Here is a 57671-nt window from a genome sequence, read left to right on the forward strand (position 1 = left end):
CCATTGGCGAGCGCTTCGAACTGGCCTCCGATCGCCATGTCATCATTGGAATAGTAGATCAGCCGCGGCGTCCCGATCCCTAGCATGCGTGCGGTAAGCGTCCGGCCCAAAGCAACGGAGCTCGGGGCCGCATCCTGCAGCGAGGTTTCGAAATCCAGGCCTGCCTCTTGCAGGGCGGCGCGGAAACCGTCGCGGCGGGCTGCGGCGCGGCGGTCTCGGATCAAGTCGTGCCCGATATAGCCGAAGCTTTCATAGCCTCGTCCGAGCAGATAGTACGCCATCGACTTGCCCGCCTGCACTTGCGACAGGCCCACGGCCATATCGACTGGGTTGGTGTCAATCTCCATGATTTCGACAACGGGGCAAGTTGCACGGCTGAGGAGCTTGCGGGCTTTGGGGGACGGGTCTGCCGTTGCTATGACAATGCCTGCGGGCTGCCATTCCAGAAGGCTTGCGATCAACCGTTCCTCCCGCACGGCATCGTAGTTCGATACGCCCAGGATCGGGTGATAGCCAGCGGTCTCCAACCGCTCCTCCAGCCCATGGAGCACGTCGGGAAAGACGATGTTCGACAAGGAGGGCAGGATCACTGCGATTTGGTTCGATGTCCGCCCTGCGAAGGATCCGGCTAGCCTGTTGCGGACATAGCCCGTCTTTTCAAGCGCCTCCTCTACCTTCCGTACGGTGTCCGCAGACACATTCGCTGCGCCGCGCACGACGCGGGACACGGTTATCTCGCTCACTTGAGCGAGTTTGGCCACTTCGGCCAGTCGAACTCTAGATGGGGCCATCATGTCGTCCGTTCTTTATGCGAATAGTAATTTCATGATGATAGCGCCGATCAAATGTGAAAAAAAGACCATATTATAAGGGATAGTATGTTTGACAGCGCTGTCATTACCCTGTAGAGGTGCTGCTGAGGGAGGATTGTCATGCGCATTTTGGTCACTGGAGCGGCCGGTTTTCTGGGGCGCATGCTGATTGATAGGCTTTCGGCAGCCGGGAGCATCGACCTGGAGGGGGAGCAGCATCAGATCCATGAGATCTTGGCCTGTGATGTGGCTGAGGACTCGCTGGCTATGCTGGAGGCGACCTATCCATTCGTTCGTGCGCTGTCGGGTGGCGTTGGTCATCCAGACGTGTTGTGCGCAATGGTCGCCGCGCAGCCTGATCTGATCGTGCATCTGGCCGCCGTGGTTTCAAGCGCGGCGGAAGAAGACTTCGGGCTCGGCCTGCGGGTCAATGTCGAAGAGACCGTGGCGCTCATTCAGGCGTTGGAGGCGCTGAACTCGCCGCCTGTTGTAATCTTCTCTTCGTCGGTGGCTGTCTTTTCCTGTGCGGACAATGAGGTCATTCAAGATACGACATCGCCCGCGCCGCGCAGCAGCTATGGCGCGCAAAAGATGATCGGAGAAATCCTGATCCGTGACGCGAGCCGTCGTGGGATTTTGCGGGGACGCAGCCTGCGGTTGCCCACGATTTCAGTGCGCCCTGGCAAACCGAACCGCGCGGCGTCCTCTTTTGCGAGTGGGATCATTCGGGAGCCGCTGACCGGACAGCGGGCGGTGTTGCCGGTCGGGCGCGAGGTGCGCCTGCACTTGGCCTCGCCTGACCGAGTAGTTGACCATGTGTTTCATGCCGCCACCCTGAAACAGAGCGCGCTGAAAGGCGAAACGACCATAACCCTGCCGGGCTTGTCAGTGTCCGTCGGAGAAATACTGGACGTCATGCGTGCCGAAGAGGGGGATGGAGTTGCGCAACTGGTGCGTCCCGTTCCGGACGCAGCTGTGGCGGCTATTGTGAAGAGCTGGCCCGGCGGGATCGAGACGCCCCGGGCAGAGGCTTTGGGATTTCGTAAAGACGGAGGATTTCGCGATCTGTTGGATCAATTCCGACAGACGCTTTCGATGCCGGTGTGACCGGCATACAGACCAAGGGAGGAGGACCATGAGACTCATGACATTGGCTGCTGCAACGGCCGCGATGATCGCTGGCGCAGCGCAGGCGAACCAGATCACTATCGGCCACACCGTGGCTGCCGACAGCCATTACGGTATCGGAGCACAGGCCTTTCTGAACACTCTGACCGAGGTGTCGGGGGGCGCTTGGTCCGGCACGCAAGCACCTGCCGGGCAGTTGGGAGGCGAGCGGGACATGATCGAAGGATTGCAGATCGGCTCGGTCGACATGGTGATTACGTCGACCGGCCCGCTTGGAAACTTCGTGCCCGAGGTCTTCGCACTCGATCTGCCGTTTCTGTTTCGTGACTACGACCATGCGCGCGCCGTACTAGACGGTGAGATCGGGCAAGAACTGCTGGATAGGATGCGCGATGCCGATCTGGTCGGCTTGGCATGGACTGAGAACGGCTTTCGTCACGTCACGAACTCCCAACGGCCGATCCGGACGCCAGAAGACCTGGACGGGCTGAAGCTCCGCACGATGGAAAACCGTGTGCATATGGAGGCGTTCCAGAACATGGGCGCGGCACCAACGCCGATGGCATTTCCAGAACTCTTTTCCGCTCTACAACAGGGCGTTGTGGATGGCCAAGAAAACCCAATCGTGGTCATCACAGCATCGAACTTCTGGGAAGTGCAGAACCATGTCTCAATGACCGGTCATGTCTACTCACCAGCGATCATCTTGGTGTCGCCGATCCTGTGGGACGGGTTGAGCGAAGAGGAACAAGGCTGGTTCCAAGAAGCCGCCGCGGCGTCGGTGGAGGCCACGCGTAGCGAGGTGCTGAGACTTGAAGAAGAGGGCATCGCCCTGATGGAAGAGCGGGGGATGGAAGTGATCACCGAGATTGACAGAGCGCCGTTCCAGGCGCTCGCCGAAGCGGCCTACCGCGTCTACACCGACCAGTACGGCACAGAAATGGTCGAGCGCATTCAGGCGGTTGAATGAGGTAGTCCTGCGGGCCCGATCCTGGGCCCGCAGGGTTCTCTTGGGCGGTTGCAGCCTCTGAAAGAGTGCAAAAAAATGACCCTTTTTCTCAAGTTTGAGCGCTGGAGCACGTGGTTTGCACTCACGCTGGCCATCCTCTTTCTGATTATCGCCGCGGCGCTTGCGATGTGGCAGGTGACCACTCGCTTTGTGATCGGTGTGCCCTCAACCTGGTCGGAGGTAATCACCCGGTCGGCTATGATATGGTCGGTTTTTCTGGGCGTTGCTGCCACATACCGGCACGGGTCGATGATCGCGATGGAGATCGTACAGAGGGCATTGCCCGGGCAGCTAGGGCTATGGCTCTACCTTGGGGCCAACGCGCTGTCCTTAACGTTCTTTGCAATCCTGTTCTGGCAGGGCTGGGGCATGACGGAGCGTGTCGCACGCCAGACGCTTGCCGCCCTTGAGGTGTCCATCGCTTGGGTCTACGCGGCCCTGCCGGTTGGGGCGGTGTTCGCCATCATCGCGATCCTGGGCTGTTCATTGCGCGCTTGGCTGGCGGGCTCCAGCGCGGCTGCAACAGAGCCGATCTTGGACCAAGAGGCAGAGCGATGAATGCTGCCATTGCCATTTCACTGGCAGTCTTCTTCCTGATAGGGGTTCCGATTGCGGTCGCGATTGGTCTGGCCGCCATTGTGGGCATCGAAGCACATGGAAGTTTGCCTCTGCTTCTGGTCGCTCAACGTATGTTCGCGGGCATCGACAGTTTCCCACTCATGGCGATCCCGCTGTTTATCCTTGCTGGCAACTTAATGAGCGCAGGTGGCATTTCACGCAGGCTGGTGGATCTGGCAAAGGCGTTGGTGGGCGGCATGCAGGGCGGGCTGGCCTGTTCCTGCGTGCTGACCTGCATGATGTTCGCCTCCGTTTCGGGCTCGTCAGTCGCCACGACCTTCGCTATTGGCGCGATCCTGATCCCCGCCATGGCACGGCATGGGTATCCCAAGCCGTTGGCGGCCTCCGTCCAGGCCAGCTCTGCTGAACTGGGCGTGTTGATCCCGCCATCGATCCCGCTGATCCTTTACGGCGTGTCGACCAACACCTCGATCGAGCAACTGTTCATTGCGGGCATTGGGCCGGGCCTGCTGGTGGCTGGCGCGCTGATGCTGACGGTGATCCTAATCTGCCGTGCGCGGGGCCTGGGTCTGGAGGACGGGAAAGACCGCCCCTCGCTGCGCGCCGCGACCATCGCGGCCTTGCCAGCGATGCTGGTGCCGTTTGTTATTATCGGAGGGATCTATTCCGGTGTTTTCACACCCACAGAGGCAAGCGCGGCCGCGGTGGCCGCGGCCATACTGGTCAGTCTCGTCTTCTATCGCGAATTGCCGCTGCGCGCGCTGCCAAACATCCTGAAACGGACGGTGGTGTCGTCTACGGCGATCATGCTGATCATCTCGGCCGCGGCGCTCTTTTCCTTTCTGATCACTCGGTCTGGATTGCCGAACGACATTGCGGTTTGGTTCAACGCGGTATTCGAGACCCGATTTGCCTTCCTGCTGGTCGTCAATCTGCTCCTGTTGCTTGTCGGCATGTTTATCGAAACCTCTGCCGCGATCCTTGTGCTGGCGCCGATCCTTGCGCCCATTGCCATCGCATATGGCGTAGATCCGGTGCATTTCGGGCTGATCGTGGTGGTGAACCTAGCCCTGGGGATGATCACTCCGCCACTGGGCGTGAACCTCTTCGCGGCCTGTGCGGTGGCTGGTATCCCGGTGGAGCGGATCATTCCGCAGCTCATCTGGTTTGTGCTGGTCGTCTTTGGGTGCCTGATGCTGATCACCTACGTGCCGATGATTGCACTTGGGCCGGTCGAACTACTAGTGGAGAGATAGATATGGCGGTGATTGCGGTTCTTGGTCTGGGCTCTATGGGGATGGGCATGGCGTTATCGTGTCTGCGGGCTGGCCATGAGGTGCTGGGCTTTGATCCGCGACCGGATGCGGTCAGGGCTTTGCGCGCCGCGGGTGGCGTGGCGCTGACGGTAGAAAGTGCGCCGAGGGTGGAGATCCTGGTCAGTGTGGTTCTGAACACCGCCCAGACCGAAACGGCGCTCTTTGGGTCCGAGGGATGGGCTGGTAAGTTGGCCGAGGGGGGTGTTGTGATCTCTTCTGCGACGATCCCGGCGGCGGATGCCAGGCGTTATGCGGCGACCGCAGCGGAGCTGGGTCTTTTCTATCTCGACGCGCCCATCTCGGGCGGAGCGACCAAGGCGGTTGAGGGCCGTCTATCGATCATGGCGTCGGGCGATGAGGAGGCCTTTGCCAAGGCCAGACCAGCGCTTGATGCGATGGCGGAGACGGTGCATGCGCTGGGTCCTGAGGCGGGGACAGGATCGGCGATGAAGTCGGTCAATCAGTTGCTGGCGGGCACGCATATCGCGGCAATGGCCGAGGCAATGACCTTCGGCGTCGCACAGGGCTTGAAACCAGAGGATATCCTGAGAGTCATCTTAGTCTCGGCGGGCAACAGCTGGATGTTCGAGAACCGTGCCCCGCATGTGGTGGAGGGCGATTACACGCCGCTGTCGACAGTGGCCATCTGGCCCAAGGATCTGGGCATCGTCACCGAAGCCGCAAGTGCGATGGGGCTGGACCTCCCGGTTGCGCAACGCGCGCTGGGTCAGTTCCGGGAGGCCGCAGAGGCGGGTCTCGCCCAGGAGGATGACGCAGCGATTGCCAAATTCTACGCTGAGAGGGCGGGACTGAAACTACCGGGAGAATGACGTGAAGCTGGGATGTATCGGGGACGATTTCACGGGGTCCTCGGATCTTGCTAATACGCTGATGCGGCAAGGCATGGGTAGCGCTGTTTATGTGGGCGTGCCAGATGGTCCCGCGGACGCGGAAATGGAGGCGGGGGTCGTGGCGCTCAAATCCCGGTCAATACCAGTGAAAGAGGCGGTCAGGCGATCGCTCGAGGCGCTGGATTGGCTGAAAGGGCAGGGGTGCACGCAATTTCTATTCAAGTATTGTTCCACCTTCGACAGTACGGCGGAAGGTAATATCGGCCCAGTGGCAGAGGCGCTTGCAGAGGCTTTGGACGCGCCGAGGGCGGTGTTTTGCCCGGCTTTTCCCAGCACCGGCAGAATGGTGTTTCAGGGGCATCTTTTCGTCGGGGACCGCTTGCTGTCGGAAAGTGGGATGCAGAACCATCCCCTGACACCCATGACCGACCCAGATCTACGTCGTATTCTAGCAGCGCAGAGCAAGATAGAGGTTGGCCATGTCCCGCTGGCCCGCGTCGCGGACGGGGCGGAGGCCGTCCTTGCAGCAATGGAGATGGAGCAAGCGGCGGGGCGGCGGTTTGTCGTCGCGGATGCGATTACGGACACCGATCTGATGACGCTGGGTGCCGCGCTGGCCGACGACGTGCTGATTACCGGAGGGTCGGGGATTGCCCTAGGCCTTCCTGCCAATTTCCGCGCACGCGGCGAGATTGGCGAAGCCGTCAACGCTTGGCGTGGCGAGGAGGGCAAGGCCGCGGTTCTCTCGGGCTCCTGCTCTATCGCGACACGCGCGCAGGTGGCCCGTCATAAGGCAGAACACCCAGCACGGGAGATCGCGGTAGAGGATGTACTGGACGGTCGTCTGACGCCGAACGGACTGGCAAGGTGGCTGGCCGTGCAGGAAGGTCTGCCGCTGGCCTATTCCTCTGCCGATCCGGATATTGTGCGCGGCATTCAGGAACGACACGGCACAGAGCGGGTGGCGCGCGCGCTGGAGGAGTTCTTTGCCGCTACAGCACGAGAATTGACCGCGCATGGGGTTCGGCGGCTGATCACGGCGGGGGTGAGACTTCGGGGGCGGTGGTCGAAGGGCTGGGGCTGAAGGCGTTGTCAATTGGGCCGGAGATCGCGCCCGGTGTGCCGGCCGTGCGTGCGTCGGACAATCTGGTGCTGGCACTGAAATCGGGGAATTTCGGGGGTGAGGATTTCTTTACCAAAGCTGCCACCGTGCTGGAGGGTACACCATGAGCGAGGCCAAGCTGCGCGAGGATATCTGTTTCTGGGCCAAGTCAATGTTTGACCGTGGTCTGACGGGCGGTGCGTCGGGCAACGTCTCGGTCCGGACCGAGGATGGTGGTCTGCTGGTTACGCCAACAGGGGCGAGTTTCGGACGGCTCGATCCGGCGCGTCTGTCGCGGTTCGATGCCGCAGGCCGCCATGTGGCCGGTGACAAGCCCACGAAAGAGATGCCGCTTCACACGGCGTTCTACGAGACTCGGAAAAGCGCGGGTGCCGTGGTGCATCTGCATTCCACGCATTCTACCGCCTTGTCGATGCTGCCGGATGTGGACGAAGATAACATGCTGCCTCCGCTCACCGCATATCCAATCATGCAGCTCGGCAAGGTCAAGCGCTTGCCATTCTTCCGCCCGGGCGATCCGGAAATGGGCGAAGCAGTACGAAGTCTTGCCGGCAAGCGTAGCGCTGTTGTCCTGGCTAATCACGGCCCGATCGTAGCGGGTAAAGAGCTGGAGGCAACGGTCTATGCGATTGAGGAGCTCGAGGAGGGTGCCAAGCTCGCGATGTTATTGCGACACGCAAACCCAAGAGGCATGACCGATGCACAGGTGATGGATCTGGTGCGGTATTATGGGGTGGAGTGGGGCTGATGTGGCTATCGGCTAATCTGGGGTTTCTGTTCACTGACTTGTCTTTGCCGGAGGCAATCCGCACCGCCAAGGCGCAGGGTTTCGACGCTGTGGAATGTCATTTCCCGTTTGATCAGCCTGAGGCGGAGGTGTCAGCCGCCCTGAAGGAGACAGGCCTGCCGATGCTGGGCCTGAACACTTGGCTCGGCGACCGCGCCGGCGGGGATTTCGGGCTGTGCGCCTTGCCGGACAGACGCGAGGAGGCGCGGGCTGCAATAGATCAGGCGATTGCCTATGCGCGCAAGATTGGCTGCGGGGCGGTGCATGTGATGGCCGGTCGCACGGATGGCGACGCGGAGGCGGAGGCCTGTTTTCGCGAGGCTCTGTCCTATGCCTGCGCCACCGCGCCGGATCTGACGATCCTGATCGAGCCGCTGAACTACCGTGACGTCCCGGGCTATCATCTGGTGCATATGGACCATGCGGCGCGGATCATCGACGATCTGGGGCAGGCCAATCTGAGGATCATGTATGACCTATATCACACGCAAATCATGCGGGGGGATCTGACCGGTCAGTTCACTGTGCATCGGGACCGGATCGGACATATCCAGATCGCCTCGGCCCCAGACCGGGGCGAGCCGGGGCAGGGGGAGGTTGACCTCCTCTGGCTTTGCCGCTGGCTGGAGGGCGAGGGTTGGCACAGGCCGATCGGTGCAGAATACAAACCTCGTCAAGGCGAGACTTTGGCGGGACTAGGCTGGATGACAGCCTTCAAAGACCAGTAAATGCTGCGACCTCTTTGATGCTAGGTCATGTTGACAAATGGCGGATCCAGAGGCGGATCGAAATGATATCTACGAAGCCAAGGAAGCTTTCGGCTGTCTTATCATAGCGGGTTGCCACACGCCGAGCATTCTTCAGTTTGTTGAAGCATCTCTCGACCAGGTTTCTCAGCCGGTAGAGATGCCAATCCAAACCAATGCGCCTTTTTCGGGACTTTCGCATTGGGATCACCGGTCGAATGCTTCGGTTGTGCAGTTCGGCGCGAATACGGTCGGCGTCGTAACCTTTGTCGGCTAGCAGCACGACTGGCTCTGGCAGGTTGTCGTCCATGAATCCAAGATAATCCGATGTCTGACCGGGTGTGATGTCAGTTCTCATAGGCAGCCCGGCGGCATTTACCCTGAGGTGGATCTTGGTCGTGAAGCCGCCTTTTGAGCGGCCAAAACCCTGTCGCGGAGTCCCCCTTTTGCGCCCGCTGCCTGATGATGGGCACGAACCACGGTACTGTCGACCATTTGAAGGGCATCAGGAACGATCCTGCTCTCGGTCAAGGTTTCCAAAATCTGTTCCCAGAGCCCCGCGAGGGTCCAGCGTCGGAACTGTCGGTAGACACTCGACCACTTCCCAAACTCGTCAGGCAAGTCTCGCCATGGGGCACCAGTACGTGCAATCCAGAAAACGCCATCAAGAACAAGGCGGTGGTTGATCGGTTTGCGTCCGTTTGGGGCACGGACCGCAAGGATGAACCGTTCAAAAAACGCCCACTCATCGTCCGACATTAGGTTTCTTGCCAAGCTGGCCTCCATCGCAGATACCGGCTTGAATCACGATCAGCGGGCTCTGTGAATCCCTTTTGTTAACACGACCTAGACATATACTTGTACTCTACGTCTGCTCCAGCAACATCACATTGGTTTTCGCCAACTATGTTTGTCGCGCGCACACGACGAAAAAATGACATCAGGATTCATAATGTTGTTGGGGTCCAAAGCACGTTTGATGTGTCGCAACGCATCAAGTTTTCCAGGACGCGCAAACATTTCAAGATCGCGAGCCTTTAGTCGGCCAATGCCATGCTCGGCGCTTATTGCACCTTGGCACTGTTCAGTTGCCTTGTTGATGGCTATTCGAACTGCATCGACAATGTCAGGGTTGTTTGCAACGAATTCTGTCCTGGGTATGTCCACTGGCGGTAGAACATTGTGATGGATATTGCCGTCGCCGATGTGGCCATAAGTGTTGACCCGAAGGTCCGAATGGATCTGCGCTAAGCTATCCTTAGTGGTTGCGATAAATCTGTTGACCTGACTGATTGGCACAGATGTATCACTGTTGCAAAATGCGCCTGCCAAACGGTTCGCCTCGGGTGTATGTTCGCGCAAGTTCCAGAGGTTTTGCCGCTGTGTGTCCGACTTCGCCATCACCGCGTCTGTTAGCAGATCCTCTTCAAAACAGCGTTCCAAGGTTTCTTCTAGCCGCACACCAATGCCATGAGGGCCACTTGCTTCAAGCAACAAATGCCAGTCATGCGTCTTGCCGAAAGGGGAAACAAGAGACGGGAAATGTGATCTCACAAGCTCCATGCCAAATCCGCTCATCAATTCTAGCGCGGAAATGCTTTCTCCCAGATGCATTCGAACACTCCTGAACAATTCCAGTGCTGCGGCGGGGGACTCGAGTGCACAAAAAACTGTCGTCGTTTCCGGATCCACGGGTTTTAGTATGAGGGTCGCTGCAGTAATGACCCCCAATGTACCCTCGCTGCCGATCAACAGGTGGCGAAGGTCATAACCGGTGTTATCTTTGCGAAGGGGACTGAGATCACTGTAGATTGTGCCGTCTGGCAAGACAGCCTCAACACCCAGACAAAGATCGCGGGCATTGCCGTGGCGCACGACCTGAATTCCTCCTGCGTTGGTTGCCAAGTTTCCGCCGATGCAGCAGCTACCTTTTGACGCCATACTGAGAGGAAACGTTAGATCATGTGCGGCGACGGCGGTATGGATGTTTTCCAGAATGCAGCCGGCCTCAGCCACTAAAACACTATCATCCAAATTGATGCTGCGGATTTTGTTCATGCGCTCGAGTGATAAAACAATCGCATGATCGCTGGTTGGCGAGAGCTGACCCGCAACCACGCCTGTCCCTCCGCTGAAGGGAATAATGCCTGCTTTGTTGATGTTGCAAAGTTTAACGATCTCAGCGACTTGTTCGGTCGTCTCGGGCAGTACGATAAGGCTGGCTTTGCCCTCAAACCTGCCACGCGGGTCCTCAAAATGCCGTGTTTCTTCCGTGCCCGATTTCCATCCCGTTGGACCAAGGAGGAGCTTCAAACTGCAGAGCAATTCGTCGTTAGGTCGATTGAAAGTCTCGGTCATCGTTTGTGTCCCAGTGAATGAGCTGTAGACATTCTTGAAGGGAAGACAAATTTGAGCAAATCATAGTTTTTTAGTTTTTGCTAAAGGCTGACTTTACTACCTGCGCCAATACCTTGGTGCGCGACGACAATGCGCAGCTGCGCCAGAAGTTCTTGGACAAGCCGTAATTTGGAGCAATCACTCCGCGTCAATAGACCCAAGACCCGAGAGGGGGCTGTAGGCCCAAGCGGGACTTTTCTTAAGGTCTGGAAAACCGGATCAGGCACGCAGATGTCCGGAACGACAGACACACCAAGGTTGTGCGCGACCATGCTCGCCAGATTTTCAAGAGATCCCATTTCCATCGTGTCGTTGACCTTGATCTTCCGCGCCGCAAGCCATTCTTCGGCCATCAACCCAACCGATGCCGCGCGCGTATGACGGATGTAGGGCTGGTTTGCGAAGATCCGCATCGGGTCGGTCTCCAGAACCTCCGGTGAGGTCAAAAGTACAAGCTTCTCCTCGTAGAATGGCATCCAGTTAAGGTTGTCCTGCACACGCGCTGGTTTGCTCAGAACAACGGTATCCAGGCTGCCTTGTTCGACCTGCTTCAGCAACTTTGGAGAAAGGTCCGGAATGATCCTCAGATGCAGATCAGGAAAGAGACCGATCAAACGTTTCGCTGATTTCGGAATGAGGCCTCCCATTGTTGACGGCACAGCACCAAGGACCAATTCGCCGATCATGCTCGGGTCACCAGTCAGATCGTCCAACACCGTTTCATAGGCTTTCACGACGGCCTTAGCTTTTGGCACGAAGGCTTTTCCCAACTGATTGAGACGTGGCGTACGCTCCGAGCGATCGAAAAGCTTGGCCTCAAGCGTGTCTTCCAGACGCCTCATTTGCTGCCCGACCGCCGCATCGGTTAAGCAGACGATGTCTGCAGCGCCGCGAAAGCTGCCGCTCTCAGAAATTGCGATCAGTGTTTTGAACAATGCGATGGTCAATGTATCTGTCCTTCGATCTGCCTGCAGGGCATCCAACAGATAAAGCAAAATTTTACTTAAGCGCAAAGATTTATGACTCGCGCTATCAAAACTTTAGTTAGAGGATGCTGCAGCCACTGATAGGGAGTGCCGGGTGTCAATCAGCAAGAAAATCGTAGAAGGCCTTGTGGCCAATGACGTTTCATTCGTCACAACTGTGCCGTGCAAACAGTTGGCAGGTGTGATCGATGAGGTGGAAAAGCGTGAGGATATCTTCCACATCCCTTCGAACAAAGAAGACGAAGGGATGGGGCTTTGCGCCGGAGCCTTCATGGGAGGCAAACGCCCTGCCATTATTATGCAAAACACCGCTATTGGCGTCACCATCAACACGCTGGCAACGCTGACGCAATTCTACCGGATGCCATTGCCCATGATCATCTCTTACCGGGGTGAGCTGCGTGAACCTGTGGCTTGCCAGGTCGAGATGGCCGTACACACCAAAGCACTGCTGGCCCAGTTGAACATCCCGACCTACCACTTCCACTGGCAAAGAGATGTGGAGGAATTCGACAACATCTTGAAGTATACCTTCATGTGCAACAAACCCGTGGCAATCCTGACAGATGCCAATTTCTGGGGAGGCTATGGCGACCAATGATCCGTTCTGAAATCCTGAAGGAAATCGCACCCATCCTGAATCCGCATCTGGTTGTATGCAACATCGGCCTTCCGAGTCAGGAACTGCACATGATTGATGATAACCCACGTAACTTTTATATGCTGGGGACTATGGGGCTGTCGTCTTCCATTGGATTTGGCCTGGCGTTGGCGCAGGACAAACCGGTGATTTCCATCGACGGCGACGGCTCTGTGCTGACCAACCTCGGCGCGCTGCCCACCATCGCCAATAATGCGACGGACAACTATACTTTGTTGATCATTGATAACGGATCTTATGGTTCAACCGGGGATCAGCCAACCTACGCTGGACAGAAAACGTCCCTCGCTGCGGTGGCTAAGGCTTGCGGCTGCGAAACGGTCATCGAGGTCCAGGACAAGGACCTTGGCCCGGTGCTGCAAGATGCCGTCGATAATGATCAGATGACTATCATTGTATGTAAGTGCGACAGCGGCAATATCAAGCTGCCTGTCATCACGTTGGACCCGGTGGTGATCCGTCACCGCTTCATGGAAGCGGTCTTGGCATAAAATTCGAAAGAAAAGATCGAAGCATTAGGGAGGAAAACATGCTGAGAAGATCAATCCTGACGGCCGGTGCTGCGATGGCACTTTCCATAACACTGGGTACAACTGCGCACGCCGAGCTGAATGGCCCGGTCAACTACGTCATACCGTTTGGCCCCGGAGGTGAGTCCGACATATCGGCACGGCTTCAACAGCCATTCTTCAAGAACAAGTTCGGTCAAGAAATGGTGATCAACTACCAGCCCGGCGGCGGCGGTGCTGTTGGTTGGGCGTCGCTCAACGGACTAAGCGGTGACGGCCAGACTATCATGGGCGTCAACCTGCCTCATATCGTGATCAAGCCAGCTCAGAAGGATGTGGGCTTTACGACTGACGGTTTGAACACGTTTTACATGTTCCACTTCACGCCCGACGCAATTGTTGTGCATGCAGATAGCCCATACCAAACGCTGGCTGACCTGGTAGAAGACGCCAAGGCGAACCCTGGTCAGGTAACGATGTCGGGCTCGGGCAAAGCCTCGGCAAACCATCTGGCACAGATCAAGTTCGACAAAATGACTGGTGCGTTGACCACTTACGTTCCATTCAAGGGAACCGGTGCATCAACGACTGCGCTTTTGGGCAGTCAGGTCAAAGCGCAATGGGGATACACCACCGTCGGCGCAAAACAGGGTGACGCCGTACGCATGTTGGCCGTTGCTATGGAAGAGCGTCACCCGCTGTTCCCTGATGTGCCGACGTTCAAGGAACTTGGCTATGACATGGTTGGCGGTGCTTACCGCGGGATTGCCTTGCCCAATACGGCCAGTCTAGAGACCACACAGATGTGGTCGGATATGATCGGTGAAATCAATGCCGATCCCGCGTTTCGCCAGCAAATGCTGGATGGTGGCTTTGCGCTTCTCGATGTTGACGTGAGCGGTATGGCTGATTTTATGGCCGCCCGGACCGAAGAGTACTTGAATGACGCGCGTGAAGCGGGCCTGATCGAATAAACCATTAGCGGTTAGCCCATAGAGAGACGCGCAATGGAACTTGGTCATTTTTTGTCGGCCATGACCCCGTTCAACTTTGGTCTTGCGCTGTTTGGCGTAATCGCCGGGACGATCGTTGGCTCAATCCCAGGGCTAACCGCAACCATGGCACTCGCAATTTTGGTGCCGATCACCTTCAGCATGGAGCCCGCTTCGGCGCTGATCCTTTTGGGGGCCATATATACAGGCGCTATCTATGGCGGCGCATATGCTGCGATATTGCTGAATACCCCCGGAACGCCATCTGCTATTGCGACGACATTTGATGGCTACCCGATGGCCAAGCGCGGCGACGGCGATCTGGCCGTTGCGCTCGCCTGCTTTGCTTCCGTTGTCGGGGGTATGGTCGGCGCGCTGGCGTTGTTGTTTCTTGCGCCGCCTTTGTCAAAGGTCGCTTTGGCCTTTGGCCCAATTGAATACTTCTGGCTGTCAATATTTGGCCTGTCGCTCATTGCTTCGCTGTCAGAGGGCAACCTTGCAAAAGGGTTAGCGGGCGGCGCGTTCGGTATGATTCTTTCGACCGTCGGTGTGGCCGAGATTTCAGCCGATATTCGGCTGACATTTGGCAGCCAGACGTTGATTGGCGGTTTTGGCGTGGTTGGTGCACTGATCGGCCTTTATTGCATCCCCGTTCTGATTGACCTTGTCGCGGTGCCGGACAGGCACCTAAAGGTCGAGGAAGACGTCCGTTCGGTGCGCATTGTGGAGGCGTTCAGGATCTCCATGAGGTCCAAGTTCAACCTGATCCGTTCTTCAGTGATCGGCACGCTGGTGGGCATCTTACCGGGAGCAGGCGGTTCTGTCGCAGGACTGGTTGCCTATTTGGAGGCAAAGCGCACCGCCAAGCCAAGCCAAAAGTTCGGAGAGGGCGAACCCGACGGGATAATGGCGACTGAATCCGCCAATAACGCGACAGTTGGCGGCGGTTTCATTCCGACGCTGGTACTTGGCATTCCCGGAACACCTCCGGACGCCATCGTACTAGGGGCATTGTTGATCCAGGGTGTGCGTACGGGTCCCGCAATGTTCACCCAAAGCGGGTCCATTGTCTATACGTTCATCTATGGCTTGATTGTCGCCACCATCTTGATGCTGCCTGCCGGACTTTTGATCGGACGCTATGCCTACAAAACGATCGTGACGATCCCAAAGGCCGTGCTCGTCCCAACTGTTGCGTTCATGACGATCATCGGCACCTTTGCAATTCGCAACAGCGTTTCCGACGTCGTCATTATGATTTGCCTCGGCGTTTTCGGCTGGATCGTGGGCCGATTTGGTTTCAAGGCTTCCCCGATCGTACTGGGGCTGATCCTTGGCCCAATCGCGGAACAAGGGTTTGTGCAAGGCTGGACCATTGGATCCGCGATCGACGATTTACCGGGCATGTTCTTTGGTCGTCCGATTTCTCAGGGGATTATTGCATTTACCTTGATGGCCTTGGTCTTGCCGCTGCTCCTTGCCAGCAAGAAACGCAAAGCCGCAGTGGAGACCGAAGAATGAGCACGCATGCCTCAGAATCCCAGGGCCAGATTGGATCCCTTCTAACATCTGCCTTCTTCGTCTTCGCGGGCGTCGTAACTCTTTACGACACAACTGGGTATTCCGACCGGGACAGCCAAGTGTTTCCGATAACTGTCGCCATACTCCTGATCATAACAGCTGGCGTTTCATTCATCATTCGTTTCTTGCGACCCTCAAATGAGGGAGGGTTTGGTTCTGGGGTCTGGTGGCGTCGATTCTTGCTTGTTACTGCGATGCTGCTGACCTGTTTCTTGATGCCCTACGTTGGCTTTTTGCCCGCTGGGGTGGTTGCGTTCGCAGGCGGACTGATTGCCGCCAACCATGACAATTGGAACACATCCTCTGTTTTCTTATACTGGGGCGCCGGGGCGGTAATTATGCTAGCGTTTTTTGCTATGTTTAAATACGTCCTGCTAGTTCCACTGCCATAGAGATGTCTGGGTTCGCTTCCATTTCAGCCATTGGCATTCTCGGGCTCAGGGCCTAAGTCCGAGTTGCAGGACACAACAGACGGTTGGCACATAAACCAAATCAATGAGCGTGCTTCATCGCGGACGTTCAACAGGCTTTTGTGAAGGACTACTTTGAGCAAAAATGACAGCTGGTTCGGTTTGGATGACCAAAGCGAACACATGTGACGGTACACCCTGACGCCAATCATCGAGAACCCATCGCGGCCTGTGTTCCGTCGTCTCAGTATCGCGTGCGGAATATCCCGCGCCGTGAATAAAGCTCAGCAGCTTGCAAAACGAAAGCCGCGAGCCGTGGTGCGTCGAAGTCACGACGCAGACGTTCGGCGGCCTCTTCAAGTTCGGTCAGTACGGGCGGCGCGCAGCTTGGTGCCCAGCTTGACGATGTCTGGGATGGTCACCTCATCGCCCTCACCGAGGACCTTTGATGTGGTGTTCGCCAGAGAGTTGAGACCGCATCAACGGTTGCATTTGTCTCGCCAGTGTCGGCGGCGACTGTTTTGATCAGGTCAACTTTGTTCATGATATTTTCTCTTCTCGAGTTAGGCCGGATGGGCCGGTGGGTTGGCTCGGCCAGAGGCGTCATCGGCTCAGCTTAAGCATTCGTCAGCTGTCACTGTACCCTAATTAACCAGAATCCACCCAGAAATTGTCCTGCAATATCAACGAGGCTTTGTGCCCTTAATTTTCGTACTGTACCGTTAATTGCAATACGGCACCCTTAATTACCAGACGGTCGAACTTGTGGAAAAATCTGTTCCCTCCTTGTCCTAGGCCGACGGATATCACCGTTCTACGAAGTACAGAGCGTTGAGTAACTGCCTGCAGCATAGCCTGTGGGCATATTGCAATTAAAGGTGCAAGTTGGCCCTAAAAGGTTCTGAATCCGCAGAATCTGATTAATTAGGGTACAGTGACACCAGCACCGAACGCATGAGCGATAAATTCGCTGAGATGCTCGCCCGGGAAGAGTGCAATGGCGAACCCGGTTATCTAGACGGCATGAAGCGCCTCCTTGAGCGGACACAGCCGGATTTCAGGGAATAGGACAGCGACATGGACGATTTGAAAGAACTGTTTGCCGAGAACAGGCCAACGACACTTACCTTCGATTGCTATGGAACGCTCGTCGATTGGGAGGGCGGAGCCGCCAAGGCGCTGCGACACATCTACGGTTTTGCCGACAAGCTCGTATCCGACGATCTGCTGATAGACCTGTTCCTGGAGTTCGATGCGCTTGTCATTCGCGAAGGGATTTTTCCCTACAGCATGGTGCTCCAAAATGTTGCTGATCGCATCGCTGAAAAGCTGCTTGGTAGCTCGCCCCCAGAACTCAGCGAGGCCTTTCCACAATCCCTCCCATCTTGGCCAGTGTTCGCGGAATCCAATGAGGCGCTGACGCAGCTCGCAAAGCACTTTCGCCTGGCGATTATCTCGAATGTCGATGACGATCTGATCGCCGAGACGCTGACCCAGATCAGTGCGCCTTTTGATGAGGTCATCACCTCTCAACAAACCTCAACCTACAAGCCGGACAGGCCGATTTTTGAGGCTGCCCTGCGCAAACTGGATGAAGACCCAGGCCGCATCATCCATATCGCAGAAGGTCTCGGGGAGGCTCGGCCCGCCACCGCGTTTGGCATGAAGAGTGTTTGGGTGAAACGCTCAAAGCGCTCCGATGACGGTAGCGGAGCCATCCCACATGCCACCGCGCCAAGTCTCATGGCGATTGTCGAGGCCGCACAGTCCAGCCTCGTGGCAACCCATTAAATCAAAGCAGGTAAATGATGATCGAAATTGAAAAAATCCGCTCGGAAACTCCAGGCTGCCAGCACGTGCTACACTTCAACAGCGCAGGTTCATCGTTGATGCCCGCACCGGTTTTCGATGCGTTGCAGCGCGTCCTGCGCGACGAGAACGAGGTTGGCGGCTATGAGGCGGAACGGCGCGCTCAGGATGACATTCAGGCATTCTACACCGAGTTTGCCGGGCTGCTGAACGCCGGCCCCGACGAGATCGCCTATATCGAGAACGCAACACGGGCCTGGGACATGGTTTTCTACGGGCTGAACCTGAAACCGGGCGAAAAGGTAATCACCCACGAGTCCGAATACGCATCCAATTACCTCGCCTTTCTGCAACAGTCTCGGCGTCTCGGATTCGAGATTGATCTGGTGCCGTCTGATGCCTCCGGCCAGATCGACGTGGAAGCGTTGGACGGCATGATCGGACCGCAAACGAAGCTCATCGCAATCACCCATGTCCCGACACAAGGGGGGCTGGTGAACCCCGCTGCCGAAGTCGGGAAGGTCGCAAAGACACACGGCGTTCTCTACCTGCTTGATGCTTGCCAGTCTGTTGGTCAGCTTCGAGTCGATGTCTCCGAGATCGGATGTGACATGCTTTCCGGCACGGGACGTAAGTTCCTGCGCGGCCCAAGAGGAACCGGTTTCCTCTATGTCCGAAAGGAAATTCTCGACCAGATCGACCCACCATTTGTTGATCTGCACTCTGCGACCTGGATCGAGACAAACGGATACGAGTTGGCGGACGGCGCGAGGCGTTTTCAGAACTGGGAAAGCTTCGTCGCGGGGCGCGTTGGTTTGATGGAAGCGGTGCGATATGCCCGTACCGTGGGGATGTCTCACATCGAGGACTGCGTAACCAAGCTCGCGCAGGATCTGCGCGACGAGCTATCAACGGTGAATGGCGTTTCCGTGCATGACGTGGGGCAAAAGAAATCCGGGATCGTCACATTCACCAAAGACGGTGTCGAATCCAAAGCAATTGCCGACAGCCTTCGCGATCAAGGGATCAATGTGTCCGTCGCTCCTGTCACCGGAGCCAGACTGGACTTCGAAGCCCGCAACCTTCCGGCAATGGTCCGAGCGTCCGTGCACTACTTCAACACGCACGATGAGATCGCACGGTTTGTCGATGCGGTGAAGGTGATTTGCTGAAAGCGGACGTTTACTCTTCAAGGTCAAACGGCAGCAAAGTCCGCATCTTACCAGTTCAAACAACGCGCAGTGAATGGTCACTGCATTGTGCGCTCTCCTTGTGTTCTTCATAACCTCCATCTGTGCACGTTCGGGTCAGTTGGGCCATGTTTCAGCTGCACACGCTGTCTAACATCATCGTTCGGAATTTCTGAAGGTTTTGGAGATCCGCGCGGGGCGCGCGGCTCACATTGATTTATTGACAGGGCAGGGCACACGGGCACGCCCGCTTAGCCCCGTCCAGGCATTATCATGATTGGCTGAGCAGACCGCCGGGGCGGTCTGCTGCGCTTGTTTTCCCGAGCGTCGCGGGGCCGAAAATCTCTCGTATCTGATCCGGTCCAGGGGGAAGGCGCAAAGAGAGACCCGCGCCAGGGCGCGGCTCGCAGGATCTCTTTTATGCGCCTCAAGCAGGAATCGTGAAAATCCCGGTTCCTCCCGCGCGAGCGCGGGTCCCTCCCAAATTTGCCCGATTTCAGCCTGACCCCCAGTCCTCGGCTCAGAAACGGATCTTTTCCATCGGCCCCTCTCCTTCGCCGGGAAAAACGCGAAGGGGTGCAGGTGTCGATGTCACAGCCAATGGGCCGTTTCCTTGGCCCATTGGAACAAACCGAACCGCAGGCGGATAGGTCGGGCGCACATCGGCCACCGCATCACCACGAAAGAGAAACCATGTCTGAGCTTGACCAAGAAATTGATGATTGCGGCGCATGTATCCGCTGCGGTGAAACTGTTCACGAGGTTGGAGCACCCTTTTGCGATGACTGCGATCCGGCCAAACAGTTTGATCCAAATTACGATGAACGCACGCCGGACCAGAACGTATTCATCCAGAACCCAAATGATCCCGCCTACTGGCAACAGGTTCAGCACAACGCAGCACACCGTAAGGCAATGACAGAGGTCAAGCAGGGCTTTGCAGATACCGATTGCGGTATGGTCTATGAGGCTTGGGTTGCAGACCTGATGGACATCGTTCGCAGTGCCGCCCATCACGCCGGGTTTCTAAGTGACCGCGCGCGCTACCAGTCTTTCCGCGAAGATTGCGCCGCATTCATGCAACTGCCCGAAATCGCAACCGAGGACCACAAGGCGCTGTCCCGGGCCGCCTTTGACGCCATCGATGACGCCGCGCAGGCGCTCTACGGCAATCAGGGGGTGTGAGCATGAGCGTCCCCTTTACCGTCCATTGTTCGAACTGCGGCGGGCAGAACGTCAAGCGCGATGCCCATGCAGAATGGAACCCTGAGCTTCAACTGTGGGAGCTTTCCGCCGTTTATGATGACTGGGATTGTGACGACTGCGGCCATTCGGTTTCCGTTTATGAGAAAACGGTTAGTGATCCGTCTGAACGGAGGTTCAACAACCTTGGCGACGACCAGACGCTAGACCATTTCGAGTGGTTTGAATTGGTCGCCTGCAGGCGCGATGAAAGCGACGGGGGCATTGTTCAATGCGAAGCCGGATCGGCCGAGTTCTGGGGCATTTATGGCCGATCCGACGAAGGAACCGGCGCCGCGCCGGAATATCTGGCCACGGCTATCCATGATGCGATCACGCCTTTGGAGGCGGTCAGGATTGCGCGGCAGATCGCCGTCGAAACCGGTAAGGGCTTTGTCGCGGGTGATACCGCCCTTGGGCATTTTCCAACGTGTATCGATATTGGGCTTTGGCCGGTCACCCAGTTCAACCATATTGCAGACGAATTAAAAAACGCAATCTGGGAAGATCTGGAGATTACAATTGCGCCTGAAGATCGGCACAAAGATGATGACGATACGCATCCGCTCGCCGAATTGCGCGAAGCGTTCGTGGAGTTCTCCGATTACTCGGGTAGTGATCAGCGCGACCCATATCATGCGCTTGAAACAGCGGCTAACGACGGTCGAGACCTTTTTGAAGATTTGACCAGCCCATCGCCTGCGCTTGACGCTTATAGCTCATCCTCATTTGGGGGTGGGCTTTTTCTTTTGGCCCAGCTTCGACAGGTCCGGATAGCCGACCCCACAGCGGTTGTGCAGGTCCAGACCAGATTTTTCGCGCGGGCAATCCTTGGCGATGATCTTGAGCGCATGGGGCAGGGTCGTGTTCGCGCCCACCAATTGCACAAATAGCTTTTTCGAGTACTGCCCAAATCGACCACATGTCTTGCAGTCGATCCGGACTGTATCGAACGGATAATCCCAAACCCTCACCAGCTGCCCCCCGTTGGCGATTTTTGTGCATGGTCTCAAACCCACGCTGCTGCGTTTCGTAGCACTTTACCGAAACTCTCAACCAGCGGTTTGATCGGAGCGGTGCGCTGTCCCATCTGCTTGCGACGGCTGGGGGTTATCCAGTCGGGCCGATTTCAACCTTGGGCGAAATTGGTCTGACCTTGCAGGCTGTAAGCGGAGACCGCCAATAGTCGGAGCGTCAGCCTGTGGGTAACCCCCAGCCCGGTCGCCGTGCGACCGCCTGATCCTGACCCCGAGGCTTGTTGGTCGGGTTGGGTTTTTGGTGCCGCTGCCCCACAGGGCTTCCAGCCCTGCAGGCCACCGGCCGGCGCTGCCGCGGGCGGGCCGCAAGGCGGCCCGAAATGCGCGCGCTGAGGCGTGCGGATATTGCCATATTGAACTCTAACGTGCCGGCCATGAGACGGGCGCTGTCCGGGCCACTCACAAATAGGTGTGAGCGTCCCTGCGCTAGTCCGCCGGCACCCGCGCCTGTTGTTGAAAAAGGGACGGGACCCTTTTTCCGGCGCGGAAATTGCCACCAGATCGTAACCTGGTTCAACCGGACCGCACCAGATTGTCCCGAGCCCTTGCGCGCCCTGACCAGAGCCGGATTGAGTCATCTGTATTTCGAGAGCATTCACCCCTTTGAAGACGGCAATGGTCGGTTGGGTAGGGCGCTGGCGGAAAAATCCCTGGCGCAAAATATTGGTCAGCCAAGCCTGATTGCTCTTGCTTTCACGATCGAGAGAGAGCGGGCGGCTTACTACGATCAGCTCGAGCGCCATCAAAAGACACTGGACGTCACACCATGGCTTATCTGGTTTGCCGAGACAGTCCTGACAGCGCAGCAGGTGACTCTTGAGCGGGTTCGGTTCTTCATATCCAAGACGCATTTCTATGACCGACATCGTGATCAATTTAATGCCCGACAAGGCAAAGCAATCGCACGTTTGTTCAAAGCTGGACCGGTTGGGTTCAAAGGGGGATTAAGTGCTGAGAACTATATCTCGATTACCGGAACGTCGCGCGCCACGGCGACGCGGGATCTGCAAGACCTGGTAGAGAAGGGGGCTCTGACCCGAACGGGTGAACTCCGGTACACGCGCTATTGGCTTAAGCTGAACGGGTAGGGGGCTGAAGTACGGCACGAAGGGCGGATACTGTTGAAAAACTGCGATTTTGCGCAGATTCGAGTCCAAAATTTCTCGTAGAAGCCCGGTAGGATTATTCAGCTTAGGGTTCGGCCAAAATCTGACTCTGGCCGTCAGAGGGCATCTCAACAACTGTCATCGATATTGGCTTTGGACTTTATCGACGGATCGCCGGTTCGCAGAAAACTCGAACCTCTTGCATTTTTGAGTTTTTCAACACAATGGGCGTATTTCGTTGAAAAACTCTTGGTTGATTGAGTGGTAAGTCGCTGATTCAATTCGTCCTGTAGGGAGGAATTGGCGATGATGGGACCGAGGCAGGAAGCGCAGGCGGCGTTGTTCTACGAGTTCTCGCTGGAAGATCATGTCCCGCAAGATCACCTGCTGCGCTCGATTGATCGGTTCGTCGATCTTGGCAGCATCCGGTCGCATCTGGCGGAGTTCTACAGCCATACTGGACGCCCCTCGGTTGACCCCGAGTTGCTTATCCGAATGCTACTCGTGGGCTACTGCTTCGGGATCCGGTCCGAGCGGCGGCTTTGTGAAGAGGTTCATCTGAACCTAGCCTATCGGTGGTTCTGTCGGCTCGATCTGAACGACCGTGTGCCGGATCATTCCACATTCTCGAAGAACCGGCATGGGCGGTTCCGCGAAAGCGAACTGCTGCGCTACCTGTTCGAGATGACCGTGGCACACAGCATTGAGGAAGGCCTCGTCAGCGGTCAGCGTATGGCCATCGATGCAAGCTTGATCGAAGCCGATGCCAACAAGCAGAACTCAACGCCGAAGGAAGAGTGGGACGCCTCAACCGTTGATCCGACCGACGCGCCCCGCGCCGTCCGCGAGTATCTCGACACGCTGGACGAGGCTGCGTTCGGCGCTGCCAGCGAGGTTCAGCCCAAGTTCACATCGCATTCCGATCCGGCGAGCCAATGGACCGCAGCCCGCAAAGGCCCTGCATTCTTTAGCTATTCCGACAACTACCTGATCGATACAGATCACGGAGTTATCATCGACGTCGAAGCCACCAGATCAATCCGTCAGGCTGAGGTCGGATCGACCAAGACCATGTTGAACCGAGTAAAGGAACGGTTCGATCTGCATCCGGAGAGACTAATCGCGGACACCGCCTATGGCACCGGCCCACTTCTGGGCTGGCTGGTTGATCGCAAGATTGCGCCGCATATCCCGGTGTTCGACAAGTCCGGTCGCAATGACGGCACCTGGACCCGCGCCGACTTCGAATGGGATGCTGAGAATGACCAATACATCTGTCCCGAAGGTCACGCCCTCAAGCAGTTCCGCCGCAACTACTCAGACCCCAACCGCGGTCCGACGGGCAAGGGCACCGCTCGCTATCGCGCTCTGAAAGAGGTCTGTCAGGTCTGCCCATCGAAAACCAAGTGCTGCCCCAACGCGGATGCCCGCAAGATCAGCCGCGAAGAAACAGAAGACGCCCGCCAGGTGGCTCGAGACATTGCCAAGACCCGCCAGTACGACATCTCAATGAAGCTCAGAAAGAAGGTGGAAATGCTCTTCGCCCACCTCAAACGCATTCTCGGCCTGGGTCGGCTCCGATTACGTGGCCCATGCGGCGCAAACGACGAATTCCTCCTCGCCGCCACCGCCCAGAACCTCCGCAAACTGGCCAAGATCTTTCCCGCACCGCAGCAAACACGTAAAGCCTGATCAGAAAGGCACTCGCGCTCGGTTCAGCACACCACTTTCTGCGTCCGCAACACGTTGTTTTTCCACAGAATCGGCGGAAACCGGAAGTTCGCTGCGGGTGCAACATTCTACAGCGCGAGACACCAAAGCAGTCATTTGTACGCTGGCCCAGCCGATCTTGGCGCCCGACGGGGGCGGCGCTGCCAATGGACGAAGCAGAGGCCTCAAGCGTCTCTACACTACTGGAGGGTCAAATGGCTGACGGACGGTATGGCAAGCACGCTCCGTCCAGAGTATCGTTCGTAAAGCCGAAGCCCGGCAAAAGCAAATTCAGTTGGTGGGTAAACCATGGAAGAGACAAAAAACGTTGTGACTGAATTGCTGGAAGACGGTGAAGCGACTGGCGTTGAAGCGGAATTATCGGACCCGTACCAAGAGGTAGTTCAAATTGAACGCCCTTTTGATCCTGACAAGATCAAAGTGGCAAGGGAAACCAAAACGGTATCTCTACTCTGCACAAGGATTGATCATGACGAGATTGATCTCGCACCTGAATTTCAACGCCGCGCAAGAATTTGGGACCAAGGTCGAAAAGGCCGATTGATCGAGTCGATTTTGCTACGTATCCCATTGCCGGTTTTCTACGTGGCAAGCGATCTCAGAGATGTTTGGTCTGTTGTCGACGGGTTGCAACGTATGACGACGATCCACGACTTCGTGAATGATGAGTTTCCTCTGAGAGGCTTGGAGTACCTCGTTCAGTTCGAGAAGGCAAAATTTTCAGAATTGCCGCGCAACATGCAGCGTCGAATAGAGGAAACCGAGCTTGTAATAAATGTGATCCAGCCCGGTACACCTGAGGAGGTAATGTTCAATATCTTCAGTCGGATCAACACCGGTGGCATCACCCTGAATTCACAAGAAATTAGGCATGCTCTAAATAAAGGGCCCGTGCGATCATTTCTTTTGGATTTGGTCTCTACTGAAGAGTTCAAAACCGCGACATCGGACAGTGTTAGTGATGTTAGGATGTCAGCGCGGGAGTGTGCGTTGCGGTTTTGTGCATTCTATCTTTCCGATTGGAAAGACTACAAAAATAATGACCTCGATGGTTTCCTTAACGCGGCGATGAAGCGAATAAACGAGATGTCAGAAGTTGCTCGTGATGAGCTCAGAACCGCATTCAAGAGGTCGATGAGAGCTTCTTACAAGGTGCTGGGAGATGAGGCATTTAGAAAACGTTATCGCCCCGATGCTTCTAAGAGTCCCATCAGCAAGGCCTTGTTCGAAACATGGTCTGTCGCTCTGTCCAGGCTAGAGGATGAACAAATTAGTCACTTGGCCGAGAATGGGTCCGCTATCCATCAAAAGTTCATGAGCACCCTCAAGGAAGACCGTGATTTCGAGGTCTCGATTTCCTATGCCACGGGTGTACCAGGCCGGGTTCACAAGCGTTTTTCGACTATCGAAGGGTTAGTCGACGGAGAAATAGAGAATGCATAGCGTCCCCTTGTCGGCAATTGAACTCAAGAACTTCAAGTGTTTTCGAGAGCAGCGCATCGAGTTGGGAATGCTCACAGTTCTGTCTGGCTTGAACGGCGTCGGAAAAAGCAGCGCCATACAAGCGATGCTGCTTCTAAGGCAGTCGTTTACTGTCAACCGCATCCAACGCAGGCTGCGCCTGTCTGGCGATCTCGTTGATTTAGGCACAGGCGCGGACGTTCTCTTCGACTTAGCCGATGAGGACGAACTCGCATTTGTTTTGGAGTCCGGCGGAATTCGACGATCTGAGTACGCGTTTGCCTATTCTCGTGAGGGAGACCGACTATCCTTAAAACTTGGCGATAGCCGCATGGGCCGCTCAACGAGAGAGACTTTTAAGAACGAAGAGGGGGAATGGCTCGACGTAACAAGAGAGACGTCCAGAGACCTTACCGGACCATCTTTTCGATCCTTTTTTTCGTCTAGGGGATTTCAGTACCTAGCGGCAGAGCGTTTCGGCCCAAGGAAGTCGCTTCCGTGGTTCGAAGAACAAGTCTCTATGAGATCACTCGGCGCACAAGGTGAACATGTCCTTGCTTACCTAGCTGAGCTTGGCTCAAGGACACTGGGCGAAGATGATCCCAGGATTAAAGACAGAGAAAGAACCCAGACGATCGAGGGTCAGGTGACCGCTTGGCTACAAGAAACGAGTCCTGGAGCAAACCTAGAGATTTCCGAAATGAGAGAAATCGACGCTGTATCAGCAAGGTATTCGTTCAATCGTTCAGGTGACGTCGGCTCAAAGCCTTTCCGTGCAACGAATGTTGGTTTCGGCGTCTCCTATGCACTGCCCGTTCTAACAGCCCTCATCGGCGCGGAACCAGGAGACTTCGTGATCATCGAAAACCCTGAGGCGCACCTTCATCCGCGAGGGCAAACCAAGATGGGTGAACTTGCGGCCCGTGCTGCAGCGGCTGGAGTTCAGGTGGTCGTTGAGACACATAGCGATCATTTCTTGGACGGGGTTCGACTAGATGTGCGGCGGGGCAAAGTGGCAAGCGACCTCGCCAAGATCCACTTTTTCACCCGAGAAGGGGCGGAAAGCCATGTTACAAGTCCGCGTCTTCAGAGCGATGGCAGTCTTTCTGACTGGCCTAAGGGGTTCTTCGATGAGAAGGATGAAAATCTCTTAGGTCTTTTGGGACCGATAGATTGAACAATGCGCGAAGCCGTTTTGAATAGTGAAGGTTTGTCGGTTCCGTTTGCATCTCAGGATGACGCCTTGGATGCGCTGGACAGTGTCGCAACTGGGTTACTTTTCTTGTCCACACACAATCACATCGCCCGCCATTTGTGGATGAAGGAACAACCATACGATACAACAGTTTGTCATGGGACAAGCTTAACCGATCTCTTCCGTGGTTATCTCGGCAGGAGCAAAGATAAAGCTAGATTCATGCTCCAGCTCGCGACTCGCTGCCCTATCGATGATGGGATCGAAGCCGCCGATCTGGAGGGTTTCTTGGATGAAGAAGTGGATGGTCTGCCTCACTGCACCGATCTTTTGTGGTGCGCAATATCCAGTACAAAGCTGTCGGTAAGCCTCTCACCAAACGGCGAGTGGCACCAAAACCCCTTGTCGCTTCGTCTAGTTCGTGATGGCACTCATTCGCGGACAGTCGGCGTGGAAAATGTGTTCTCATTGGAAAGCGCCCAAGACACTGCGGATCGACTAAATGTTGAAGATTTAGCCTGTATTTCACCTGACGACCTTTGGAACCGACGCGCTGACCTGTTTCCCAGTCTGATCTTTGGGCTCGATGTTGAGAACCAACTAAAGGCATTGGGTTCTGACCTGTTTGCCAGTGCTGTGAGCAGGTTAGTGGACCTGAATGCCTCAGCTGCTGATTGGGACGCAACGTGCAGTCCAACACCCACTTACACCTGTAAAGTGACGGGCGAGTCAGGGTCGACAATGCAAAAGTATGGCGGCGACCGGGTTTTTCGTTCAAGTGACGGACAGAACGAGACTTACGAAAAACATGCTCGACTTCATAACGGGGCAAGAATCCACCTAAGAGAAATCGCTGAGCAATCGGCGATTGAGATAGGTTACATAGGTAAGCACTTGCGGATCGTTTCGGAAAACTAGCTTTTCGATCGATTGGGCGGCTAGCCAAAATGAATGTCCGCTCTGGAAAGCTGCGCCGCGGCGATGCGACCTTATAGCCAATGCCTGCTATGGGCCGGACCATCATGCCGCACATGCAATAGACTGATGTGTAATCGATGACAGCTTTGGGCTGATTGTGTTGAAAAACTCAAAAATGCAAGAGGTTCGAGTTTTCTGCGAACCGGCGATCCGTCGATAAAGTCCAAAGCCAATATCGATGACAGTTGTTGAGATGCCCTCTGACGGCCAGAGTCAGATTTTGGCCGAACCCTAAGCTGAATAATCCTACCGGGCTTCTACGAGAAATTTTGGACTCGAATCTGCGCAAAATCGGAGTTTTTCAACAGTATCGGCTCATTTTGCCAATTCGAACTTGTCGCAGAGAATGGCTGTTGCGAGCCCACAGCGGAACTGTCAAAAACTTGCTGCGCGTAAATACATCGTGCCAACCCGCTGCGCTGCCGAATAACTACTGCCGCAAGGCAGAGGGAATCTCGGTCATTCAGGCAGCGTGCAGAAAACTATGGACTATGCACTCACGCAGTGTGGATATTCTGTTGAAAAACTCTGTCTTGATCGAAGGCCATCTGGCTGATTCAATTCTCTTATTGAATGGGAGTTTGGATGATGATGGGACCAAAACAGTGTCCAGCCCCAATTCTATGGGCCAGTTTTGAGCAAGGTTTCTGGAACGGGCGGTCGCATGTTTAGAGCCTGATGGGGTCTGACACGATTGTACTGTCTAAGCCAGGTATTGATGACGATCTGAGCCTGTTTGGTGGTGTGGAACCATTCTGCGTTGAGGACTTCCCGGCGCAGAGTGCCATTGAAGCGCTCGTTGTATCCATTCTCCCAAGGTGATCCCGGGTAGATTTGGATCGGCTTAATGCCCACCTTTCTTAACCAGGTCTGCAGGGCCGTTGCGATGAACTCCGCGCCGTTGTCGGAACGGATGTGTTCGGGCTTCCCGTGCCGCAATAAGAGTGGGTAGAGCGCATCCAGCACGTCTGCGCTGTTCATCTTCGGCTTGACCGCTACGCAGAGCGCCTCACGGGTATACTCATCCAGCACCGTCAGCATCTTGTAGCTCTGTCCGTTGCTCAGCTTGTCGTGGACAAAGTCAATGCTCCAGATGTGATTGGGATGTTGCGGTCGGAGCCGGATGATCGAGCTGTCCTTGTGGTACAGCCGTTTGCGTTTCTTGTGCCGTTGTGGGAGCTGCAAGCCTTCTTCGCGCCATAGTCGTTCGATCTTTTATGATTGACTGCCCAGCCTTCGACACGCAGCAGCTCGGCGACCTTGCGGTAGCCGTAGCGCCCATACCGTTTGGCCAATCGGATCATCGCCAGACGTAACGCCTCATCATCCTTTGGCGCTGCGCGGTATTGCAGCGTGCTCCGCGCCAATCCAATCACGCGACAGGTGCGCCGTTCAGAGGTTGCCAGCTTTTGTCGGGTGTGGACCACGGCCTGACGAAGCTGGTCTGCCGTCAGGCCTTTGGCTTTAGATAATCAAGGCTCTCCTTGAGAATGAGTTTGTCCAGTTCAAGCTCAGCCACGATTTTCTTGAGCCGATCATTCTCTTTCTGCAGCGCCTTCAGATTGGCCATCTCAGATCGTCCCATCCCACCAAACCGCTTGCGCCATGTGTAATAGGTCGCATCACTGACACCAGCCGTTCTGCACGCCGTCGCGACATCCGAACCAGATGCCAGGCCCAGCTCAATCTCGCGCAAAAGCCGCAGAATATCTTCGTCCGAATACCGTTTCCGCGCCATCAATCCCGTCTCCAAAACTAAGCCAACTGTGGCACAGTTTTAGGGGGCCAAGACAGTCTCGCCTCCAAGAGTTGCTATGAGACGGTTGCGATTTTGGTCCAAAGTGAAAGCTGGATGCATAAACTCAGTGATTAGTGAGGTGCGTTCGATACCACCGATACTATAGGTGGTACCCCAGCTGTTGTTCATGACGTGCGCACCGGCATCGATTGAGCGGTTTATGGCATCACGCCATATCTCTACAGTGTTAGGGGTGGTCAATTCGGTGGTGGTGCCCCGTGCTCTTATTCCCTTGAAGATGACAAGCTCGGATTCAAAGGCAACGCCGTGTATGCCTTCACCGTCTTTCCTGGCTGCAGCGATGCGGGCGACATGCGTGCCATGACTGGCAGAGCTAGAACCGAAGGGTTCAGAAATATCTTTGGGGTCTCCGACAAAGTAGGACTGGCTGTGGTCAAAGTCGATTTTCCCTTCGAACTCCGGATTGTCGACATCAATGCCCGTGTCCAGGATTGCAATCTTTACACCTTGCCCTCGTGCGCCCTTTGCGTATCGCACATCGGCTCCAATCAAAGACAGGCCCTCGTTTCGGTTGAATTCCGGGGTTTGGTAGTAGGCGGGATCGTTAGGGCCGGGACCTGGATTGGGACCGGGAGCTGGGTTGGGACCGGGGCCTGGGTTGGGACCGGGGCCTGGGTTGGGACCGGGGCCTGGGTTGGGACCGGGGCCTGGGTTGGGACCGGGACCCGGGTTGGGACCGGGACCTGGATTGGGGCCGGGGCCTGGGTTGGGACCGGGACCCGGGTTGGGACCGGGAGCTGGGTTGGGACCGGGGCCTGGGTTGGGACCGGGGCCTGGGTTGGGACCGGGAGCTGGGTTGGGACCGGGGCCTGGATTGGGACCGGGGCCTGGGTTGGGGCCCGGGTTTGGAGTGCCGGGACCTGGGCTTGGAATACCGGGGCCTGGATTTGGGCCGGAGCCTGTCTCAGAGTCTCCACCACCACCGCCTGCGAGAGAAGCTGCAAGCCCAACTGCGGCGAGCCCAAGGGCGATCGAACCAATTCCGAAGGTCTCCCCTGTGCTTAGCTCCGAAAGAGAAAAACTACGGGTGTCTGGTGCCCGGTCTAAGGTTTGGTTGAGGTAGTCCTCCATAATCGCTGGTCGGCTCAGGAGGATGTACTTGCGTGCCTCCTCGAAGGTTGATGGATCGCGCGCATGCTCACTGACGAGGAATTGCAAGGCCTGTTGATTTGAATAGGAGGTGAGTTGATCCGAGTAGATACTCGCCGCGACGGAGGTGGCAAAGGTGACAATGGCCGTCGTGGTCAGGGCTAACGTCTTAAACAGGCGCATGATGATTGCTATTCTTTAGCTGTTAGATTGTAACTGCTCGGTTGCGACCGCGCGCCGTTGATACCGATGAACCGCCCGACCCACCCGGCTCGCAAGTAACAGGCTGAATGTATTGCAGATGTGGGCGATTTTTTGGCCGAGCCCTCAGGGGGCAATCAGTTCGTTCCATACCCAACCTTAGAACCCGGTTGCTGTATTATGAAATACTCCGATCCTATGTTTGAATAGACATCGGCTATGGTGCGGCCTGCGCACGCCATGAGATCAGTGGCAGGAGCTTCACCACCTCAACCCAGACGGAAAGACCGAGCGATTGAAGCCGGATCAATCCAAATTAAGGCGGTCCGAAATCCAAAATAATTCGATCCGGTCTACCACAGCTATGTTGGTCGGCAAAACGAGCAATCCATGATGAGGCACAAAAAGGCACGAGTAATGGGCTACACACTGTTGGATTACTATTTAGGGCTAGGGAGGCAGACGATGGATGATTACCCCGACCCGAAAGCTGATAGGGAAACTACTCTCGAAGTTTATCCTTGTAAATCTTCCGTTGAATGGAATAAATGCAAGGTATGATCGAGCGCCGTGACAAAAAATCAGTTGAAGATTCTCTGGAGAACCAGGCGGGCGTAGTCCTTCTTGGGCCGCGGCAAGTTGGGAAGACAACGCTCGCACAGGATATCGCTGAAAGCCGTGATGCTGTCTATCTTGATATGGAGAGATCTGCCGATCGGCAGGTACTCGAAGAGCCCGACCTTTATCTCGATGAACAGGTTGGCCGCCTAGTGGTGATTGATGAGGTTCAACTTATGCCGGACCTGTTCAAGGCCTTACGTGGTCAAATTGATCGACGCCGAAGGCAGGGGCATCGGACTGGTCAATTCCTGCTGCTCGGGTCGGCCTCGAACATGCTTCTGCACCAAAGCGCAGAATCCCTGGCGGGACGGGTCAGTTACCACGAGCTGACGCCTTTCACCTTGTCGGAAACCGGAGCGGACGCGCTCTCCGCGCTCTGGTTGCGGGGTGGGTTTCCCGACAGCTTCCTGGCGAAGAACACTCGAACCAGCTTGGCGTGGCGCGAGGATTTCATCCGCACCTATCTGGAACGTGATGTTCCAGCTTTCGGGTTGCGCATTCCGGCGGAGACATTGCGTCGGTTCTGGACAATGCTCGCCCATGAGCAAGGCGGGATGCTCAACGCGGCAAAACTCGCTGGAAACCTGGGTGTCTCCGGCCAGAGCGTTGCGCGTTATCTTGACTTACTGGTTGACCTGATGCTGGTGCGTCGCCTACCGCCCTGGCATTCCAATGCAGGGAAGCGTCTGGTCAAGTCTCCCAAAGTTTATATACGCGATTCTGGTCTAGCCCACGCGCTTCTTGGGATCGAAACACAGGAAGACTTGCTGGGGCATCCAGTTGTCGGCGGCAGTTGGGAAGGATTCTGTATTGAAAACCTGATTGCTGCGGCACCACGCGGAACAGAAGCAAGCTTCTATCGCTCTTCGGCAGGGGCTGAGGTGGATCTAATGTTGAAATCTCCCCGCGGCACCCTCTGGGCCATAGAGATCAAGCGGACAACATCGGCGAAGGTAACGCGTGGGTTTCACATCGCGGCAGAAGAACTGGACGTCTCAGAACGTATCCTTGTCTATGCAGACGACAGGGAGGTTCCGGGGCAGGGGGGAGTTAGGGCAATGCCCCTCATAAACGCTATGGAACGGCTGACGTCTGCACAGACGTGAGAGGGGTAGGGCCTACGATAGCGTGTCTGAAAATGAACGTGGTAGACCACTTCTGACAGAGCATTACGGCAACTGAAATTCATCACGAAGGGCGGGAAGCAGACTTTCGCTGCGGGCGAGGCGTTTATGCGCAATAGCTACAAAGCAGACGTTTGCTCCCGATGCTTCGCTTTGGGCAATTGCTGCCGAGCCAAATCTAATAGTCGTCGTAGAGCACACTGCTCGCTTCTACGTTGATGGCTTGTTTAGCTAACCGTGAATTTTGAGCTGAACGGCAGGCTTGCCGCACCAACGGCTTTCGGTGAGGCATTCAGCCCGCCCGGAAGCGCTTCAATCCGATCGATCTGCTGTACCAGACCCGATGCGATCTCTTCGCAGATTTTTCGGGGCGCATAGGACGATACTATGACGGTGTTCACGGGCAGGAACTGGCTGGCTTGCGTGACAGAACGGGTGACCGCCTGAATGCAATCGGAGACCCATTCCGAGCGCGTGGGACCGAAATCCGGCCACGTCGCGGAACGATCCCAGAGGTCATCTGATAAAAAGCCTTGGGCTTGAATGCGTTGCTCCAACTCCAGAAGGCCCGTTGGGTTGCTCGCTTGATTAGGGCTTTGAAAAATCTGGTGGTTCATCACGAGCCGGTGGTGCAGACGCGCGCCCAGATAGAAGAACAAATAGTCGTCCAGAGACTTGGCGGCCCCAAACATGCTTTCCCCCGCGGCGGCGGCTGAAATGTCGTTGTGGACATAGACCTCTAGCCCCACGGCGGCCTCGATCTCACTGCCCAAGGCCTCGTTTCTTTCCGCTTGTCCCTGGGGGCCGAGAGCCAGTTCGTGGACGTCTTCTGGGATCGCGAGGCCGATCCCCGTTAGCCGGCTGGAATCGCTGTCGGGGAGGGCGGCGAGGGCCTCTTTCACCGTCGCCACAAGTTGGGACTGGTTCGAGGCCTGTGTCGGGTTGGGGTTTGCAATGGTTGTCTGGTATTTCACGTCCCCCACGAAATTCAGGAGCACCACGTCCGTGTGCCGGTGCCCAAGGCTTATCCCAACGGAATACGCGCCCTCTGGGTTGAGGGAGAGGGCGATGGTCGGGGGGCCCATGCGGCCCTTTTGTGCCTCGCCCTTGGCGACCAAGCCGTCCTGTTCCAGCGACCTGACAATGACCGACACGGTCTGGGCGGACAGCCCCGTCCGTTTGCCGATCTCCATGCGGGAGATGCCCTCGTTCTGCAGCAGGAGCGACAGGATAAGCCGTTCGTTGTAGCTGCGGACGCTGACGGCATTCATGCCTGCGGATCGGTCGGCAATCCGTATTGGGTTGGGTGGGGCAAAGCGCATGTCGGGCATGAGTCAGGCGCTCCATCCGATGGCATCGATTTCGGCGGCGAGCGCTGCGCCGAGGGTTTTGTTGGCCTCCAGGCTAATGTGGAAGCCGTCGCGCGGGTCAGATGCGATTATGCTGCCCGCATCAAAGAAGTGGACCTCATGGGTGTCCGCAATGATCTCGAATTCATAGGCGAGTTGGTGGCTCTTTTCTTGGGCACCTGCGAAAATGCCGGACCATTCGCCGATGTCATCCAGCATGGGGGGCGGGGCCACCACAAGGATTTCGGGGACTTTTCCAGCTGGTCCGGGGGCCAATTCCTTGATGTCGTAGATCAGGCACCCGATTCCCATCGCGACTTCTGAAGGCGGCTGTCCGAACCGCGCCTTGAGGTCATTGGTCCCGAGCATCAGAATGATCAGATCGAGGGGGGTGTGGCTCATCATGCAGGCCCGAAGGTAGGTTCGGCCATTTTTGATGTCCCCTTCGATGGGATCGTTGTGGACGGTCGTGCGCCCGCTGAGACCTTCCTCGATGACATACCAACCCGGCCCAAGGGTATCTCGCAAGACGCCAGGCCAGCGTTCCTTTGGCCCAAATCGATCCAAAGGCGTTCCGCCCGGCATTTGACCATGGGTGTTCGAGTCGCCGTAACAAAGCACTGTTTTCAAATCGAAAATTTCCTACTCGTTTGCAGCGGATTGCCGCGATTTCTGATCTGAACATGTCAGCCGGGTACCAGCGAAGCAAGCCCCATACTTATTCATTCAATATGACTAAGTGTTGACGTACCGGCGAATCTGTGTTCGTTTCTGGCGGAAATCGGGACTGACGAGAGGACGTCGGGACGCGGTGCAGGGGGGAGGTGTGAGGGCGGCGCTCGGGCGCGGCCCGCCGGTTTTCACCCACACAACACATGAACTGGCGCAGCAATTTGCGTCAGCAGCGGAGGAGAGAACATGAAGCTGATAAAGACACTCACGGCCGGACTGATGGCCACGACGATGATCGCATCGGTTGCGATTGCGGAGGACGTGGTCCTGATGGAGGGGATTTCACCACGGGCGGACAACAATTCCACGATTGCAGCGGGGACGTTTCAGACCGAAGGGCCTTGGCGCATCGGCATGAGCCACTTTGGCGTGAACGCCAACACCTGGACCGTTCAGATGGCCCATGAATCCACGGCTGCGGCGGCGGCGGATGACCGGATCGGAGAATTTATCCTGCTGGATGCCAACATCGATCAGGCCAAGCAGGTTGCCGACATCGAGGACTTGATTGCGCAAGAAGTTGATTTGCTAATCGTCACGCCGCTGACGCCCACGTCCGCTGACGCAGGCATCGAGGCGGCTGTGGCTGCAGGCATTCCGGTCATCGTGCACACGGGGCTTACGGAAACCGATGCCTTCACACTGGAAATTCAGGGCGGCGCCCAGAACTTTGGCCGCGTGATGGGTGAATTCCTGGTCGACGAGCTTGGTGGGCAAGGTGACATCTGGGTTCTGCGCGGACTGCCGGGCCATCCCGAAGACATCAACCGCTACGAAGGTCTGCTGGAAGCCCTTGAAGGCACCGACATCAGCATCGTCGCCGAGGACGTGGGCGCATGGCAGTACGACAACGGCAAGCGGGTTTGCGAAACCTTCTTCCTGAGCAACCCGTCCGTCGATGGCATTTGGTCATCCGGTGCGGACATGACGCGCGCTTGTGTCGATGTGTTCAAAGAGTTCGGTGCGGCGATCCCGCCGATTTCGGGCGAAGGCAACAACGGCTTCTTCGGTCAGTGGATCAATGACGGTTTTGCCTCCATTTCCGCAGAATACGGGCCTGAACAGGGTGCTGCAGGTGTCCGTGCGGGGATTGCGCTGCTGGACGGTCAGGAGATGTACAAGCACTACGCTTATGAGCCCGAAGGCTGGGATCTGGAGCGGGTCCAGGCGGTGCACCGTTCTGATCTGTCGGCCAACGTTTGGTTCCCGACGTCGCTGAGCGAAGAGCGTCTGCAAGAGCTCTACGGCAATTAACCTCCCTCGTGACCGCTGAGGTCACACCTGAAGCGTGGAAGGCAGTCCGCTGCCTTCCACACCTTTCTTGGTTGGACATTCCATGATGCATAACAGACCCGATTTTTTCGACGTGGACGAATACCTCGTTGATATGCAGGGCATCTCAAAGAGTTTTGGCGCGAACCGAGCGCTTTCTGAAGTCTCCCTGAAGCTCGCGCCTGGTTCCGTGCACGCCCTGATGGGAGAGAACGGCGCAGGCAAATCAACATTGATGAAGATTCTGGCGGGTGTGCATGCGCCGGACAGCGGCGAGATTGTTTTGAATGGGGAGGCCTATGCCCCGCAGAACCCCAAGCAGGCGCATGAGGCGGGTGTTTCGACCGTTTTTCAAGAGTTGTCCCTGCTGCCGAACCTGTCGATTGCGGAGAATATTTTTCTGGGAAAAGAGCCAGTTGGGCGGTTTGGTTTGATCGACAAGAGACGGATGATTGCCGAGACCGCAACCGCCCTGGCCGAGTTGAAGCTTGATCTGTCACCAACAACGCTTGTGTCCGAGCTTTCCATTGCAGAACGCCAATTCGTTGAGATCGCCCATGGCGTAAAGGCCGACGCCGATGTCTTCATATTGGATGAACCCACGGCGGCGCTGACGGCGGCGGACGTTGAGGTTCTGAACGCCCAGATCGCGCGGCTGAAATCCGAAGGTAAAGCGATCGTTTACATCTCGCACCGGATGGAGGAAATCTTTGACGTGTGCGACGCGGTGACGGTCTTGAAGGACGGCCAACACGTGGCAACGCGGCCTTTGGAGGGTTTGACCCAGAATGCCCTGATCGCCCTGATGGTAGGTCGCGATATCCAGGATCTCTTCCCCGAACGGGGGGAGATGATCGGCGATGCGGCGCTGTCTGTTCGCGATTTGCAGATCGACTTCGACAGTGCGCCGGTCGCGTTTGAGCTGCATCGCGGTGAAATTGTAGGCCTTGCCGGGCTCGAAGGGCAGGGTCAGCAGAGTATCATTCGATCCATTGTCGGTGCATCGCAGCCCGTGTCGGGTCAGGTCCTGACAGGGGGCAAGGCGACCGAACTGCCGCTTTCGTCCCGCACGGGTATTCGTGGGATGCAGCGAATGGGCATTGGGTTTGTGCCCGAGGACCGTAAGGAAGAGGGGCTCTATCTCGGACTGCCCATCGCGCACAACCTGACTATGGGTTTGCACAGCCAAAAGGCAGGCGTCGCCTGGGCGCGCGGTTATCGCGACAAGATTGCCGAGGTGATGACCTCAATGAACGTCAAAGCGGCCAGTGTGAACCACGCCGTGTCGTCCTTGTCGGGCGGCAATCAGCAAAAGGTTCTGTTGGGCCGTTACCTTGCTACGGGCGTTGACGTCCTGCTCATCGAAGAGCCAACCCGCGGTGTCGACATTGGAGCCAAGGCCGAAATCTACAAACTACTGCGCAGCTTTGCAGACGACGGAGGCGCTGTTCTTGTGACCTCACGCGAGACGTTGGAGCTGATCGGGATATCGGACCGCATACTGGTGGTCCACGACAATTCCATCGTCGCTGAAATGCCGTCACGGCAAGCAACGGAGCATGACATCCTTGAGGCAGCGCTGGTCGCAGACAGGCGGAAGGACGCGGGCATATGAGTTATGCGCTGACACTTTTGACAGGAAAGAATTCGAGGCAGGGACTTTGGTTGCTGCCGTTGATCGTTGCGATTGCCGGTATCTTTTGGCTGGGCTTTACCACGGATCAATTTGCCAACCCACAGAACGCCAAGAACCTTCTGGCGCAGGCGATGCCGCTGATCGTCGTGGCGATTGGGCAGATGCTGGTAGTGCTGTTGGGTGGGCTTGATCTGTCCGTGGGCGCCGTCATCAGTTTTACCACCGCGATCCTGGCTATTAATGCGCCGGGGGTGGTTCTGATACCTGCGGTGTTTGTGGCTGCGATTGCTATTGGTGCGGTCAACGGGCTGGCCGTGACGCGTCTGAACGTCAATCCGATCATTGCCACGCTTGCAATGCAGATGATCATCATGGGGGTGACCCGCTGGATGCGCCCGGTGGCGGGTGGGGAAATCCCCGAGGTCGTGACCTTAGCAGTCACCGGTGACGTCTTTGGTATTCCATTCACTGTCTTCTGGGGCCTTTTGGTCGCGCTGATCGCATGGAAGATCATCTATGGGTCGCGCTTTGGGCTGCACGTGTTCGCCATCGGCGGTGGTGTTGCATCGGGTCAAACGGACGCCGCGCACACCTTTGGTATTCGGAACAAGCGGACGGTCCTGTTGGCCTATATCGCCTGCTCGTGTTTCGCAGCACTCGCCGGGTTGTTTCTGGCGGGTCGGATCGTGTCCGGCGATCCCAACGTTGGCCCGCCCTTCGCGCTGGATTCTGTCACGGCCGTGGCCATCGGTGGCACGCAGCTGTCGGGCGGTGTTGGCAGCCTGCACGGGACCATCATCGGCGCGCTGATCCTTTCGCTGCTGTCCAATGGCATGAACCTGGCCAATGTGTCCGCCTTTGTGCAAACGGCGATCAAGGGTGCGGTGCTTCTGGCGGTCGTGGCGTTCCAGTCTCGTAAGAATATGGGGCTGTAGGATGACGACGATGACACTCTCAGCGGTTTCCAACCGGATCGGCCGCATTCCACCTGCCTACTTCGTCTTTGTGGTGTTGCTTGCCGTGATCTGGATCGCGCGGCCACAGCTGCTGAACCCGAACGTCATGGGCATCTTTGTCCGGCAAGTGGCGCCCTTGGGCATTCTGGTGTTGGGGCAGTTGTTGGTCATGCAGGTGCGGTCCATTGATTTGTCGGGCGCGGGCGTGATCCTGTTGGTGAATTACACGATTTCATCGGGGCTCTTCCCTGATGCCTCGCCGTGGTTCTTCACCATCACCGCAATTGGCATTGGGTTCCTGATCGGGCTGTTCAACGGGGTCATGGTGGGACTGCGGCGGTCGTCGGCGGTGATCGTGACATTGGCCGTGAGCATCATCCTGATCGGTATTGTTCAGTTTTTGGCCAGCGGCAAACCGCCCGGTGATGTGCCGGATTTCCTGCGCACGATCTACAACGCAAAGCTGTTCAACGTGCCAAGCGCTGTGGTGATCTGGGTTGTTCTGACCATCGTCATGTCCGTCTTTTTGGCCCGTACCGTTTATGGCCGCTATGTGGACTCCGTTGGTGAAAATCCCACCGCCGCCCATTTTTCCGGCGTACCCGTCGCCCGCACGGTGATCATTGCGCACACTTTGGCGGGGGTCATGGCGGGTATTGCGGGCCTTGTACAAACGTCGTCCATCGCTGTGGGGAGCATTCGATTTGGCCTCGACCTGCCGCTGAATGCGGTGGCGGCGACGATCCTGGGCGGGGTCATCTTTGGCCGTGGCGACGGGGGCGTTTGGGGCCCGTTCTTTGGGGTGATGTCCTTTGCGCTGCTCTTTGTCGTGATGACGACCTTTGGCGTGCAAGAGCCCGGTAAGCTGATTGCGCAGGGCCTGATCATTCTATTCGCAGCGGTGCTTTACGGCATCAAGACGCAGCAAAGTTAGCAGATACAATCAAGGAGGTGCGCGATGAATGTGCAGAAATCAGTCATGTGTTTTGGGGACTCGCTGACCTGGGGCTGGATCCCTGTGGTGGAAGGCGCGCCGACCTATCGCTATCCGTTTCAGGATCGCTGGACGGGAGCCATGGCGGCCGATCTGGGCGATGGCTATCACATCATCGAAGAAGGTTTGAGCGCGCGCACGACAAGTGCCGATGACCCGAACGATCCGCGCCTGAACGGCAGTGCTTATTTGCCGTCGGCCCTGGCCAGCCATCTGCCACTTGATCTGGTCGTGATCATGCTTGGGACCAACGACACCAAGCCGTTTTTCAATCGGACGCCCTATGACATCGCTTACGGCATGGCGAAGTTGGTGGGGCAGGTCCTGACCAGTGCGGGCGGGGTTGGCACACCTTATCCGGCGCCGCGGTGTCTGGTTGTGGCGCCACCGCCCCTGACGGAAATGCCCCACGCGTATTTTCAGGGGATGTTTGGCGGTGCTCATGAGAAGTCGAAAGAACTGGGTGCGCACTACAAGCAGATGGCCGATTTCATGAAGATTGATTTCCTGGACGCGGGGGATTTCATCAAGACGGACGGTTGCGATGGCATCCATTTTACGGTCGAGAACAACCATGCATTAGGTGCCGCGCTGGCGACAAAGGTCCGGGCCATTTTTGACCAGGAGGCGTCCGCTGCCGCCTAGAAGTAATTTCGGCCGTCGCTGGTTCATGAGATTGATTGGCCAGAGCCCCTAAAAACACCTTAAGAGCGCGATCGTGCGCTCTGGCGGGCGGGACCGGCCATTCGCCGCCAGTGCGATGAGATGGTGCCAGGACAGTGAGAGCGGACGTTCAGAATGGCCTGAAACCGAGCATCTCGCCGCACGACCGCATGGCAACTCCGAGTCCAACTCGGACATAGCATAATCGTTTTGCGTGCGCTCGCGGCGCAGATTTCGTTGAAAGCCGATCTGGAAGAATGGCTGCACCACTACAACCAAGAGCACACTCGTCAGGGCAAAATGTGTTGCAGAAGAATACCCTTCCAGACCATGATCGAGAGCAAAGAGATCAGGAAGCAAAAGATCCGGAACCAAACTTAATCTGGCATACACCACAGGAAAAACGGCCAACTGTCAGATCACATCGGAACCACTACATGTCAGTACATCAGCGACGCCGAGCAAACCCAGGGCTTTCCGATACGCCATTTCGCCACACGTTCAACCCCTTGCAGCGTCGACAAATCCGCTCTCCGAACCCTTCGCTCCAGAATGGAGTTCTGCAACGAAGACACGGGCGTTCTTGCGGCACGTCATTGTGGGCGCGAGCCATGATCATATCTGCTTCGTTGTCGGAGTCTTCCATCAGTTCTTAGCCTCGATTTCTGTTTTGGTTTATACAGCGACTGGAAAAGAAAGTTCCGAGCCCTAAGCCTGGAGATTGAAGGAGCTGCCTGGTTCAGACTGTCCGATGGGACGGCCTGTAATCCGAGGGGTTTTATTTGGACGAACCGGCATTCCTTCGTTCTCAGCAGCTTGGACAGCGAAAGTATGCCGAGAACCGTTTCCGCATCCTTGCGGTAGGGCTCGTTGATCTGATGATCTGTCGTCTGCCTCAGAGATGAGCGACTCCGAGTAGATGTAGCGGCTTGAGATCATAATCCGTTGGGCGCGAGATCATCGCTGTTTCTGGCTCAGATTATTTGAGACTATAAATCGATTTGGGACCACTTTATTTGAGAACGGGCTCAGAATAATTGAGACGGGCTCACATTTCTGAGACTGGGATCGGTGGGGTGAGACCATCCACATGACCTCATAGCGACAACCCCGCCATCCGCATTCGCTCTGCCAATTCGCGGGTCCGCGCGGGTTCAAGCTGCCCGCTCAGGAAGCGTTTGATCTCGGCAGGTTTGGACTGGAACTGATCCGCCAATACCTTCACAGAATAGCCCTGCCGGGTGAGACGTGGCTCCAAGTCATCAAAGTCGGGGGCCAGGGTGGCCGACACAATATCCGGCGTGATTGGTTTCTGGCCGATGCGGAACCCGGCCTCCAATGCCCGGTTTAAATATTTGGCAAACTGTAAGGGTGTGGTCAGGCGCTCTGCCAGTAGGTCCAGCGCCGCCGGTTCGATAATCTCGTCAAGTGGAGCGTCGTCCTCGGTACACTGGTCCAAAAGCCAGTCGAGATAGGTTCGGGACTCTTCCCCCAATCCTGCGAAGGGCAGGATATCAGTGCGATGCCCGATCTCTTCCATCGTTGGGCGGCGAAGGTCGTTTCGCAGCTTCGGATGGCCGACCAGAATAACGGACAGATTGCCTCCGCCGCGCGCGATCACTTCCATCAGGCGTTTCAGCCCGATCAATGTCTTTCCATGCAGATCATGGGCCTCTGTCTTGGCCCCCTAAAACTGTGCCACAGTTGGCTTAGTTTTGGAGACGGGATTGATGGCGCGGAAACGGTATTCGGACGAAGATATTCTGCGGCTTTTGCGCGAGATTGAGCTGGGCCTGGCATCTGGTTCGGATGTCGCGACGGCGTGCAGAACGGCTGGTGTCAGTGATGCGACCTATTACACATGGCGCAAGCGGTTTGGTGGGATGGGACGATCTGAGATGGCCAATCTGAAGGCGCTGCAGAAAGAGAATGATCGGCTCAAGAAAATCGTGGCTGAGCTTGAACTGGACAAACTCATTCTCAAGGAGAGCCTTGATTATCTAAAGCCAAAGGCCTGACGGCAGACCAGCTTCGTCAGGCCGTGGTCCACACCCGACAAAAGCTGGCAACCTCTGAACGGCGCACCTGTCGCGTGATTGGATTGGCGCGGAGCACGCTGCAATACCGCGCAGCGCCAAAGGATGATGAGGCGTTACGTCTGGCGATGATCCGATTGGCCAAACGGTATGGGCGCTACGGCTACCGCAAGGTCGCCGAGCTGCTGCGTGTCGAAGGCTGGGCAGTCAATCATAAAAAGATCGAACGACTATGGCGCGAAGAAGGCTTGCAGCTCCCACAACGGCACAAGAAACGCAAACGGCTGTACCACAAGGACAGCTCGATCATCCGGCTCCGACCGCAACATCCCAATCACATCTGGAGCATTGACTTTGTCCACGACAAGCTGAGCAACGGACAGAGCTACAAGATGCTGACGGTGCTGGATGAGTATACCCGTGAGGCGCTCTGCGTAGCGGTCAAGCCGAAGATGAACAGCGCAGACGTGCTGGATGCGCTCTACCCACTCTTATTGCGGCACGGGAAGCCCGAACACATCCGTTCCGACAACGGCGCGGAGTTCATCGCAACGGCCCTGCAGACCTGGTTAAGAAAGGTGGGCATTAAGCCGATCCAAATCTACCCGGGATCACCTTGGGAGAATGGATACAACGAGCGCTTCAATGGCACTCTGCGCCGGGAAGTCCTCAACGCAGAATGGTTCCACACCACCAAACAGGCTCAGATCGTCATCAATACCTGGCTTAGACAGTACAATCGTGTCAGACCCCATCAGGCTCTAAACATGCGACCGCCCGTTCCAGAAACCTTGCTCAAAACTGGCCCATAGAATTGGGGCTGGACATTTGCTCATACGGAATTTCCGTCCAGCAGTTTCTGACCAGGCGCTTTCGCGGTTCCGTCCCCGTTTACATATTCGTAAAGCGTCGTTGTGGTGATCCCGAGGCGCTTTGCCAGATCTGAAGCGTTGGTCTCACGATCCGCCATGCCTTTCATTGCCATGCGCAACATGGTCAAATCCATCTTGCGCGGTCGCCCACCTTTCCGGCCCCGCGCACGTGCTGCTGCCAGCCCGGCGTGGGTGCGTTCAGCGATGAGTTCCCGTTCGAACTCGGCGAGGCTGGCGAAGATCCCAAAGACGAGCCTGCCATTCGCGGTTGTCGTATCAATCTCAGCACCAGCGCCGGAAAGAACGCGAAGGCCAACGCCGCGCTCTCGCAGGTCATCTACCGTTGCCACGAGATGCTTGAGGTCGCGCCCAAGGCGATCCAGTTTCCAGATCACCAGAGAGTTTCCCGGCTGAAGCGCTTTCATGCAGGCATCAAGCCCTGGCCGATGGTCCTTCCGCCCGGATGCCTTGTCTTCATAGATGCGCTCGGCATCGACACCGGCTTCAATCAGCGCATCGCGTTGCAAATCAAGGAGCTGGCTCCCGTCCGCCTTCGACACCCGTACATATCCGATGAGCATGGCAACTCGCCCCGCCAGAATAGACAGGATGCACCATGCAACCTCACTAAGATTTCCGCAACGGTTTTTCTGGTGATGTTCACGGCACCGTGTGACCGCCGCCGAGACCACAAGGAAAACGTCCGTTTTCCGAGTGCCGGTGCAATTCCGGGAGAGGGCGTTGACGGGTCAAAGATCTTCGGGCGCTCGCCTGTAGATTGAACGTGACAGGAACAGATGATTGGGTTAGCGTCTTGACAAACAACGTTTAAACCGATGTCTAAATTCAGAACAATGCCAAGAATATACCTGTTTTCTGTAGTTTTTATTGCCGCGGCTGTAGTCTGTTGGTTTGTCTTTGTTCAGATCTACAAACCAGATGAACAGGCTTATTTAGAAACAACAACATCCTACTACTTCAAACACATGTCTGAAGCTGGCCTCAGTGGGATTGCTGAATACGACGACTGTCGTCTGCAGCAAGGAGATCAGCGTGACAAGCAACAAGGTGCTTCAATGTTTGGACTATGCCAGACAGCAAGTGCCACAACAGATTATTTCTATATGATTGCGATGAGCCCAACGGCCTCATTTCTCTGTTCAGATCTTGAGGAGATACAAAAATGAGCGGAAGCGGCACTAGAAGTGACCCGTTTACCAGTTTGTCACGTGAACAAGCCGATGAACATTGGAGAAACGGAAACGGTGAAACTGTCTACGTCGATATGTCTTCTCATATGACGTCAGGGGGTGGAAACGTATTTTCACCGCGAGATTTTGCAACCCCGTTTGGCCAAGCGGTCGACGGTCTTCCCGCTGGCTCAACAGTTCGCTTCGAAACGAACCGAGCGATCAGGATAGAGACCGGTGCTGAGCGGGCAACTGCGACACACTCATACTACGGCAGTGATGGGCTGGCATCTGAAGAAGCATTCACTTGGGGTAATACTGCCGCTGGCTTTCGTGGAACCGTTACTACTTTGGAAAACGGGAATATTCTTGTAGAGGGTCAGATCAGGCCGTTTAACGAGCAATTCGACTATTCCCCTAACACATGGAATCCGGTGTTGGAAGCTGCTCGGTTGGCTGGAAGAATAATAGCCGGGCCGGGAACCCCTTATGAAATTGTGTTTGTAGGCGAGGACGGTTTGCTGATTTCCGGAGAGTATCAGCTGATCGAGTTTGGTGATTTTGGTACATATAATCTTGTGTCCGTAAAGGATCACTGCTTTGTTAAAGACACCCCTATCCAGATGTGGCCGACCGATCCTTCGATTAAGCCACGAGATGACGGCTCGTATGACGAAGAGTTGGTGCTTTCGAAAGTTTGGGAGAAGCCTATCAGCGAAATCCGTATCGGAGATCTGGTTGTCGCCTATGACGATAGAGGTCGACTGGCACCCAAAACCGTGACGCGGACTATGACTAACACAGCCAAGCATATTCTCGATTTCTGGGGCACGGGCGTCACGCCCGGTCACGCTTACTTCTGCGCGGATGGCAAGTTCAAAGGCCAGCATGTGCCTTTGCTGGATATTCTCCGCACCGATGGCACGATCATGAAAAGCGACGGCGCTCAGATCCGCGCCGCAACCGGATTTGAGGTTGGCTCGATCCAAGACCGTCTGGTTCATGCCGTGGTGGGCGACAAGCAACCCAATGGGCAAATTGCCATCCGGGAGCAAGGACAAGTCCGATTGGGGACGCGCGTCATTCTTGAGAACGGGGAGCAGCATTGCGTTCTGGATATTCTCAACGCAAACGGTGCTCAGATTACGGAAGACGGCTACATCCGTTCCGGAGTTGGAGGTGCAAAGGTGCCGTTGAGTTGGACGTTCTCGGAACAGCTTCCAAAGCCCGAAGACTACATCCTGAGGCGCTCGAAGGTAACGCTTGAAGAGATCTATGCCGCGGGCGAATGGGAGCAAATCGGCCCGAGACTGCCTGCCCCAGATGGCTCGAAGGCTTCTCCGCAACATCGCAAAGCCACGCCGGTCTGCTCCCAAAAGCCTTTGGCTGCGGCAGACGGGATGCGTCAGCCAACCCGTGCGCTCAACCGCAAACAGCGCAAGGCAATGGAAGCCAAGCAGCGCAAGGCTGCCAAAGCCGGAAAACGACTGGTGAGTTGATCCATGCACGGAGGCGACGGCACCAAATCTGGCGAGTTAATTGACGCCTTTGAAGTGACCCGTTTCCCCAAGGGAGATGGCTTTCAATGGACAAAGCGGCCTACGCATTATCCAGAGCAACGGCCGCTCACACTCTACGGTATCGAGGTGGTCGATGAAAATGGCGATCCAGCCCCTTTCATTGCGCATCCGATACCGTTCAAGAACACCCTGAACTGAAACTCACAGTTCCCTTGGGTGCCAGTAGAGACGGTTCTAATCGGGTATCACCAGGCGCAGAACCACGATGGCGAAAGTGCAGCGACGCGGTTGCCGCTTACTGGCGGAGTTAACCGGGCTGAGGCGAAAGCCATCATGCCTGATCTACGGTAGCTTCCGGCGCGCGCACGTTCTCACTTAACCGATCCCAGTCTCAACAATGTGAGCCCGTCTCATTTATTCTGAGCCCAATCGCAACTAATGTGATCCCAAATCAATTTACAGTCTCAAATAATCTGAGCCAGAAACCCCGATAATCTCGCGCCCAAGGGTTTATGATCTCAAGCCGCTACAGCTAGCGATAGCGTGGTTCTTAAGAGAAACCTTCGCCTCGGCTACTCCCGCTTCACTTTGAACCAACCGCTGAGAGGGGGCGACTACACCGCTGGGATATGGCAGGACAAGGTCAAAGCCGTTCATAAAGGTATGGACACAGTTTTGGTTGAAATGGACACACTAAACGGATTTACGGCTGAAGGAAACAGAGCCTACGGAGACCTCCAGATCGAGCTGTTAATCCCAAAACAAGATATCCTTTACCTCAGCAATCACGTTCCCGAAGCTGAAACCGGTGAATTTGTTGTTTTGAATAGGAGTGTTCGAGGGAAGACTTCGGTTCCTGTCAGCGGCATTAAAGCTCTGGTTGACGTTACCGACCCATAACTAACAGGCGGCGGTTGCCGTCTGATCATTCGTCGCTCCTTCCACTTTTTACACAAAGGCATCGAGATCCGCAGGTTCACGAACCCAAGTGTGTTTGGCCCGACTGGCTCGAACGTGTGAAATCGACCCCTATGTGTAGTGAATTGCACTTATCCGGCGCTCGGATTGCAAACATCCCAGTTGAATGCCTTGGAGGCTATCCGCCTAATACGTGATTCTGCCAGCGGCACATGTCGGCGCAGGGCGATGGCTTCTAAACTAGAGCAATTTAAAACGTGCGATCAATGATTTCAACCACTTGCCATGTCGCATCATGCGTTTGAAATAATTCAAAGGAAATCAAACACAGCAAACAAACAGGATTACCAACTTATTCAGGCACCCCAGGGAGGCGCATTCACTTGAAAAACAATCAAGCAATTCAAGTCTAGGCACCCGCCGATTGAGGATGGCCAAGCGGTCACACGGTTAAACAAACAGGAAAAACGGAAGCCATGTAGCAGATGTAGCAGGGGATGGCCGTCAAAACTGAGTTTTTCCGTTTAGCGGTTTTAGCGAGATTAGCAGCCCCCCGCCCCGCCGTTGGATTCTGGTTTTGTCTCGTGGGGGTAGAGTGTGCTTTTATCAATTTGATAAATGTCCACTTCAGTTCACGCTAGTGCTCGTGCAACCGCCTCGGGCTCTTTTTCGATAACTTTGAGGAGGACACCAGCGGGGCCACTTATGGAGCGCTCACCCTGCTCCCATTTGCGGTAACCGGACAAAGACATGCCCATAAGTGGGGCCATTTCCTTTTGCGTCAGCCGGACCTTTTTGCGGACAGCTTTCGGGTCGGCTGGCTCATGAACAATTGCAGGTCCCTCACCCGTTGCATGGGCAAGGGCTTCGTTCATTGCTTGAATCAGGTCGTCACCAAACTGTGTCATGCTTTGCTCCTTGCTTGTTTCTTGATGGCTTGGGCAAGTTGCGCCAGAGCCTTCTTTTCCTGAGATGTTAGGTCCGTCTTCATGTTCTTCGCGTACATGGCCAGTGCGTATATCGGGATAGTTGTATCTAGGTAGTAGTAAACTACCCGTGCACCACCTCGCTTACCGCGACCAGTAAGAGCTACTCTGACCTTTCTAATTCCACCCGTGCCGGGAATCACCTCCCCACACTCGGGTTCCGCAGCTAGTAAGTCTATGATTTCCCTCTTTTCATCCTCGCTAACAAGGGCATCCGCATGAGAGGTGAAGGTCGGCAATTCAACAACTGTTTGCATGTGTTTATATAACCCATTGGGTTACCCATTCAATAAGAAATGACAACAAATGGTAAGAAAGGGTAATGGTGCCAGCGCAAAGTTGGCCGACGATCCCTTTTCCAACTTAAAACCGGGGTCGCCGGTTTCGTCTATGAACACCAGCATTCAGGCTATCTCCGTTGGGGCCATTGCAGGGGTTTTCGCGGTCCTCCCCACGCTGCGTCGGCGTCTGCGCATGCATCCTCTACGCTGTCTAAGCCGTCATAAGGCAACGCGTCAGCGTATGCGTCGAGGTCGCGAATATCGTATAGCCTGTTAGCGCCGGAGACCTTTGTAGGAATGTCCAGAGTTCTAAGTTTCGAAGCAGATACACCAAGGTAATAGGCGGCTGCTTTAGCCTGCATCAGGCGAGGTGGAAACTGGAATGTCACTTGCTATTCCTTAATTAGGGGCTCTAGGGCGCGCCTCGCTTGGTTTCGGGAATCAGTTTGCGACTCCGCTATAGCGGGGGTAAACCGTCGAAGCTGAGAATCCGTTTAGCGGATTTAGCGGTTTTAGCAGGGGGTCGGGGCTGAAATCGAGTTTTTTGGTAAGCCTAATCCATTCGAAAGCAGTAGAATCCAGAACAAAAACAGGATCGGTATGCTTTGCCTATTCTTTACTTGTCGGGGTTGATCGCAACCGCTTCTATCCCGAAAAACCCATCCGGTCCCCCGGCGGCGTCCTCGTCGAGATGACCAGGCGACATGCAAGTGATACCCTGCGCCTCAACGCCAGCCTCATCGCGCTGCGTGTCAGGACATCGAGAGATCCGGAGGATCAATATAGTGAGCAGTAAAGACAAGGCACGCCTGCAGGTGATCGGAGATATCGTGGCACGCGCCACGACGCCGGCCGACACCCCCCAGGAGCCGAAAGATGTGCGGGGGTGTCCATCCCGATCACCCCAAGATCGCAAGGCCGAGCTGCAGGCCCGGCCGGAAATGCAATCGAAACCGGCTGTGCAGGGTGATGCGCCCCCTGCCCCACAGGATCAAACTTCCAGTGCGCCGCGGGATCGTAGTCACCTGACCCGCCTCAAGCCGTTCGAGCATGAGCGCTTGTTGAAAGTTTGGCGGAGGTTCTGGGGTTACCTGATGGCGCGATTGACCAGGTGCCGGTGGTGTTCCAGGATCTGCAGGTCCGGCCCATGAAGATCGGCATCTTCCATGATCTGGTTGAAAGGTTCGGGTTGCAAGATCGAGACGCGCAAAAGCAACTCCGCTTTGTTCTGCGCGTCTATCTAGCCCGCAAGCTTGCCTATCACCGCGCCTTGCTTCAGCACAAGCATCGCTATGACCTCGATGGCAATCCCGCCGGCGAAATCTCAAAGGACGAAAAGGATCATGCCCATGCCCAAGTCAAGCATATCTGGGAGAAAAGAAACAAGGCTAACCGCGTTTTAAAACTGAAATGAAACGAACAAGAAGCGTAAAACGGCGTTCCGCTGAGATCCGATGGCTGGCGAAGCGAGTAAAGACAGGGACAGTTTATCTGATGGTAAGCCGCGACAAACCGGATCTGTTCAAGATGGCTGTGTCGCAAACTCTGGCGTCGTTCAGAGCTATCGCATTGGCAGGCGGTTGTTATCCAGCGAGTTCTGCGAATTGACGGAATCCGCTTGTCGAAGCCCCAAGTTGGCCCTTTCGGATCATGTTGGCCGTCTCGATTCCTGCTAGTGTCGCTGCAGCTGAGATGAAGTTTTTGAAGCCAAGCATCGGTCTCATGAGCCGCTTGATGAACCGGTGATCCTGCTCGATAATGTTGTTTAAGTATTTTGATCTGACAGTGTCGATCTTAACCGGTAACTGTAACCGCTTGAAGATCTTGTTGACTTCTTTGATACCGGCCGCGTTGCTCCTGCTTTTGTCAATGGTGATCCGTTTCGGGATGCCATTGTTGTGCAATGCGTTGGCGAAGAACTTCTTTGCTGCTTTGGTATCTCGCTTCGCAGAAAGCATGAAATCAAGGGTTTTCCTGCTGCTTCAGGATCGCAATGATCTGCTCTTCATTAAACCGTGATCTCTTCATTCCGTTCGTCTCCTTAGTTGGGACGAACTCTACCTCAAATTGGAGGAGGAAACGGGTCTCAGGTCACGATGCTCTGCCCCCTGAAAACTGGATCGTTCGGAGCTGGAGTTTTCCGCTAAATTTCCCTGGCTGGGAGAGGAGCGGAATCGCATGAAAGCATCGAAGTTCACGGAGGCGCAGAAGGCCTTCATCCTGAAGCAGGGCGAGCAAGGCACACCGGTCGCGGAGATCTGCCGAAAGGCTGGGATCAGCCAGGCGACATACTTCAATTGGAAGAAGAAGTACGGCGGCTTGTTGCCTGACGAGATGCGCCGGCTGAAGGCGCTGGAGGACGAGAACACCCGGCTGAAGAAGATCGTGGCGGACCTGACGCTGGATCGGGAGATGCTTCAGGATGTCATTCGGCGAAAGCTCTGAAGCCTGGCCGTTTGCGCGAGATTGTCACCGGGATGTGCGTTGATTGGGGTGTGTCGATCCGGAAGGCTTGTGGGGCCATCTGCTTCGACACATCCACCTACCACTACAAGTCCCGGCGGACGGATCAGGCTGCCGTCGAACGGCGGATCAAAGAGATCGCAGAGACGCGTGTGCGCTATGGCTACAGGCGCGTCCACGTGCTTCTTAGACGGGAGGGTTGGGTGATCAACATGAAGAAGACACGCAGGATTTACAACGAGTTGGGCCTGCAGCTCAGGAACAAGCACCCCAAGCGCCGGGTGAAGGCAAAGCTCAGAGAAGACCGTCATGAAGCCGTCGGGCCTAACGATGTCTGGGCGATGGACTTCGTTCACGACCAGCTCGCCCTGGGTAGGAGGTTGCGCATCCTGACCGTCGTTGACACGCATTCCCGGCTCTGCCCTGCAGCCGATCCGCGCTTCACCTATCGGGGCGAAGATGTTGTGCAGACGCTCGAACGGGTCTGCGGGCAGATCGGCTACCCCAAGACGATCAGAGTCGATAACGGCAGCGAGTTCATCTCGCGGGACCTCGATCTCTGGGCCTACGCCAACGACGTTACCCTCGACTTCTCACGGCCTGGAAAGCCCACGGACAATGGCTTCATTGAGGCGTTTAACAGCAAGCTCCGGGCGGAATGCCTGAACGCGCACTGGTTCATGAGCCTTGCAGATGCCCGCGAAAAGCTGGAGGATTGGCGTCGGCACTACAATGAGGACAGACCCCACAGCGCAATCGGATACAACGTCCCGATTGCCATGCATTATCCCGATGGCGTCACCAGCCCGTCATCGTGATAGAGCCGGAAAAATCTAGCTTCTGGCGGTCCAAGGTTGGGGCTCAAGGCACAAGGCAAGTGGGCGCTGTCGCAGGGGGCGCAAATCCTACACGAGCCCCGCCAATTTCCAGAATACGGAACTCACTATGCCACCTATTGGCTCGACCCTCACGGCATTAAGCTTGAAGTTGTCTGCCACAGCAAAAGCGAAGACTAGTTTGACTACAACATCAAACTTGATCTCCGAAAGCGGCCATGGGTAAGCACGTGGTGAATGACGGTTTTGTCTGTTCTCTCGCCTTTCCAATCTGGGAAATCTAACGTCCGGTTTCTGCGGTCCACGACATGCTGCTCTAGCAAAATCACTCGTGCTAGCGGAGGTCCGGAAAGGGCTCGTTTCACCAATCGAAGCACCGGTTGGAGGACGACCGCACAGGTGCCCAAATCAACCGAAAACAGCTCGAACTGCAGGAAGAGAGCATTCCTCTCCTTGCTTGCATTCATCCCAGTTCCAAAATTTCTTATCTTTCTGACGCGTTACCTTGAAGCTTTTAAATGCAGGACGAGTTTGTAAGACCTTAACCTTGTGAGTGTAGCCCTTCAAGTCTTCCAACATGTTTGAAATGCCTTTGCCGCACCTGTACCCGACGAAAACGCGTTTGAGCAAAAAGGTACTGTGGTCATCCTTCTGAAATGGAAGGAAATGGTGACCATCATCAAAAATGACCGTTTCATTGTCTAACGGAACTAATATCCGGTGCTCTTTTTCATAATCCCAGTCTCGTGATTTTGTACTTAATAGCTTTTCGATGTTGTCTTCATTCACCTTGCTATCATAATTGTCTAACGTAATTCCCTGGAACAGTTTTTGCTTCCGATACTTTACTTTGGTCAAAGTATCGAGTGTAACTTCGAACTCTAGGCAGGCTCCTTCATGTTTGTCGGCATAGTGCGCCCACATTGCTGGCGAGCGCCAGGTTTCGCTCAGACAAATCAGGCCTGCCATCTTTCCGATTTGGTTGAGAGCATCTTTGTGAGGTGATCGGATTTTCGGGTCAGATATGTCATAGGGAGCCAATTCGAACGGATCGTTCAGAGTTCCGAATCTCCCGAAACGCGACAACTTTACTCTCTTCTTCTGGAGTAGATCGCGAAGGTGTTTTTGGCCAGTGTAGTAGTACAGTTTCACCATTGGGCTTCTAAATGGGCGCTCCATGAGCGGTGGGCTGTCGATGTTAAATTAGAACTTATTGTCTCGCACCTTAGGGCCTAATTAGTACGATTGCACGATAGCTTTTTCGCGCGTCACCACCCTCTACAAACCACGCAGGGAATGTCTGGTTTGCACCGTTCGCGACGCGCTGCACATGCAAACGCACTGAGCGCGATAAATGTCCGGTCAGGGCTCTGAGTGACGGAGGTTTTGCCCTGGAACTACCGTTTTTCGCGTGGCGGCACTGAACACTTAAAAAGTCCATGTACGCAGGAATCAACTGGACACCGTATTTAGGCCGCAAGGTCGCGGCCTTCAGTTCACCTGCGCAGTATACTCAACAGCTACCCGCTTTTTTGTCATCTAGAGGCATGCATGTTGATCTCGTTACCGGCTTACGACAGGTGGAAGAGCTCGACCGCCGTCCGGAAAATTCGCCCTTGTAGATGCAGAGGAAATCCTCGATCTCTGACGGCGTAAGGACACTGAATTCGACTGGCAGTTGGTCTTTCATGATCAAGGGTCCAGAAAAACCCAGGGCTGCAGCCCCTTCCCGTGTTCCCGCGTGGAGGTATACGACCTCGGGTTCTAAACGTAGAAACGCGCCAATGCGGAGCGACACGTCGTAGATCGTCAATTCACCGATACCTCTGACTGGACCAATGATGGAGCCGATGATGTTGTGAAGCTCGTCGAAACTCCTTGCTACCTCTATCGCGCCAATGTTGGCATGCAATCCCCGCGCTGCTTCATCCCGAGCGACACTACGGATACGACGCTGATGGGAATGTCTCTTGCCATTTGAATCCTGAAGACTAGCGGTAAGATCTATTGCTTCGACTAGGGTTGTCGGAGCCGCGAAGTAGGCCTGCTCGCTTTGAGTTCGATTCCGACAGTTCTTAATGTAATGTGACACACAGTCTGAAATCTTGCCCATTTTTCACTTTCTTCTTCGTGGACTTTGCCACTCAACGTATTCGAGCCAATTGCTGCAGGAATTCTAGACCGCCTTGCGAATGTAGTCTTCACCTTCAATGCCCAGTAGCAGCACAATTGGGGACGCAACTCAATCTTTAGCTCTATATTCGTTGGATGTCCGCAATCAGCGGATCGCGACATGCCACAGCTGCACACGTCGTGACCTTGACGGATGGCCGGTTTGGGCTCATCTATCAATTCAGGCTTGTAGCAGAGAATGTCCGCTGCGAGCCGATAGTGTTGAAAAACACCATTTTTGACGGAAGGTGTTGAAAAATCCAGCCGTTGAAAGCCGGTCGAAAATTTTAGCTAGGGGTCGGCCAAAGCACGGCATTGCCGTCGTGCCGCGCGCTCATGGCCTTCTCCGTCCAAACTGGGGTGACTTTTCAGGCGCGATGGAATTTGGCGAGAAAATGCATGATCGGAATTTTCGAGTTTTTCAACACTATCAGCCCGTTTATCAAAAATGCTGCACAGCGACCAAAGTCCGCTATGTTGGGATTCTGTTGAAAAACAACGTGTTGCAGTCGCAGAATGGGGTGACCTGAGCACGGCACGAGCGCCTTTCTGGTCAGGCGTTTCGCGTTTGCTGCGGTGCGGGAAAGATTTTCGCCAATTTGCGGAGGTTCTGGGCGGTGGCGGCGAGGAGGAATTCGTCATTTGCGCCGCACGGTCCACGTAATCGGAGCCGTCCAAGGCCTAGGATGCGCTTGAGGTGGGCGAAGAGCATCTCAACTTTCTTTCTGAGCTTCATCGCAATCTGGTACTCTTCAGTTTTGGCCAGATCTCTGGCGACCTGGCGCGCATCTTCGTGCTCTTCGCGGGTGATTTTGCGTGCATCAGCGTTGGGGCAGCATCTTTGTTTGGACGGACATACCTGGCAGACTTCTTTCAAGGCGCGATAGCGGGCTGTGCCCTTGCCCGACGGCCCCCGGTTTGGATCAGAGTAATTCCGGCGGAACTGTTTAAGCGCGTGACCCTCTGGGCAGATATATTGATCATGCTCAGCGTCCCATTCGAAGTCTGTGCGTGTCCAGGTGCCGTCGGGGCGTCCTGGACCTGTCGCGTTTTTGTGCCGCTCCAAGTGCTCGTTTAAACCACTTTCCGTTCGAAGGCGACGGGACTTTTCCAGCCCAGTGCTGAGTGTCGGCGGCGCGGATTGTAGAAGCCGTTGATGTATTCGAAGATGGCCGCTTCAGCCTGCCGTCGGGTTTGCCATGACCGCCGCCAGATCAGCTCAGCTTTGATCGTTTTGAAGAAGGTCTCGACGGCGGCGTTATCATAGCAATTGCCTTTGCCGCTCATCGACACTTTGAAGTCATGTTGGCGCAGGATCTTCTGATAATCGTGGGAACAGTATTGGCTGCCACGATCCGTGTGGTGGATGCAGTCCTTCGGTGGTGATCTGAAGGCGATAGCCATTCTCAGCGCCCTGATGGCCAGGTCTCGCTTCATCCGATTGCTAACAGCCCAGCCAATCACACGGCGGGAATGCAAGTCCAGAATGACGGCGAGATAAAGCCAGCCTTCACGGGTCCAGACATAGCTGATGTCACCAGCCCATGTCTTGTTCGGCTGATCCGCTGTGAAGTCCCGATCCAGTAGGTTGGGCGCGATATTGAACTTGTGATCGCTGTCTGTCGTGACCTTGTGCTTGCGTGTTCTCAACACGGATATGCCGTTCTGGCGCATCAGGCGACCAACGCGACGATGCCCCACAGCCAAACCAATTTCCTTCAACTCTTCAGTCATGCGCGGCCTGCCATAGCTGCCCAAACTGAGGCGTGACTGTTCTTTGATATGCGCCAGCGTGACCAGATCAGACCGCTGTCTGCGACTGGCAGGGCGGCTGCGGAAGGCACGCAGACCGCGTGCGCTGACACCGACGACATCGCATAACCGGTTGGCTGGAAAGTTGGCTCTGTGTTCTTCGATAAACCTAAATCTCATTGCTTTAGGCCCGCGAAGAACTGGGTGGCCTTTTTAGGATTTCCTCTCCTCCTTGAGGAGCCGGATCTCCCGTCGAAGTCGCTCATTCTCTTGAGCGAGGCTCAAATCCTCTTTGGAAACCACGTCTGTATCTCGGTGCGCTGTGATCCATTTGTTCAGCGTGGACATCCCGACACCTAGATCATCAGCCACCTGCTTGCGTGTTAGCCCACTGGTCAATGCGATACGCACCGCATCTTGCCGGAATTCGGCCGTCCGTTTCAGTCCCATAGTCAGTCTCCTTTGCTGCAGTAGATGCTATCAAAGGAGCGGCATCAAACCGTGACAGGTCCACATTGATTACATTAGGTGTTGCCGACCTCGAGCGATCGAAGATGTTCTACTCTGATCTTGGTTGGACCCCCGCTCCCCGTGGTGGCGACACGATCGTATTCTATCAGCTTCGAGGACTCGTCCTTGGGCTTTTTGGACATGACGCGCTAGCTGAAGACCAGAACAGACCCGCGAATGAACTTGGGACCGGAGCTATGACGCTCGCACTCAACATGGTTGACCGTGAGTGCGTCGATAAAGCCTATCAAAGCGCCCTGCATGCGGGCGCAACGTCATTAAAGGAACCACAAGAAGGGGTCGTCCCTCACCGGACGAGGTCAGCAGATGACGCCGAAAACGGCTGCTGCGCCACGCAAAGCGCGAGACTAAGCTGGGCGCTCCGCGACCGATCCAACACATGCATGCAGCGGTCCAATCGAACCGGACCAAAAATGACTGCGAAGAGAAGCTTGACCCGGATGAGAGACCCGATCCCAAAGGACGGAAACAAAACAATGAAATGAACTTGACCCAAACGCCCAATTAGAGAATCCGTCGTTCGAACGGGTGGAGCAAAAGTCTGCAATTGTGCGATTGGTGACGTGGTTCCACTCCCGATAACTGCCGGGCGCCGAAAGCGCTGACTTCTTTTCGAGTTCTGGCTGATAGTGCTCGCTGAAGAATGTAGTGTTGAACACCTTGTCCCAACACTTGAGTGCCGTTTCTCGATTACAATCGTCGTCGAACAATGGATCAAGGTAGGCGATCGCGACACGGCGGTTCTGGCCCGTGATAAGACCAGATGAGCGTTTTTCGACGTGCGTGGTGCCCGTGTTTTTCTCGACGAACAGAAGAACGTTCGAAGGAGGAAATGCAAATGAACAAAACGCTTTATGTTGGCCTGGACATTCACAAAGATACAATTGCAGTCGCTGTTGCCGAAGACAGTCGCAGCGGTGAGATCAGATTTCACGGGATCGTCGTCAATTCGGCTGATGCAGTGCTACGTCTTACGAAGAGGCTTTCCAAGAACGGACACACTCCGTCTTTTTGCTATGAGGCTGGGCCGTGCGGCTATGGCTTGCACCGACACCTCACAAAGCTCGGGTTTGAATGCGCAGTTGTTTCGCCGTCGATGATCCCTCGCAAGGCCGGTGATCGGGTCAAGACAGATCGGCGAGACGCCGAGATGTTGGCCAGGCTTTGGCGTGCAGGTGAATTGACACCCATTTGGACGCCAGACGAGGAGCAGGAGGCCATGCGCGACCTGATCCGTACCCGCAAGCAGGCGATGGACGCCGTGAAGGTGTCGAAACAGCAATTGCTTAGCTTTCTGCTGCGTCATGGGCTTCGATACGAGAGTGGGGGCTATTGGAGGCAACGCCATCGCCGATGGCTTGCGGAACTGCGACGGTTCCGGTTTTCGTATCAACAACTGGCTTTTGAAGAGCTGAAGCGCGCCATCAACCAAGCAGAGGCCCGCGTTGCGACCCTAGATCAGGCCATCGAAGATGCGATCCCCGGCTGGTCCTTCGCTCCGGTTGTAGATGCGTTGCGTGCACTGCGTGGTGTCAACACCACAATTGCCGCAACCGTGGTTGCCGAGATTGGCGACATCACCCGCTTCAAAAATCCACGTCAGTTGATGTCGTGGTTGGGTCTGGTGCCGAGCGAGCACTCTAGCGGATCCACAACACGCCGAGGGCGTCTAACCAAGGCTGGCAATGCATTGGCGCGAACGATGTTGATTGAGGCAGGTTGGTCGTACCGTCATCCGCCAAAAGAAGGTCATCCGTATCTGAAGCGGTCCGCGCATCTGCCGCAACAGATCAAGGATATCGGCTGGAAAGCGCAGACCCGCCTTTGCAAGCGGTATCGCGATCTCAGCCAAACCGGCAAACCGCAGCCACGGGTGTTGGCAGCAATTGCTCGGGAACTCGCCGGGTTCATCTGGGACATCGCTCGGAAAACACCTTTGGCCACCTGATCGAAATGCGCAGCCTGCCTGTGTAGTCCGCTGGAGATGGCGGTCATGTGATAGGGAAATCCTCGGTACACCCT

The 57671-nt window shown here is 55.8% G+C and carries 49 protein-coding genes and 7 pseudogenes (1 of these 56 only partly in view); 38 read left to right on the forward strand and 18 right to left on the reverse strand.

The window, feature by feature from the left end:
• Positions 1-791: the 5' portion of a LacI family DNA-binding transcriptional regulator gene (locus ACR3ES_RS03910; protein ID WP_480424841.1), read on the reverse strand. It extends 208 nt beyond the left edge of the window; only the first 791 of its 999 coding nucleotides appear in the window; the start codon lies at positions 789-791; its stop codon lies beyond the left edge, outside the window.
• Positions 792-932: 141 nt separating this feature from the next.
• Between ACR3ES_RS03910 and denD the strand changes: the two genes are divergently transcribed.
• From denD to ACR3ES_RS03950, 8 genes and pseudogenes are all read left to right on the forward strand, one after another.
• Complete coding sequence (denD, locus tag ACR3ES_RS03915; RefSeq protein ID WP_170437243.1) at positions 933-1919, forward strand: D-erythronate dehydrogenase; 987 nt, start codon at positions 933-935, stop codon at positions 1917-1919.
• Positions 1920-1947: 28 nt separating this feature from the next.
• Entirely contained in the window at positions 1948-2910 is a 963-nt protein-coding gene (locus tag ACR3ES_RS03920; RefSeq protein WP_170437241.1) for a TRAP transporter substrate-binding protein, read from the forward strand.
• 75 nt (positions 2911-2985) lie between these two features.
• Positions 2986-3507, forward strand: a complete 522-nt coding sequence (locus ACR3ES_RS03925) for a TRAP transporter small permease (RefSeq protein WP_170437239.1) — start codon at positions 2986-2988, stop codon at positions 3505-3507.
• Entirely contained in the window at positions 3504-4784 is a 1281-nt protein-coding gene (locus ACR3ES_RS03930; RefSeq protein ID WP_170437237.1) for a TRAP transporter large permease, read from the forward strand. The genes ACR3ES_RS03925 and ACR3ES_RS03930 overlap by 4 nt, the downstream gene beginning before the upstream one ends.
• A 2-nt stretch (positions 4785-4786) precedes the next feature.
• Complete coding sequence (gene ltnD / locus ACR3ES_RS03935; RefSeq protein ID WP_170437235.1) at positions 4787-5674, forward strand: L-threonate dehydrogenase; 888 nt, start codon at positions 4787-4789, stop codon at positions 5672-5674.
• A gap of 61 nt (positions 5675-5735) precedes the next feature.
• Positions 5736-6925 (forward strand): annotated as a pseudogene (gene otnK / locus ACR3ES_RS03940) (3-oxo-tetronate kinase).
• Positions 6922-7566 (forward strand): 3-oxo-tetronate 4-phosphate decarboxylase, encoded by a 645-nt coding sequence (gene otnC, locus ACR3ES_RS03945; RefSeq protein ID WP_170437230.1) that lies wholly within the window; start codon positions 6922-6924, stop codon positions 7564-7566. Before otnK ends, otnC begins: the two are co-directional and overlap by 4 nt.
• Complete coding sequence (locus ACR3ES_RS03950; protein WP_170437228.1) at positions 7566-8333, forward strand: TIM barrel protein; 768 nt, start codon at positions 7566-7568, stop codon at positions 8331-8333. The genes otnC and ACR3ES_RS03950 overlap by 1 nt, the downstream gene beginning before the upstream one ends.
• A gap of 25 nt (positions 8334-8358) precedes the next feature.
• Here ACR3ES_RS03950 and ACR3ES_RS03955 read toward each other — a convergent pair.
• From ACR3ES_RS03955 to ACR3ES_RS03965, 3 genes are all read right to left on the reverse strand, one after another.
• Positions 8359-9137, reverse strand: a protein-coding gene (locus tag ACR3ES_RS03955; RefSeq protein WP_170437226.1) for an IS5 family transposase whose coding sequence is annotated in 2 segments (ribosomal slippage) — positions 8359-8801 and positions 8801-9137 — 780 coding nt in all. Because the reading frame shifts where the segments join, the coding sequence is not laid out codon by codon here.
• 99 nt (positions 9138-9236) lie between these two features.
• On the reverse strand, positions 9237-10709 hold the full coding sequence (locus ACR3ES_RS03960) for an FAD-binding oxidoreductase (protein WP_170437224.1): 1473 nt from the start codon (positions 10707-10709) through the stop codon (positions 9237-9239).
• A gap of 80 nt (positions 10710-10789) precedes the next feature.
• The gene (locus tag ACR3ES_RS03965) at positions 10790-11695 is read right to left on the reverse strand and encodes a LysR substrate-binding domain-containing protein (protein WP_170437222.1); all 906 of its coding nucleotides are present in this window, start codon (positions 11693-11695) and stop codon (positions 10790-10792) included.
• 133 nt (positions 11696-11828) lie between these two features.
• On the opposite strand from ACR3ES_RS03965, the gene comD reads away from it, so the two are divergent.
• The 14 genes and pseudogenes from comD to ACR3ES_RS04035 all read left to right on the forward strand — a co-directional run bounded on the left by comD (position 11829) and on the right by ACR3ES_RS04035 (position 27576).
• Positions 11829-12335, forward strand: a complete 507-nt coding sequence (comD, locus tag ACR3ES_RS03970) for a sulfopyruvate decarboxylase subunit alpha (RefSeq protein WP_170437220.1) — start codon at positions 11829-11831, stop codon at positions 12333-12335.
• Positions 12332-12886: a sulfopyruvate decarboxylase subunit beta gene (gene comE / locus ACR3ES_RS03975; RefSeq protein ID WP_170437218.1), complete on the forward strand. Its 555-nt coding sequence runs from the start codon at positions 12332-12334 to the stop codon at positions 12884-12886. The genes comD and comE overlap by 4 nt, the downstream gene beginning before the upstream one ends.
• A 38-nt stretch (positions 12887-12924) precedes the next feature.
• Positions 12925-13878 carry a tripartite tricarboxylate transporter substrate binding protein gene (locus ACR3ES_RS03980; protein WP_170437216.1) on the forward strand — a complete coding sequence of 318 codons (954 nt, stop codon included), beginning with the start codon at positions 12925-12927 and terminating at the stop codon, positions 13876-13878.
• A gap of 33 nt (positions 13879-13911) precedes the next feature.
• Complete coding sequence (locus ACR3ES_RS03985) at positions 13912-15417, forward strand: tripartite tricarboxylate transporter permease (protein ID WP_170437214.1); 1506 nt, start codon at positions 13912-13914, stop codon at positions 15415-15417.
• The gene (locus tag ACR3ES_RS03990) at positions 15414-15869 is read left to right on the forward strand and encodes a tripartite tricarboxylate transporter TctB family protein (RefSeq protein ID WP_170437212.1); all 456 of its coding nucleotides are present in this window, start codon (positions 15414-15416) and stop codon (positions 15867-15869) included. Before ACR3ES_RS03985 ends, ACR3ES_RS03990 begins: the two co-directional genes overlap by 4 nt.
• A gap of 1095 nt (positions 15870-16964) precedes the next feature.
• On the forward strand, positions 16965-17678 hold the full coding sequence (locus tag ACR3ES_RS03995; RefSeq protein WP_170437210.1) for an HAD-IA family hydrolase: 714 nt from the start codon (positions 16965-16967) through the stop codon (positions 17676-17678).
• Positions 17679-17695: 17 nt separating this feature from the next.
• Entirely contained in the window at positions 17696-18868 is a 1173-nt protein-coding gene (locus tag ACR3ES_RS04000; RefSeq protein WP_170437208.1) for an aminotransferase class V-fold PLP-dependent enzyme, read from the forward strand.
• A gap of 711 nt (positions 18869-19579) precedes the next feature.
• Positions 19580-20071 (forward strand): hypothetical protein, encoded by a 492-nt coding sequence (locus ACR3ES_RS04005; protein WP_170438369.1) that lies wholly within the window; start codon positions 19580-19582, stop codon positions 20069-20071.
• Between the two features lie 2 nt (positions 20072-20073).
• The gene (locus ACR3ES_RS04010; RefSeq protein WP_480424844.1) at positions 20074-21021 is read left to right on the forward strand and encodes a hypothetical protein; all 948 of its coding nucleotides are present in this window, start codon (positions 20074-20076) and stop codon (positions 21019-21021) included.
• A gap of 653 nt (positions 21022-21674) precedes the next feature.
• Positions 21675-22253 (forward strand): annotated as a pseudogene (locus ACR3ES_RS04015) (Fic family protein); the annotation flags it as partial.
• Positions 22254-22577: 324 nt separating this feature from the next.
• A complete protein-coding gene (locus tag ACR3ES_RS04020) occupies positions 22578-23963 on the forward strand; it encodes an IS1182 family transposase (RefSeq protein ID WP_170437437.1) in 1386 nt (461 codons plus the stop codon).
• A gap of 327 nt (positions 23964-24290) precedes the next feature.
• Complete coding sequence (locus tag ACR3ES_RS04025; protein WP_170437435.1) at positions 24291-25445, forward strand: DUF262 domain-containing protein; 1155 nt, start codon at positions 24291-24293, stop codon at positions 25443-25445.
• Positions 25438-26640: a DUF3696 domain-containing protein gene (locus ACR3ES_RS04030; RefSeq protein WP_170437433.1), complete on the forward strand. Its 1203-nt coding sequence runs from the start codon at positions 25438-25440 to the stop codon at positions 26638-26640. Before ACR3ES_RS04025 ends, ACR3ES_RS04030 begins: the two co-directional genes overlap by 8 nt.
• 3 nt (positions 26641-26643) lie before the next feature.
• Positions 26644-27576 (forward strand): hypothetical protein, encoded by a 933-nt coding sequence (locus ACR3ES_RS04035; RefSeq protein ID WP_170437431.1) that lies wholly within the window; start codon positions 26644-26646, stop codon positions 27574-27576.
• 681 nt (positions 27577-28257) lie between these two features.
• Here the strand turns inward: ACR3ES_RS04035 and ACR3ES_RS04040 are convergent.
• A pseudogene (locus ACR3ES_RS04040) lies at positions 28258-29374 on the reverse strand (IS3 family transposase).
• Between the two features lie 39 nt (positions 29375-29413).
• Positions 29414-30727 carry a S8 family serine peptidase gene (locus tag ACR3ES_RS04045; protein ID WP_480424846.1) on the reverse strand — a complete coding sequence of 438 codons (1314 nt, stop codon included), beginning with the start codon at positions 30725-30727 and terminating at the stop codon, positions 29414-29416.
• Positions 30728-31302: 575 nt separating this feature from the next.
• On the opposite strand from ACR3ES_RS04045, the gene ACR3ES_RS04050 reads away from it, so the two are divergent.
• Complete coding sequence (locus ACR3ES_RS04050) at positions 31303-32472, forward strand: ATP-binding protein (RefSeq protein WP_480634488.1); 1170 nt, start codon at positions 31303-31305, stop codon at positions 32470-32472.
• 245 nt (positions 32473-32717) lie between these two features.
• On the opposite strand, the gene ACR3ES_RS04055 is transcribed toward ACR3ES_RS04050, so the two are convergent.
• Both ACR3ES_RS04055 and ACR3ES_RS04060 read right to left on the reverse strand, forming a co-directional pair.
• Complete coding sequence (locus tag ACR3ES_RS04055; RefSeq protein ID WP_480424848.1) at positions 32718-33821, reverse strand: ROK family transcriptional regulator; 1104 nt, start codon at positions 33819-33821, stop codon at positions 32718-32720.
• A 3-nt stretch (positions 33822-33824) separates the two neighbouring features.
• Positions 33825-34460, reverse strand: a complete 636-nt coding sequence (locus tag ACR3ES_RS04060) for an SGNH/GDSL hydrolase family protein (RefSeq protein WP_480425552.1) — start codon at positions 34458-34460, stop codon at positions 33825-33827.
• Between the two features lie 297 nt (positions 34461-34757).
• Between ACR3ES_RS04060 and ACR3ES_RS04065 the strand changes: the two genes are divergently transcribed.
• The 5 genes from ACR3ES_RS04065 to ACR3ES_RS04085 all read left to right on the forward strand — a co-directional run bounded on the left by ACR3ES_RS04065 (position 34758) and on the right by ACR3ES_RS04085 (position 40074).
• Positions 34758-35825 (forward strand): substrate-binding domain-containing protein, encoded by a 1068-nt coding sequence (locus ACR3ES_RS04065; RefSeq protein ID WP_480424850.1) that lies wholly within the window; start codon positions 34758-34760, stop codon positions 35823-35825.
• 85 nt (positions 35826-35910) lie between these two features.
• Positions 35911-37458, forward strand: coding sequence for a sugar ABC transporter ATP-binding protein (locus ACR3ES_RS04070; protein ID WP_480424851.1), 1548 nt, complete (start codon positions 35911-35913; stop codon positions 37456-37458).
• Positions 37455-38414 carry an ABC transporter permease gene (locus ACR3ES_RS04075; protein ID WP_480424852.1) on the forward strand — a complete coding sequence of 320 codons (960 nt, stop codon included), beginning with the start codon at positions 37455-37457 and terminating at the stop codon, positions 38412-38414. Before ACR3ES_RS04070 ends, ACR3ES_RS04075 begins: the two co-directional genes overlap by 4 nt.
• 1 nt (position 38415) lies before the next feature.
• Positions 38416-39369 (forward strand): ABC transporter permease, encoded by a 954-nt coding sequence (locus tag ACR3ES_RS04080; protein WP_480634689.1) that lies wholly within the window; start codon positions 38416-38418, stop codon positions 39367-39369.
• Between the two features lie 24 nt (positions 39370-39393).
• A complete protein-coding gene (locus ACR3ES_RS04085; protein ID WP_480424855.1) occupies positions 39394-40074 on the forward strand; it encodes an SGNH/GDSL hydrolase family protein in 681 nt (226 codons plus the stop codon).
• A 48-nt stretch (positions 40075-40122) separates the two neighbouring features.
• On the opposite strand, the gene ACR3ES_RS04090 is transcribed toward ACR3ES_RS04085, so the two are convergent.
• The gene (locus ACR3ES_RS04090) at positions 40123-40503 is read right to left on the reverse strand and encodes a hypothetical protein (protein WP_480426446.1); all 381 of its coding nucleotides are present in this window, start codon (positions 40501-40503) and stop codon (positions 40123-40125) included.
• A 685-nt stretch (positions 40504-41188) separates the two neighbouring features.
• Positions 41189-41740, reverse strand: coding sequence for a hypothetical protein (locus ACR3ES_RS04095; RefSeq protein WP_480424857.1), 552 nt, complete (start codon positions 41738-41740; stop codon positions 41189-41191).
• A gap of 82 nt (positions 41741-41822) precedes the next feature.
• On the opposite strand from ACR3ES_RS04095, the pseudogene ACR3ES_RS04100 reads away from it, so the two are divergent.
• Positions 41823-42940: pseudogene (locus ACR3ES_RS04100) on the forward strand (IS3 family transposase).
• Positions 42941-42960: 20 nt separating this feature from the next.
• Here ACR3ES_RS04100 and ACR3ES_RS04105 read toward each other — a convergent pair.
• Complete coding sequence (locus ACR3ES_RS04105) at positions 42961-43581, reverse strand: recombinase family protein (protein WP_480424859.1); 621 nt, start codon at positions 43579-43581, stop codon at positions 42961-42963.
• Positions 43582-43836: 255 nt separating this feature from the next.
• On the opposite strand from ACR3ES_RS04105, the gene ACR3ES_RS04110 reads away from it, so the two are divergent.
• The 4 genes from ACR3ES_RS04110 (at position 43837) to ACR3ES_RS04125 (ending at position 46610) form a co-directional block, all read left to right on the forward strand.
• On the forward strand, positions 43837-44187 hold the full coding sequence (locus ACR3ES_RS04110) for a hypothetical protein (protein ID WP_480424860.1): 351 nt from the start codon (positions 43837-43839) through the stop codon (positions 44185-44187).
• 98 nt (positions 44188-44285) lie between these two features.
• A complete protein-coding gene (locus ACR3ES_RS04115) occupies positions 44286-45689 on the forward strand; it encodes a hypothetical protein (RefSeq protein WP_480493259.1) in 1404 nt (467 codons plus the stop codon).
• A gap of 3 nt (positions 45690-45692) precedes the next feature.
• The gene (locus ACR3ES_RS04120; RefSeq protein ID WP_480424863.1) at positions 45693-45908 is read left to right on the forward strand and encodes a hypothetical protein; all 216 of its coding nucleotides are present in this window, start codon (positions 45693-45695) and stop codon (positions 45906-45908) included.
• A 345-nt stretch (positions 45909-46253) separates the two neighbouring features.
• Positions 46254-46610, forward strand: coding sequence for a hypothetical protein (locus ACR3ES_RS04125; protein WP_480424865.1), 357 nt, complete (start codon positions 46254-46256; stop codon positions 46608-46610).
• A 650-nt stretch (positions 46611-47260) separates the two neighbouring features.
• Here the strand turns inward: ACR3ES_RS04125 and ACR3ES_RS04130 are convergent.
• The 3 genes from ACR3ES_RS04130 to ACR3ES_RS04140 all read right to left on the reverse strand — a co-directional run bounded on the left by ACR3ES_RS04130 (position 47261) and on the right by ACR3ES_RS04140 (position 48676).
• Positions 47261-47536 (reverse strand): helix-turn-helix domain-containing protein, encoded by a 276-nt coding sequence (locus tag ACR3ES_RS04130; protein ID WP_170437050.1) that lies wholly within the window; start codon positions 47534-47536, stop codon positions 47261-47263.
• The gene (locus ACR3ES_RS04135; protein ID WP_170437052.1) at positions 47533-47871 is read right to left on the reverse strand and encodes a type II toxin-antitoxin system RelE/ParE family toxin; all 339 of its coding nucleotides are present in this window, start codon (positions 47869-47871) and stop codon (positions 47533-47535) included. The genes ACR3ES_RS04130 and ACR3ES_RS04135 overlap by 4 nt, the downstream gene beginning before the upstream one ends.
• A gap of 640 nt (positions 47872-48511) precedes the next feature.
• Complete coding sequence (locus ACR3ES_RS04140; protein ID WP_480493468.1) at positions 48512-48676, reverse strand: hypothetical protein; 165 nt, start codon at positions 48674-48676, stop codon at positions 48512-48514.
• A gap of 339 nt (positions 48677-49015) precedes the next feature.
• Between ACR3ES_RS04140 and ACR3ES_RS04145 the strand changes: the two genes are divergently transcribed.
• On the forward strand, positions 49016-49309 hold the full coding sequence (locus ACR3ES_RS04145; RefSeq protein WP_170438329.1) for a ProQ/FINO family protein: 294 nt from the start codon (positions 49016-49018) through the stop codon (positions 49307-49309).
• A gap of 169 nt (positions 49310-49478) precedes the next feature.
• Here the strand turns inward: ACR3ES_RS04145 and ACR3ES_RS04150 are convergent.
• Positions 49479-49868, reverse strand: a pseudogene (locus ACR3ES_RS04150) (IS6 family transposase); the annotation flags it as partial.
• Between the two features lie 205 nt (positions 49869-50073).
• Here ACR3ES_RS04150 and ACR3ES_RS04155 point away from each other — a divergent pair.
• Positions 50074-51176, forward strand: a protein-coding gene (locus tag ACR3ES_RS04155; RefSeq protein ID WP_170438333.1) for an IS3 family transposase whose coding sequence is annotated in 2 segments (ribosomal slippage) — positions 50074-50335 and positions 50335-51176 — 1104 coding nt in all. Because the reading frame shifts where the segments join, the coding sequence is not laid out codon by codon here.
• A 426-nt stretch (positions 51177-51602) separates the two neighbouring features.
• On the opposite strand, the gene ACR3ES_RS04160 is transcribed toward ACR3ES_RS04155, so the two are convergent.
• Positions 51603-52163, reverse strand: coding sequence for a DUF2971 domain-containing protein (locus ACR3ES_RS04160; RefSeq protein ID WP_480634690.1), 561 nt, complete (start codon positions 52161-52163; stop codon positions 51603-51605).
• Positions 52164-53617: 1454 nt separating this feature from the next.
• Between ACR3ES_RS04160 and ACR3ES_RS04165 the strand changes: the two genes are divergently transcribed.
• A complete protein-coding gene (locus ACR3ES_RS04165; protein ID WP_480634691.1) occupies positions 53618-53896 on the forward strand; it encodes a hypothetical protein in 279 nt (92 codons plus the stop codon).
• A gap of 23 nt (positions 53897-53919) precedes the next feature.
• On the opposite strand, the pseudogene ACR3ES_RS04170 reads toward ACR3ES_RS04165, so the two are convergent.
• Together ACR3ES_RS04170 and ACR3ES_RS04175 are read right to left on the reverse strand one after the other, a co-directional pair.
• A pseudogene (locus tag ACR3ES_RS04170) lies at positions 53920-54402 on the reverse strand (transposase); the annotation flags it as partial.
• 38 nt (positions 54403-54440) lie between these two features.
• Positions 54441-55568, reverse strand: a pseudogene (locus ACR3ES_RS04175) (IS3 family transposase).
• Positions 55569-55633: 65 nt separating this feature from the next.
• Between ACR3ES_RS04175 and ACR3ES_RS04180 the strand changes: the two are divergent.
• Together ACR3ES_RS04180 and ACR3ES_RS04185 are read left to right on the forward strand one after the other, a co-directional pair.
• The gene (locus ACR3ES_RS04180) at positions 55634-56134 is read left to right on the forward strand and encodes a VOC family protein (RefSeq protein ID WP_480424872.1); all 501 of its coding nucleotides are present in this window, start codon (positions 55634-55636) and stop codon (positions 56132-56134) included.
• A gap of 353 nt (positions 56135-56487) precedes the next feature.
• Positions 56488-57597 (forward strand): IS110 family RNA-guided transposase, encoded by a 1110-nt coding sequence (locus ACR3ES_RS04185; protein WP_480424874.1) that lies wholly within the window; start codon positions 56488-56490, stop codon positions 57595-57597.
• Positions 57598-57671 lie beyond the last annotated feature (74 nt).

Source organism: Ruegeria sp. B1, assembly GCF_056535885.1.

Coding starts and splice junctions, on each gene's coding strand:
- ACR3ES_RS03950 (WP_170437228.1), top strand. CDS start 7,566: ATGTGGCTATCGGCTAATCTGGGGTTTCTGTTCACTGACTTGTCTTTG.
- ACR3ES_RS04160 (WP_480634690.1), bottom strand. CDS start 52,163: ATGGCAGGCCTGATTTGTCTGAGCGAAACCTGGCGCTCGCCAGCAATG.
- ACR3ES_RS04120 (WP_480424863.1), top strand. CDS start 45,693: ATGCACGGAGGCGACGGCACCAAATCTGGCGAGTTAATTGACGCCTTT.
- ACR3ES_RS03985 (WP_170437214.1), top strand. CDS start 13,912: ATGGAACTTGGTCATTTTTTGTCGGCCATGACCCCGTTCAACTTTGGT.
- comE (WP_170437218.1), top strand. CDS start 12,332: ATGATCCGTTCTGAAATCCTGAAGGAAATCGCACCCATCCTGAATCCG.
- ACR3ES_RS03930 (WP_170437237.1), top strand. CDS start 3,504: ATGAATGCTGCCATTGCCATTTCACTGGCAGTCTTCTTCCTGATAGGG.
- ACR3ES_RS04085 (WP_480424855.1), top strand. CDS start 39,394: ATGAATGTGCAGAAATCAGTCATGTGTTTTGGGGACTCGCTGACCTGG.
- ACR3ES_RS03920 (WP_170437241.1), top strand. CDS start 1,948: ATGAGACTCATGACATTGGCTGCTGCAACGGCCGCGATGATCGCTGGC.
- ACR3ES_RS04000 (WP_170437208.1), top strand. CDS start 17,696: ATGATCGAAATTGAAAAAATCCGCTCGGAAACTCCAGGCTGCCAGCAC.
- ACR3ES_RS03925 (WP_170437239.1), top strand. CDS start 2,986: ATGACCCTTTTTCTCAAGTTTGAGCGCTGGAGCACGTGGTTTGCACTC.
- ACR3ES_RS04005 (WP_170438369.1), top strand. CDS start 19,580: ATGTCTGAGCTTGACCAAGAAATTGATGATTGCGGCGCATGTATCCGC.
- ACR3ES_RS04130 (WP_170437050.1), bottom strand. CDS start 47,536: ATGACACAGTTTGGTGACGACCTGATTCAAGCAATGAACGAAGCCCTT.
- ACR3ES_RS03995 (WP_170437210.1), top strand. CDS start 16,965: ATGGACGATTTGAAAGAACTGTTTGCCGAGAACAGGCCAACGACACTT.
- ACR3ES_RS04010 (WP_480424844.1), top strand. CDS start 20,074: ATGAGCGTCCCCTTTACCGTCCATTGTTCGAACTGCGGCGGGCAGAAC.
- ACR3ES_RS04035 (WP_170437431.1), top strand. CDS start 26,644: ATGCGCGAAGCCGTTTTGAATAGTGAAGGTTTGTCGGTTCCGTTTGCA.
- ACR3ES_RS04135 (WP_170437052.1), bottom strand. CDS start 47,871: ATGCAAACAGTTGTTGAATTGCCGACCTTCACCTCTCATGCGGATGCC.
- ACR3ES_RS04105 (WP_480424859.1), bottom strand. CDS start 43,581: ATGCTCATCGGATATGTACGGGTGTCGAAGGCGGACGGGAGCCAGCTC.
- ACR3ES_RS03980 (WP_170437216.1), top strand. CDS start 12,925: ATGCTGAGAAGATCAATCCTGACGGCCGGTGCTGCGATGGCACTTTCC.
- ACR3ES_RS04185 (WP_480424874.1), top strand. CDS start 56,488: ATGAACAAAACGCTTTATGTTGGCCTGGACATTCACAAAGATACAATT.
- ACR3ES_RS04070 (WP_480424851.1), top strand. CDS start 35,911: ATGCATAACAGACCCGATTTTTTCGACGTGGACGAATACCTCGTTGAT.
- ACR3ES_RS04020 (WP_170437437.1), top strand. CDS start 22,578: ATGATGGGACCGAGGCAGGAAGCGCAGGCGGCGTTGTTCTACGAGTTC.
- ACR3ES_RS03960 (WP_170437224.1), bottom strand. CDS start 10,709: ATGACCGAGACTTTCAATCGACCTAACGACGAATTGCTCTGCAGTTTG.
- ACR3ES_RS04030 (WP_170437433.1), top strand. CDS start 25,438: ATGCATAGCGTCCCCTTGTCGGCAATTGAACTCAAGAACTTCAAGTGT.
- ACR3ES_RS04055 (WP_480424848.1), bottom strand. CDS start 33,821: ATGCCCGACATGCGCTTTGCCCCACCCAACCCAATACGGATTGCCGAC.
- ACR3ES_RS04110 (WP_480424860.1), top strand. CDS start 43,837: ATGTCTAAATTCAGAACAATGCCAAGAATATACCTGTTTTCTGTAGTT.
- ACR3ES_RS04025 (WP_170437435.1), top strand. CDS start 24,291: ATGGAAGAGACAAAAAACGTTGTGACTGAATTGCTGGAAGACGGTGAA.
- ACR3ES_RS04075 (WP_480424852.1), top strand. CDS start 37,455: ATGAGTTATGCGCTGACACTTTTGACAGGAAAGAATTCGAGGCAGGGA.
- ACR3ES_RS03990 (WP_170437212.1), top strand. CDS start 15,414: ATGAGCACGCATGCCTCAGAATCCCAGGGCCAGATTGGATCCCTTCTA.
- ACR3ES_RS04045 (WP_480424846.1), bottom strand. CDS start 30,727: ATGCGCCTGTTTAAGACGTTAGCCCTGACCACGACGGCCATTGTCACC.
- ACR3ES_RS04050 (WP_480634488.1), top strand. CDS start 31,303: ATGATCGAGCGCCGTGACAAAAAATCAGTTGAAGATTCTCTGGAGAAC.
- ACR3ES_RS04065 (WP_480424850.1), top strand. CDS start 34,758: ATGAAGCTGATAAAGACACTCACGGCCGGACTGATGGCCACGACGATG.
- ACR3ES_RS04080 (WP_480634689.1), top strand. CDS start 38,416: ATGACGACGATGACACTCTCAGCGGTTTCCAACCGGATCGGCCGCATT.
- ltnD (WP_170437235.1), top strand. CDS start 4,787: ATGGCGGTGATTGCGGTTCTTGGTCTGGGCTCTATGGGGATGGGCATG.
- otnC (WP_170437230.1), top strand. CDS start 6,922: ATGAGCGAGGCCAAGCTGCGCGAGGATATCTGTTTCTGGGCCAAGTCA.
- denD (WP_170437243.1), top strand. CDS start 933: ATGCGCATTTTGGTCACTGGAGCGGCCGGTTTTCTGGGGCGCATGCTG.
- ACR3ES_RS04115 (WP_480493259.1), top strand. CDS start 44,286: ATGTCTTCTCATATGACGTCAGGGGGTGGAAACGTATTTTCACCGCGA.